The sequence below is a fragment of the Acinetobacter sp. BY419 genome (assembly GCF_019038395.1).
Lineage (GTDB): Bacteria > Pseudomonadota > Gammaproteobacteria > Pseudomonadales > Moraxellaceae > Acinetobacter.
Genome location: NZ_JAGFXZ010000006.1, coordinates 1 through 55,705 on the forward strand (window position 1 = coordinate 1; position 55,705 = coordinate 55,705).

General features: G+C 44.4%; 63 protein-coding genes, 4 tRNA genes and 3 pseudogenes (1 of these 70 cut by a window edge). 17 read left to right on the top strand and 53 right to left on the bottom strand.

Features of this window, described 5'->3' with window-relative positions:
* Positions 1-445: 445 nt before the first annotated feature.
* Genes KUG37_RS03560 through KUG37_RS03570 form a run of 3 tightly spaced genes read right to left on the bottom strand, consistent with a single transcriptional unit; the run spans position 446 to position 3,258 of the window.
* The gene (locus KUG37_RS03560; RefSeq protein ID WP_216940183.1) at positions 446-1,522 is read right to left on the bottom strand and encodes a DUF6670 family protein; all 1,077 of its coding nucleotides are present in this window, start codon (positions 1,520-1,522) and stop codon (positions 446-448) included.
* 18 nt (positions 1,523-1,540) lie between these two features.
* Complete coding sequence (pssA, locus tag KUG37_RS03565; protein ID WP_216934627.1) at positions 1,541-2,362, bottom strand: CDP-diacylglycerol--serine O-phosphatidyltransferase; 822 nt, start codon at positions 2,360-2,362, stop codon at positions 1,541-1,543.
* A gap of 38 nt (positions 2,363-2,400) precedes the next feature.
* Positions 2,401-3,258 carry a 23S rRNA (adenine(2030)-N(6))-methyltransferase RlmJ gene (locus KUG37_RS03570; RefSeq protein ID WP_216934625.1) on the bottom strand — a complete coding sequence of 286 codons (858 nt, stop codon included), beginning with the start codon at positions 3,256-3,258 and terminating at the stop codon, positions 2,401-2,403.
* A gap of 117 nt (positions 3,259-3,375) precedes the next feature.
* On the opposite strand from KUG37_RS03570, the gene KUG37_RS03575 reads away from it, so the two are divergent.
* On the top strand, positions 3,376-3,978 hold the full coding sequence (locus KUG37_RS03575; RefSeq protein WP_216934623.1) for a 2OG-Fe(II) oxygenase: 603 nt from the start codon (positions 3,376-3,378) through the stop codon (positions 3,976-3,978).
* Between the two features lie 70 nt (positions 3,979-4,048).
* Complete coding sequence (locus KUG37_RS03580; protein WP_216934621.1) at positions 4,049-4,576, top strand: hypothetical protein; 528 nt, start codon at positions 4,049-4,051, stop codon at positions 4,574-4,576.
* Positions 4,577-4,625: 49 nt separating this feature from the next.
* On the opposite strand, the gene KUG37_RS03585 is transcribed toward KUG37_RS03580, so the two are convergent.
* The 6 genes from KUG37_RS03585 to KUG37_RS03610 all read right to left on the bottom strand — a co-directional run bounded on the left by KUG37_RS03585 (position 4,626) and on the right by KUG37_RS03610 (position 9,506).
* Entirely contained in the window at positions 4,626-4,889 is a 264-nt protein-coding gene (locus KUG37_RS03585; protein WP_216934619.1) for a DUF2789 family protein, read from the bottom strand.
* A 116-nt stretch (positions 4,890-5,005) separates the two neighbouring features.
* Positions 5,006-5,260 carry a DUF2789 family protein gene (locus KUG37_RS03590; RefSeq protein WP_216934617.1) on the bottom strand — a complete coding sequence of 85 codons (255 nt, stop codon included), beginning with the start codon at positions 5,258-5,260 and terminating at the stop codon, positions 5,006-5,008.
* 51 nt (positions 5,261-5,311) lie between these two features.
* Positions 5,312-5,590, bottom strand: coding sequence for a DUF2789 family protein (locus KUG37_RS03595; RefSeq protein ID WP_216934615.1), 279 nt, complete (start codon positions 5,588-5,590; stop codon positions 5,312-5,314).
* 177 nt (positions 5,591-5,767) lie between these two features.
* Complete coding sequence (locus KUG37_RS03600) at positions 5,768-6,754, bottom strand: malate dehydrogenase (protein WP_005168672.1); 987 nt, start codon at positions 6,752-6,754, stop codon at positions 5,768-5,770.
* 167 nt (positions 6,755-6,921) lie between these two features.
* A complete protein-coding gene (locus KUG37_RS03605) occupies positions 6,922-7,551 on the bottom strand; it encodes a ribonuclease I (RefSeq protein WP_216934649.1) in 630 nt (209 codons plus the stop codon).
* Between the two features lie 41 nt (positions 7,552-7,592).
* Positions 7,593-9,506, bottom strand: a complete 1,914-nt coding sequence (locus KUG37_RS03610) for a lytic transglycosylase domain-containing protein (RefSeq protein ID WP_254202604.1) — start codon at positions 9,504-9,506, stop codon at positions 7,593-7,595.
* Between the two features lie 355 nt (positions 9,507-9,861).
* On the opposite strand from KUG37_RS03610, the gene miaB reads away from it, so the two are divergent.
* The 3 genes from miaB to ybeY are packed head-to-tail and all read left to right on the top strand — an operon-like array spanning position 9,862 to position 12,939.
* A complete protein-coding gene (miaB, locus tag KUG37_RS03615) occupies positions 9,862-11,319 on the top strand; it encodes a tRNA (N6-isopentenyl adenosine(37)-C2)-methylthiotransferase MiaB (RefSeq protein WP_216934613.1) in 1,458 nt (485 codons plus the stop codon).
* A 38-nt stretch (positions 11,320-11,357) separates the two neighbouring features.
* Positions 11,358-12,434 (top strand): PhoH family protein, encoded by a 1,077-nt coding sequence (locus KUG37_RS03620; protein ID WP_216934611.1) that lies wholly within the window; start codon positions 11,358-11,360, stop codon positions 12,432-12,434.
* Between the two features lie 22 nt (positions 12,435-12,456).
* On the top strand, positions 12,457-12,939 hold the full coding sequence (gene ybeY / locus KUG37_RS03625) for an rRNA maturation RNase YbeY (protein WP_216934609.1): 483 nt from the start codon (positions 12,457-12,459) through the stop codon (positions 12,937-12,939).
* Between the two features lie 185 nt (positions 12,940-13,124).
* On the opposite strand, the gene KUG37_RS03630 is transcribed toward ybeY, so the two are convergent.
* The gene (locus tag KUG37_RS03630) at positions 13,125-13,982 is read right to left on the bottom strand and encodes an energy transducer TonB (protein WP_216934608.1); all 858 of its coding nucleotides are present in this window, start codon (positions 13,980-13,982) and stop codon (positions 13,125-13,127) included.
* A gap of 263 nt (positions 13,983-14,245) precedes the next feature.
* On the opposite strand from KUG37_RS03630, the gene KUG37_RS03635 reads away from it, so the two are divergent.
* The 3 genes from KUG37_RS03635 (at position 14,246) to KUG37_RS03645 (ending at position 16,470) form a co-directional block, all read left to right on the top strand.
* A complete protein-coding gene (locus KUG37_RS03635) occupies positions 14,246-14,932 on the top strand; it encodes a hypothetical protein (RefSeq protein ID WP_216934607.1) in 687 nt (228 codons plus the stop codon).
* A gap of 160 nt (positions 14,933-15,092) precedes the next feature.
* Positions 15,093-15,806, top strand: a complete 714-nt coding sequence (locus KUG37_RS03640) for a DUF3108 domain-containing protein (RefSeq protein WP_216934606.1) — start codon at positions 15,093-15,095, stop codon at positions 15,804-15,806.
* 88 nt (positions 15,807-15,894) lie between these two features.
* Positions 15,895-16,470, top strand: a complete 576-nt coding sequence (locus KUG37_RS03645; RefSeq protein WP_216934604.1) for a xanthine phosphoribosyltransferase — start codon at positions 15,895-15,897, stop codon at positions 16,468-16,470.
* Between the two features lie 302 nt (positions 16,471-16,772).
* Here KUG37_RS03645 and KUG37_RS03650 read toward each other — a convergent pair whose 3' ends face one another.
* The 3 genes from KUG37_RS03650 to KUG37_RS03660 form a co-directional block, all read right to left on the bottom strand.
* The gene (locus KUG37_RS03650) at positions 16,773-17,441 is read right to left on the bottom strand and encodes a hypothetical protein (protein ID WP_216934602.1); all 669 of its coding nucleotides are present in this window, start codon (positions 17,439-17,441) and stop codon (positions 16,773-16,775) included.
* Positions 17,442-17,527: 86 nt separating this feature from the next.
* On the bottom strand, positions 17,528-18,733 hold the full coding sequence (locus tag KUG37_RS03655) for a CsgG/HfaB family protein (protein WP_216940184.1): 1,206 nt from the start codon (positions 18,731-18,733) through the stop codon (positions 17,528-17,530).
* Entirely contained in the window at positions 18,727-19,104 is a 378-nt protein-coding gene (locus KUG37_RS03660; protein ID WP_216934645.1) for a hypothetical protein, read from the bottom strand. The genes KUG37_RS03655 and KUG37_RS03660 overlap by 7 nt, the downstream gene beginning before the upstream one ends.
* An 873-nt stretch (positions 19,105-19,977) precedes the next feature.
* Between KUG37_RS03660 and KUG37_RS03665 the strand changes: the two genes are divergently transcribed.
* On the top strand, positions 19,978-20,454 hold the full coding sequence (locus KUG37_RS03665; RefSeq protein ID WP_216940185.1) for a hypothetical protein: 477 nt from the start codon (positions 19,978-19,980) through the stop codon (positions 20,452-20,454).
* Positions 20,455-20,502: 48 nt separating this feature from the next.
* On the opposite strand, the gene wrbA is transcribed toward KUG37_RS03665, so the two are convergent.
* Positions 20,503-21,099 (bottom strand): NAD(P)H:quinone oxidoreductase, encoded by a 597-nt coding sequence (wrbA, locus tag KUG37_RS03670; protein WP_216934598.1) that lies wholly within the window; start codon positions 21,097-21,099, stop codon positions 20,503-20,505.
* A gap of 113 nt (positions 21,100-21,212) precedes the next feature.
* Here wrbA and KUG37_RS03675 point away from each other — a divergent pair, with 113 nt between their 5' ends.
* Positions 21,213-22,460: a YihY family inner membrane protein gene (locus tag KUG37_RS03675; protein ID WP_216934643.1), complete on the top strand. Its 1,248-nt coding sequence runs from the start codon at positions 21,213-21,215 to the stop codon at positions 22,458-22,460.
* Between the two features lie 28 nt (positions 22,461-22,488).
* Here KUG37_RS03675 and yddG read toward each other — a convergent pair.
* From yddG to KUG37_RS03695, 4 genes and pseudogenes are all read right to left on the bottom strand, one after another.
* A pseudogene (gene yddG / locus KUG37_RS03680) lies at positions 22,489-23,378 on the bottom strand (aromatic amino acid DMT transporter YddG).
* Positions 23,375-24,312: pseudogene (locus KUG37_RS03685) on the bottom strand (DMT family transporter). The pseudogenes yddG and KUG37_RS03685 overlap by 4 nt, the downstream one beginning before the upstream one ends.
* A gap of 155 nt (positions 24,313-24,467) precedes the next feature.
* A complete protein-coding gene (locus KUG37_RS03690) occupies positions 24,468-25,109 on the bottom strand; it encodes a fumarylacetoacetate hydrolase family protein (protein ID WP_216934596.1) in 642 nt (213 codons plus the stop codon).
* A gap of 31 nt (positions 25,110-25,140) precedes the next feature.
* Positions 25,141-25,638: a YcxB family protein gene (locus KUG37_RS03695; RefSeq protein ID WP_216934594.1), complete on the bottom strand. Its 498-nt coding sequence runs from the start codon at positions 25,636-25,638 to the stop codon at positions 25,141-25,143.
* Positions 25,639-25,796: 158 nt separating this feature from the next.
* Between KUG37_RS03695 and KUG37_RS03700 the strand changes: the two genes are divergently transcribed.
* Positions 25,797-27,095: an SRPBCC family protein gene (locus KUG37_RS03700; protein ID WP_216934592.1), complete on the top strand. Its 1,299-nt coding sequence runs from the start codon at positions 25,797-25,799 to the stop codon at positions 27,093-27,095.
* 103 nt (positions 27,096-27,198) lie between these two features.
* Here KUG37_RS03700 and KUG37_RS03705 read toward each other — a convergent pair.
* The 5 genes from KUG37_RS03705 to KUG37_RS03725 form a co-directional block, all read right to left on the bottom strand.
* Positions 27,199-27,275 (bottom strand) — tRNA-Arg (locus tag KUG37_RS03705).
* Between the two features lie 287 nt (positions 27,276-27,562).
* On the bottom strand, positions 27,563-28,168 hold the full coding sequence (locus KUG37_RS03710; RefSeq protein ID WP_216934590.1) for a dihydrofolate reductase family protein: 606 nt from the start codon (positions 28,166-28,168) through the stop codon (positions 27,563-27,565).
* 117 nt (positions 28,169-28,285) lie between these two features.
* Positions 28,286-28,362, bottom strand: a tRNA-Arg gene (locus tag KUG37_RS03715).
* 48 nt (positions 28,363-28,410) lie between these two features.
* A tRNA-Arg gene (locus KUG37_RS03720) sits at positions 28,411-28,487 on the bottom strand.
* A 16-nt stretch (positions 28,488-28,503) separates the two neighbouring features.
* Positions 28,504-28,593 (bottom strand) — tRNA-Ser (locus KUG37_RS03725).
* Positions 28,594-28,856: 263 nt separating this feature from the next.
* On the opposite strand from KUG37_RS03725, the gene rnr reads away from it, so the two are divergent.
* The 5 genes from rnr to KUG37_RS03750 all read left to right on the top strand — a co-directional run bounded on the left by rnr (position 28,857) and on the right by KUG37_RS03750 (position 35,587).
* A complete protein-coding gene (gene rnr, locus KUG37_RS03730; RefSeq protein ID WP_216940186.1) occupies positions 28,857-31,304 on the top strand; it encodes a ribonuclease R in 2,448 nt (815 codons plus the stop codon).
* A gap of 583 nt (positions 31,305-31,887) precedes the next feature.
* Positions 31,888-33,942, top strand: a complete 2,055-nt coding sequence (locus KUG37_RS03735) for a M3 family metallopeptidase (RefSeq protein ID WP_216934641.1) — start codon at positions 31,888-31,890, stop codon at positions 33,940-33,942.
* Positions 33,943-33,982: 40 nt separating this feature from the next.
* Complete coding sequence (locus KUG37_RS03740) at positions 33,983-34,192, top strand: YheV family putative zinc ribbon protein (protein WP_216934639.1); 210 nt, start codon at positions 33,983-33,985, stop codon at positions 34,190-34,192.
* 17 nt (positions 34,193-34,209) lie between these two features.
* Positions 34,210-34,650, top strand: coding sequence for a hypothetical protein (locus tag KUG37_RS03745; RefSeq protein WP_216934587.1), 441 nt, complete (start codon positions 34,210-34,212; stop codon positions 34,648-34,650).
* 55 nt (positions 34,651-34,705) lie between these two features.
* Positions 34,706-35,587, top strand: a complete 882-nt coding sequence (locus KUG37_RS03750; protein ID WP_216934586.1) for a DMT family transporter — start codon at positions 34,706-34,708, stop codon at positions 35,585-35,587.
* Between the two features lie 58 nt (positions 35,588-35,645).
* On the opposite strand, the gene KUG37_RS03755 is transcribed toward KUG37_RS03750, so the two are convergent.
* The 5 genes from KUG37_RS03755 to KUG37_RS03775 all read right to left on the bottom strand — a co-directional run bounded on the left by KUG37_RS03755 (position 35,646) and on the right by KUG37_RS03775 (position 40,975).
* On the bottom strand, positions 35,646-37,928 hold the full coding sequence (locus KUG37_RS03755; protein ID WP_216934585.1) for a TRAP transporter large permease subunit: 2,283 nt from the start codon (positions 37,926-37,928) through the stop codon (positions 35,646-35,648).
* Positions 37,929-38,125: 197 nt separating this feature from the next.
* Positions 38,126-38,698, bottom strand: a complete 573-nt coding sequence (gene rrtA / locus KUG37_RS03760) for a rhombosortase (protein WP_216934584.1) — start codon at positions 38,696-38,698, stop codon at positions 38,126-38,128.
* Between the two features lie 64 nt (positions 38,699-38,762).
* On the bottom strand, positions 38,763-39,803 hold the full coding sequence (locus KUG37_RS03765; protein WP_216934583.1) for a hypothetical protein: 1,041 nt from the start codon (positions 39,801-39,803) through the stop codon (positions 38,763-38,765).
* Between the two features lie 535 nt (positions 39,804-40,338).
* Positions 40,339-40,725, bottom strand: coding sequence for a hypothetical protein (locus KUG37_RS03770; protein ID WP_216934581.1), 387 nt, complete (start codon positions 40,723-40,725; stop codon positions 40,339-40,341).
* Positions 40,718-40,975: a succinate dehydrogenase assembly factor 2 gene (locus tag KUG37_RS03775; RefSeq protein WP_216934579.1), complete on the bottom strand. Its 258-nt coding sequence runs from the start codon at positions 40,973-40,975 to the stop codon at positions 40,718-40,720. The genes KUG37_RS03770 and KUG37_RS03775 overlap by 8 nt, the downstream gene beginning before the upstream one ends.
* A gap of 186 nt (positions 40,976-41,161) precedes the next feature.
* Between KUG37_RS03775 and KUG37_RS03780 the strand changes: the two genes are divergently transcribed.
* A complete protein-coding gene (locus KUG37_RS03780) occupies positions 41,162-42,334 on the top strand; it encodes an acyl-CoA dehydrogenase family protein (RefSeq protein WP_216934577.1) in 1,173 nt (390 codons plus the stop codon).
* Positions 42,335-42,395: 61 nt separating this feature from the next.
* Here KUG37_RS03780 and KUG37_RS03785 read toward each other — a convergent pair whose 3' ends face one another.
* The 25 genes and pseudogenes from KUG37_RS03785 to rplB all read right to left on the bottom strand — a co-directional run.
* Entirely contained in the window at positions 42,396-43,886 is a 1,491-nt protein-coding gene (locus KUG37_RS03785) for an NAD(P)/FAD-dependent oxidoreductase (RefSeq protein WP_216934575.1), read from the bottom strand.
* A gap of 219 nt (positions 43,887-44,105) precedes the next feature.
* Positions 44,106-44,471, bottom strand: coding sequence for a 50S ribosomal protein L17 (gene rplQ, locus KUG37_RS03790; protein WP_004281488.1), 366 nt, complete (start codon positions 44,469-44,471; stop codon positions 44,106-44,108).
* A gap of 18 nt (positions 44,472-44,489) precedes the next feature.
* Entirely contained in the window at positions 44,490-45,497 is a 1,008-nt protein-coding gene (gene rpoA / locus KUG37_RS03795) for a DNA-directed RNA polymerase subunit alpha (RefSeq protein WP_004281489.1), read from the bottom strand.
* A gap of 16 nt (positions 45,498-45,513) precedes the next feature.
* Positions 45,514-46,140, bottom strand: coding sequence for a 30S ribosomal protein S4 (gene rpsD, locus KUG37_RS03800; RefSeq protein ID WP_004281490.1), 627 nt, complete (start codon positions 46,138-46,140; stop codon positions 45,514-45,516).
* A 12-nt stretch (positions 46,141-46,152) separates the two neighbouring features.
* Complete coding sequence (gene rpsK, locus KUG37_RS03805; RefSeq protein ID WP_004281491.1) at positions 46,153-46,539, bottom strand: 30S ribosomal protein S11; 387 nt, start codon at positions 46,537-46,539, stop codon at positions 46,153-46,155.
* Between the two features lie 19 nt (positions 46,540-46,558).
* On the bottom strand, positions 46,559-46,915 hold the full coding sequence (gene rpsM / locus KUG37_RS03810) for a 30S ribosomal protein S13 (protein ID WP_004281492.1): 357 nt from the start codon (positions 46,913-46,915) through the stop codon (positions 46,559-46,561).
* A 105-nt stretch (positions 46,916-47,020) separates the two neighbouring features.
* Positions 47,021-47,137 (bottom strand): 50S ribosomal protein L36, encoded by a 117-nt coding sequence (gene rpmJ / locus KUG37_RS03815; protein WP_000867907.1) that lies wholly within the window; start codon positions 47,135-47,137, stop codon positions 47,021-47,023.
* A gap of 19 nt (positions 47,138-47,156) precedes the next feature.
* Entirely contained in the window at positions 47,157-48,476 is a 1,320-nt protein-coding gene (gene secY, locus KUG37_RS03820) for a preprotein translocase subunit SecY (RefSeq protein ID WP_216934637.1), read from the bottom strand.
* Between the two features lie 45 nt (positions 48,477-48,521).
* A complete protein-coding gene (rplO, locus tag KUG37_RS03825; RefSeq protein ID WP_180037192.1) occupies positions 48,522-48,962 on the bottom strand; it encodes a 50S ribosomal protein L15 in 441 nt (146 codons plus the stop codon).
* Positions 48,963-48,965: 3 nt separating this feature from the next.
* Positions 48,966-49,142 (bottom strand): 50S ribosomal protein L30, encoded by a 177-nt coding sequence (gene rpmD / locus KUG37_RS03830; RefSeq protein WP_004281495.1) that lies wholly within the window; start codon positions 49,140-49,142, stop codon positions 48,966-48,968.
* Between the two features lie 6 nt (positions 49,143-49,148).
* Positions 49,149-49,646: a 30S ribosomal protein S5 gene (gene rpsE, locus KUG37_RS03835; protein WP_216934573.1), complete on the bottom strand. Its 498-nt coding sequence runs from the start codon at positions 49,644-49,646 to the stop codon at positions 49,149-49,151.
* A 2-nt stretch (positions 49,647-49,648) separates the two neighbouring features.
* Complete coding sequence (rplR, locus tag KUG37_RS03840; RefSeq protein WP_004281497.1) at positions 49,649-49,999, bottom strand: 50S ribosomal protein L18; 351 nt, start codon at positions 49,997-49,999, stop codon at positions 49,649-49,651.
* 14 nt (positions 50,000-50,013) lie between these two features.
* The gene (rplF, locus tag KUG37_RS03845; RefSeq protein WP_004281498.1) at positions 50,014-50,547 is read right to left on the bottom strand and encodes a 50S ribosomal protein L6; all 534 of its coding nucleotides are present in this window, start codon (positions 50,545-50,547) and stop codon (positions 50,014-50,016) included.
* Between the two features lie 13 nt (positions 50,548-50,560).
* On the bottom strand, positions 50,561-50,956 hold the full coding sequence (gene rpsH, locus KUG37_RS03850) for a 30S ribosomal protein S8 (RefSeq protein ID WP_216934570.1): 396 nt from the start codon (positions 50,954-50,956) through the stop codon (positions 50,561-50,563).
* A gap of 12 nt (positions 50,957-50,968) precedes the next feature.
* Complete coding sequence (rpsN, locus tag KUG37_RS03855; RefSeq protein ID WP_216934568.1) at positions 50,969-51,274, bottom strand: 30S ribosomal protein S14; 306 nt, start codon at positions 51,272-51,274, stop codon at positions 50,969-50,971.
* A 9-nt stretch (positions 51,275-51,283) separates the two neighbouring features.
* Complete coding sequence (gene rplE / locus KUG37_RS03860) at positions 51,284-51,820, bottom strand: 50S ribosomal protein L5 (RefSeq protein ID WP_216934566.1); 537 nt, start codon at positions 51,818-51,820, stop codon at positions 51,284-51,286.
* 16 nt (positions 51,821-51,836) lie between these two features.
* Positions 51,837-52,154, bottom strand: a complete 318-nt coding sequence (gene rplX, locus KUG37_RS03865; RefSeq protein ID WP_216934563.1) for a 50S ribosomal protein L24 — start codon at positions 52,152-52,154, stop codon at positions 51,837-51,839.
* A 9-nt stretch (positions 52,155-52,163) separates the two neighbouring features.
* A complete protein-coding gene (gene rplN / locus KUG37_RS03870) occupies positions 52,164-52,532 on the bottom strand; it encodes a 50S ribosomal protein L14 (RefSeq protein ID WP_004281503.1) in 369 nt (122 codons plus the stop codon).
* Between the two features lie 91 nt (positions 52,533-52,623).
* Positions 52,624-52,881, bottom strand: a complete 258-nt coding sequence (gene rpsQ / locus KUG37_RS03875) for a 30S ribosomal protein S17 (RefSeq protein WP_004281504.1) — start codon at positions 52,879-52,881, stop codon at positions 52,624-52,626.
* Positions 52,878-53,075: a 50S ribosomal protein L29 gene (gene rpmC, locus KUG37_RS03880; RefSeq protein WP_004650482.1), complete on the bottom strand. Its 198-nt coding sequence runs from the start codon at positions 53,073-53,075 to the stop codon at positions 52,878-52,880. Before rpmC ends, rpsQ begins: the two co-directional genes overlap by 4 nt.
* Positions 53,075-53,488 carry a 50S ribosomal protein L16 gene (rplP, locus tag KUG37_RS03885; RefSeq protein WP_216934561.1) on the bottom strand — a complete coding sequence of 138 codons (414 nt, stop codon included), beginning with the start codon at positions 53,486-53,488 and terminating at the stop codon, positions 53,075-53,077. Before rplP ends, rpmC begins: the two co-directional genes overlap by 1 nt.
* A pseudogene (gene rpsC, locus KUG37_RS03890) lies at positions 53,428-54,244 on the bottom strand (30S ribosomal protein S3). The gene rplP and the pseudogene rpsC overlap by 61 nt, the downstream one beginning before the upstream one ends.
* Before the next feature lies 1 nt (position 54,245).
* Positions 54,246-54,575, bottom strand: a complete 330-nt coding sequence (gene rplV / locus KUG37_RS03895; RefSeq protein WP_216934634.1) for a 50S ribosomal protein L22 — start codon at positions 54,573-54,575, stop codon at positions 54,246-54,248.
* 11 nt (positions 54,576-54,586) lie between these two features.
* Complete coding sequence (gene rpsS / locus KUG37_RS03900; RefSeq protein ID WP_004281508.1) at positions 54,587-54,862, bottom strand: 30S ribosomal protein S19; 276 nt, start codon at positions 54,860-54,862, stop codon at positions 54,587-54,589.
* A 19-nt stretch (positions 54,863-54,881) separates the two neighbouring features.
* On the bottom strand, positions 54,882-55,705 hold the 3' portion of the coding sequence (gene rplB / locus KUG37_RS03905; protein WP_004281509.1) for a 50S ribosomal protein L2. Its footprint extends 1 nt past the window's final position; the window shows 824 of its 825 coding nt (coding positions 2-825); only part of the start codon is in view: it crosses the right edge, with 2 bases visible at positions 55,704-55,705; its stop codon occupies positions 54,882-54,884.

Genomic DNA, 55,705 nt, shown 5'->3' on the forward strand with positions numbered 1-55,705 from the left:
GTTTAATATTGCTTAGTGCCTTAAAGGGCACCAATCTTGGCTCATCAATTTTCTGACAAATATTTCTCAAATAAACTTCGAGTAATTTCTACCATCAATCAATGAAAATAATTTCGATCAATCAACCGGTAAAAATCCACACAAGTTGTTCTTCATAAGCTCTTAATGATCTTCTTGCGGGTTCGTCACCAGCAAGCTAGGTCGGCTATATTACTCTCTATCTCTAGAAAGTCAACCAGTAATGCAGACTATTTTTAAACTTTCCTGCTAAAACCCAATCTCAACACTTCGTGCTAAGTTGCTGTTTTATCAGAAGTTTTAATCTTCATCACCGCCGATGGATGTGCATTCTACAGCATTTCACACCCCTTGCAACCCCCTTTTTTAAATAATTCGGCAAAAAACCAACGACTGTTTATTTATTCTACAGAAAATACGGTTTTTTCTATTTCTTGAGCATCAATGGTACAGAATTCGATAATTGAGCCAAGGTTTTATCTTTTTTATCTTGCTCTTGAAAGCGTAAAGGTCGGCAATCAATGTATTCACAGTAACCGCCTTCTCCATTTTCGGTATTGTCATTTATTTTCACCTGATAATTAAAACTTCCAACATAGCCTGCGGCCACACCAAATTTAAAATCCCCACGACTCTGACCTTGCACCCAAATACAAGTGCCATCTGCACCTTCATAACACCATTCAAATTCACGCGGCAAATACATATTTTGCCCATTGGGGGTCGTAACACGCGGATAGACACGATGAACCTTAAAATAAACGTTGTGATCGAACATGTGGGTCTGCATGCTTTTCAAATCTCGCAGATAGATCCGCGACTGAACAATACTATTGAAACAATCCCGTATTTGCGCCAACAACAGTTGCCGGTTTTCACTGAGATTAATAATCTGATAAGTCAGGAAGGCCAAAGGCAGATAAGGAAAGTTAAAGCTCCGCGCATATTCAAAGCTTCCGAGACTATCTATCGTATATTGCTGCGCTTTATAGTTCACTGTTCCCTGACAGCGACACAACAAAGACCAGTGATCCGCCAAGGAAAACCGCATTTGGGTAAAGTGAGAGATCAGCTGCGTAGTATGAATGTTTAAATCAAAACTGAGTTCAGAGTCACAACGTTGCAAACGAAAGTTTGGAAAACCCCCACTCAATTGCTCACGATCCAAAAACTGAAACAGGCCAGATTTAAAATGGCAGTCCCTCTTGACCGAATAGTGATGCAACTGTCCCACCATGTGTGGACTCGCGCTGCAAATCACGGTGGCGGTATCTAGAGCGGTAGTTTCGATGGCACTCGGGTTGGCCAGCATTGGTGCATTGGGCTGCCCGATAACACTCATAAAATTCAAATAATAGAGCGGTGCTGGAAGCCCGGGAATCATCAAGCCCTGATGAATAATCTTATATTTTGAGTTGGGGCCATGATAGGCAGGATAATGCGAAACAGTCGGAGTCTGATTCAGCTGTTTCGAACGATCTAAAAAATCTTGAAGAAACCGCATCTCAGACTCCTTATATTTTTATAATGTACTCGATCTTTTGGCCATAAACGTGGTCACAAAACCAGATAAGGCATAAAGAATAGAAATCACCAGAATGCCAACAGGGATATTATAAGTCATCGCTGCAAAGACGAATACGGCAATTGGTAGGACAAAAAACGGAACTCGTTTACGCTCTACGGTTTTAAAGGAGTAATATTTGATATTGGAAATCATCAACAAGCCTACGGCAATGATGACCACTGCATTAATGATCTGAAGAGAAGGTTCACGGATATCAAAGATGTCCGGAAAATCCAGACCGACCCAGACCAATGACACAATCATGATGGCAGCCAGAGGACTGGCCACACCAATAAAATAACGTTTGTCGACTACGCCAATCTGTACATTGAAACGCGCCAGACGGAAAGCCGCACAGGCAGTATAGACAAAACAGGCCGCCAGACCGATTCGCCCCAAATCGCTCACTCCCCAGCTATACATTAAAATAGCGGGAGCCACACCAAAAGCCAGCATGTCAGAAAGCGAATCAAACTGCTCACCGAATGGACTTTGTGCACCAATGGCACGTGCCACTCGTCCATCCAGACCATCTAATAATGCTGCAATAAAGATCGCATAAATGGCTTGCTGAAAATTTCCATTCATACTGGCAATAATCGAATAGAAACCTGACAGCAACGCTGCCGTTGTAATCAGGTTCGGCCATAGATAGATGCCTCGACGCTTAACTTTTTGCCCTTCCTGGGTATGCTCCTCTTCTTCCACCTCAAAGGTAATACCATCAAAAGGTACTTCGGTTGAAGAGTCACGTTCCGGTTTGCTTATATTTGTCATTCTTGTCGATCCTAGCTATGACCTGATCTTTAAAAAAATTATTCGCCCACTAACCAGCGAACTGCAGCATGACCACCATTTTCACTCATACGAAGATGAGGGAATAGCCACTGCAGTGCTTCATCTGCATCTTCAGAGAATTTCCAAGGCGGGTTAATCACCAGTAAACCACAACCATTCAAGCCTACTGGCGTGTCATCCGGCCATACACAGACTTCACACACCAGCTGACGACGGATACCGGTCTTGAACATTTTCTTCTCGAAGCGTTCAATCATGGCCCGGTCTTTAATTGGATACCAAACGGCGAATACACCTGTTGGCCATTTCTTATAAGCAGCAACCAGCAGTTCTACCAATTGTGGAAAATCTTTACGTTCCAGCTCATATGGCGGATCGATCATCACCAGACCACGTTTCTCTTTCGGTGGAATAACCGCTAGAAGACCTTCGTATGCGTCACGCTCATGCAAGCCTGCACGCTTGTCAAAAATATTATGGTGAAGCTGCTGAAAGACATCACGCTGCATTTCAAAAATGGTCGCTTTATCAATCTCACGCATGCCTTCCAGTGCAAACCACGGTGAACCCGGATAAGCACCCTTACCAAAGTTTTCACGCATGTTTTCAACAATTTTCAAATATTGCTGTACACCTTCAGGTGCATTACGCTTGATCGAATCATCCAGTTTAATAAGACGATGAATACCGTTTAAGAACTCACCTGATTTTTGCGCTTCAGCAGTCGATAAATCATATTTACCCGCACCACCATGTGTATCTACATAGCGATATGGTTTGTCTTTTGCATTCAGTCGAGTCAACAACTGAAGCAATAAAACGTGCTTCATGACATCGGCAAAGTTGCCTGCGTGGTAAGAGTGACGGTAATTCATGTTTCATTAATTCCTAATATCAACAGCTATTTTAACATGAAAAATAGTTTCGTTCAGGCACGATTCTTACACTAAAATAGTGGACCTCTTTTGCCACACTATCGAGAATTAAAAAAAATGGAAGCTGTTATCATCCCAGGGGACTGGAATGTTGATCAAATCTTAGATGATTTAGATCAACATGGCTTTAGTATTGTTGACGATGCTTACTCTAGCGAATATCAACATGCGGTGAGTCAGGAATGCTTAAGCCACTTAAACGAATTTCGTAACGCAGCCATTCAAAAGGGCGTCGTCAGCAACATCCGTAGTGATCATATTCTTTGGTTACGACCTGAATTTCAAATTTCCCACCTACATACCCAAACCCTTCAACAGTTTTCTCAAGTTTTAAACCGCGCGTTTTATTTAGGCATCAAAGATGTCGAAGCACATTTTGCCTGCTATCACGCTGGCGAGTTTTATGCGCTGCATCGCGACAATCCTCAAGGTAAAAATGGCCGGATGATTTCCAGTGTGTATTATCTGCATGAACAATGGCAGGCGGACTGGGGGGGTGAACTGCGCCTGCAGGATAAACATGACCAGTGGCATATTATCCAGCCCCAACCGAACCGGATTGCGCTGTTCCAAAGCGACTTATTACATGAAGTCCTGATCTCTAAACAGCAACGTCTGTCAATTACAGCCTGGCTAAGAAGTGATACGTCATTGCTCTAAGACGGTGTGTCGCTTTAAATTTTAATTTTTAACCTCATATAGCCATTATTGAGAAATGAGGATTGCGTTGATGGGATTAACGACCAAACAGATTATTCAACGTCTGGGTGAAACTGACCAATTGTATTTAAAAGGCAATACGCCGGAATTAACGCTTGAACGTGCTGATCTTCGTTTACAGCTGGTGACTTTAAGTGAACTGCGTCAGGAACAGCGACATTTCCTGCAAGAAGCCGTGGTGTTACTGGAACAAGGCCGGGTAGAATTTGAAGAAATGCCGCTGCGCATGTATATCAATTTATCTTTACATCTGGCCAAGGCCTATATGATGTTCTTTGAGTTGACCAAAGAGCCGCATTTTGCCCTGATTACCCAGCAAATTTTAAAACCGATGGCAAGTTATGAACATGGGGATATTTATTTCTTCCTGGCCTATGCCAGCGCCAGTAAAAATGAGCCGGCCCTCACCCGCCACTGGTTAGGTAAGTACACCACTACTGCCGAGTTTGAACTGGAATTATTACAGCAGCATCATGCTTTTAGTGATTATCGTCAGCATGAATGGTTTAGCAAAATATTAAAAAGCAAAATGCACTAAGCCGGATTGCAAAACGCCTCAAATGAGGCGTTTTTTAATGGAGAAATCATCAAGCAGACTGGCGTTGACGTCTATAGGCATCCATATGCAACTGCTGATTCAGTTCATCGACCCAAATTGCCCAATCATCATCCTGTACCAAATGACTGATCAATAATGAACGCTGGGATTTATTCCAGAATGGTGCCTCATGCAAGGACAAGCCTGCTGGAAGCTGATGGGTACGGATATACAACTCAATGGCAGCAGCACTATTGGCCAGACCGAGTTGAGAAAATAACAGTTCTAAGGATGGTTGGTTCTTCATGAGCATCACGCCCTCCTTATATCAGATTAATTGTAATTAGTTATAGATCAAACTTATAAGATAAGACAAAAAAAACCTAGTCATTTGACCAGGTTTGTTGTTTCTTTTTTGTATGAAAGTATTTAAGTGCTCTGTTTATCGCTTTCTACATGTAAGAGCTGATTCAGCTTGTCAATAATCACAATCCACTCATCATCCTGGTGCCAATGCTCACGCAAAAAGGCACTTTGCCCTTCACTCCAGAATTCGGCATCCGGTAAGATAACTTCAGATGGCAACTGATGGGTATGGGTAAATTGATTAATTGAAGCTTCATCCGAAGGCAGACCCAGTTGTTCAAATAGTAGTTCTAAAGTTAACTGTTGTTCCATAAGCATAAGTAGACTCCGCTGTAGCGTTAAATTATGAGTGTGTTGGGATCAAAATTTTTAAGTTGATTTATAACCAGGCATGTCGCAAGAACCTGAGCCCTCTGCTTCAATGTGCAATTGTTCATTTAGCACATCGACAAAAATGGCCCAGTCATCATCTTTCTTCCAGTGTCCGATCAGAAAGTCATGCTGTGATGCGCTCCAGAATGGTGCTTTATGTAGGGGCACATCCATACCGATTTGATGGGTGCGAATAAACTCATCAATGGCTTCGGGGCTGGAATCCAGACCCAATTGTTCAAAGAAAAGTTCGAAAGTGGGGCGTTGCTCTAACATCGGACTGACCTCCATCTTTTTATCTATAATTTAATCTTGTTTCTACCTTAGATTGCTCATCATCAAAACTCAGTTGTCTCTCCTTCACAGCTTGTTATTTTTTGTTCAATTAAAGTGACAGGTATAAAAAAAGCACCCCAAATGGAGTGCTTTTCAACTTAATCTTTTCAGATCAAATTATTTAAGCATGTCAGCAATCGCTGCACGCTCTTCTTCAAGTTCGTTCAATGTAACGTTGATACGCTCACGGCTGAACTCGTCGATTTCTAGACCTTGAACGATTTTGTATTCACCGTTCTCAGTAGTTACAGGGAAACCGAACATTACACCTTCAGGAATACCATAAGAACCATCAGAAGGAATACCCATCGTTACCCATTCGCCATTTGTGCCAAGAGCCCAATCGCGCATATGGTCGATTGCAGCGTTAGCAGCAGAAGCAGCAGAAGACAAACCACGAGCTTCAATGATTGCAGCGCCACGCTTACCAACTGTAGGAAGGAATGTGTTTGCATTCCAATCTTGGTCGTTAATCATGTCTTTAACGCTTTCGCCATTGATTGTAGCGAAACGGTAGTCAGCATACATTGTTGGAGAGTGGTTACCCCAAACTGTAAGATTTTTGATGTCTTTAACCGCTTTACCAGTTTTAGCAGCAATTTGAGATGCAGCACGGTTGTGGTCAAGACGTAACATTGCAGTGAAGTTTTTCGCTGGAAGATCTGGAGCAGATTTCATTGCGATGTAAGCATTCGTGTTTGCAGGGTTACCAACAACTAAAACTTTAACGTCGCGGCTCGCAACTTCGTTCAATGCTTGACCTTGACCGATGAAGATTTCACCGTTCACTTTAAGAAGGTCAGCACGTTCCATACCTGGACCACGTGGACGTGAACCAACTAATAATGCGTAGTCAGCATCTTTGAATGCAACTTTAGGATCATCAGTACCGATCATGTCTTCCAGTAGAGGGAATGCACAATCTTGAAGCTCCATCATTACGCCTTTAAGCGCTTGCTGAGCTTTCTCAAAAGGAACTTCGAGCAATTGCAAAATCACTGGCTGATCTTTACCTAACATTTCGCCGCTAGCGATACGGAATAATAGGCTGTAACCAATTTGACCTGCAGCGCCAGTAACGGCAACACGAACTGCTTGCTTCATCTAATTATCTCCAATTGAGGATATTCAATGCGATTAAATAGTTAGTATTTAATCTAATAATCGTAAACGCGAAAGATTGTACTCCAATCCTTTGCCAGATGCATATAAAAGAGGACGGATTTCATCTAAAGTCTGATAGGAAATATAAATTAAATCGGCAAAAAAGCTCAGTATGTTCCTTTTATTGTGACAGTTTTTGGGCATGTATTAATAATGTTGGCAGGACAGGATTTGTAGTTGCCATTGGAGCGATAACAGACTTTGATCGAAATAAGTATACTGGCGGACGGTGTCTGCAGGCAGTTAAACCTCAAGGCATCACCCGGTAACTGCGGGTTGATTTTCAGAAATTTGGCCCGCAGCGTATCCACAGAAATCGTAATATTTTCCTGTTCAGTCAGCTCTGAAGGCACTTTCAGACGATCCGCATAATTGATAATTGTCCGGAAATACTGGCTGGCATTCATCGGCACACAGCCGCCGACATTGCGCCATAAAATTGTACGGGCATTGTCATCCGGCATGATCCTGGCCACTACTTTGGATTGAAGTGGCGAAAGTTTCGCGGAGCTATTGGTCGTGCAATTTTGTGACGTGGTTTGAGGATATAAACCGGAGATATTCAGCGAATAGCCTTCCAGACATTTTCGTTTCTTGGCATATTCCGGGTACAGGCTGCATAAAGCCGGAACCATTTGTACATCCATGACATAGTCTGCTGGCGCAGCAAACGCTGCCGGACTGCTGGCCAAAACCACAAGCGCAACCGATCCAGCCCAGACCCGACGATCCTTCATTATTTTCATGAATAAATCACCATCCCCCAATAATTTGAATTTTATTGTGTATTACGTAATGGTATCAGTTGCATGCGCTTACCCACCGACTGCGCTCCCTGTCCTAACAAAATACCGTAATGTGTGGCATTGGTCATGACATGTTTCACATAATCTCGGGTTTCGAGTAAAGGAATAGTCTCAGTATATTGATCTGCGGCAATTCCCTGAAATTCTGGCTGCCAACGGCGGGCACGGTTTGGACCGGCATTGTAGCCTGCGGTTGCCAGAACCGGACTATCGCTGAGCTGGCGCTGAATCGTAGATAAATAGAAAGTACCGTAGCGAATATTAGTATTCATATCGGTAAGTGCCGCCGGATTATAAGCTTCACCCATTTGACGTGCTACTAGCTTGGCAGTATCCGGCATAATCTGCATGAGACCACCCGCGCCTACGTGTGAGCGTGCCGAAGTATTAAACCGGCTTTCCTGGCGCATCAAACCATAAGCCCAGGCCGGATCTATACCGGCGTTGCGGCTATGACTGACCACGTAGTTCTGGTGCGGCATTGGATAACGATAATTGTAGTTATGTTTATTCACGGTACGGTCAGCAGCATAAATGGCCCGATCATGCCAGCCCATATCCATGGCCTGCTTTGCCGCGGCCAGCAACAGGTCATCATCCTTTTTCAGATAAGCCTGACGCACTGCCCAGTTCCATTCACGGTTAATGTAGTTATCCGGTGCACTGATATTGCGTAGCGTGAAAGCTCGACGAAAATGAATGTCCTGATTCAAGCGCTGCATCGCCTGACTGGATGGCTGCACTGGATTGGGTGTACTTGCAGTTAGCTGTCCCAACTTGTCACGTGCCAGCAGGTTGTGATAATCGTCACCGGTCGCCAGTTTGCGATAAATACTTTCCGCTGCCTTTTTGGACGCGCGGTCAGAACGCTGTTCGCTGGCACGTGCCAGCCAGTATTGCCAGCGATCTTCCTGTTTCTGGTTGACGCTCATACTGTCTATGGCACGGATCAGGCTTTCCCAGGCGCTAAAACGAATTGCCTGACGCGCATAGATTTCAGCTTCTTCCGGGCTAAATGGCAGGCCATAGCTGGCATCCAGTGCATTCAACACTTCGCGGTTGAAGTTGTTTTTCATTACTGTCGTGCCGCCAATATAACCGACAGCGCGATATAAGGCGCGTTGTACCGGTAGCGGGGTACCTTCGGCAGTCCGTTTAACAATGGACAAAGCCGAGTCCAAATCGCTATCGGCCAGACGTCCCAGTGCATAAATCAGGTAGGCATGCTCTGCTGGAGTGCTTTTAGGCGCAGACCATAAGTAACTGGTAGGATTGGCCTGAATCGAGTTCAATTGTGCCAATGACAGGTTTAAGCCAAGGCCTTGCGCTGTCGCGATGGCCTGCCCTGCCTGCCCGGCACGGAGTTGTACCCAGAGCCGCTGCTGGCGGTCTTCTGCGGTCATTAAAGGACTAGAAAGCATCATCCGGCCAAGTCCAGTACAAGACTCGGGCTGGCTATTGGTGGTTAACCAGACTTCTTTAAACTCGGCATAGACCAGCTCATCACCAGCTTTGGCACGCACTTGTGCCACTGCACAGGCTTCGGCCGGATCGGCATTGGTCACATAAGGCAATACTGGCTGAGCAGAGCTGAAGTCGGCCATTTTGACTTTTTCTTCGACATAGTCCGCTGCCAGCTTTTCAGCCATGGCAGATTGAGGGTAACGCTGGGCAAAGCTGAGGATCTGGCTGACAGGCTGCATGGCAAGATTCTGGTTTAAAATCCAGTATTCCGGATAATAGCCCAAGGCATCATTCTGCATAGACAGACGATATTGCTGTAACAGTTCAGTATTACCGGCATTGGCTGCACGCAAGGCATCATTAAACTGTTCTTCTGCTGCCTGCGTACCCGCTGAATAAATACACGCCACACTCAAAGTCATTAATTTATAATATTTATATATATTTTTAGTGCGTTTCAACATCCCTTTGCCTTCTGTCATCGATTTAGTGCCTAGCTCATGTTGCCTATCATAAGAGTTAGTTTAAATATTATAACCAACTCTATTGTTCAGTTATGTAACCTTATGATTAAGCAATATTAATCTACAGACAATTTTTGCCCATAAATCAATATTTTTCCATGTTTAATTTAGGCTATAAGTTTAAGCGACTTTCCTGCTAAAATATGCGCCTTTCCAAGATTTCAGTCCGTGAATTGAATTTTTATTCACCTGTTTGATGCTTCAACCAGGCTGTTCGTTCACTCTTTCAACGTATTACCTTGTAGGAGCCTACATGACGGTTCAAACCTTCATTCCGAATGGTGCCCCAGCTGCCTCAGAAAACACTGTTACCCAGCCAGCGCACACCCCAGCCAATGATGTTTCAGTAAAAAAGCTGTACATCGAAACGCAAGGGTGTCAGATGAATGAGTACGACAGTCACCGTATGGCAGACCTGTTAGGCGATTCCCATGGCTATGTACTGACCACTGATCCTAAAGATGCGGATATTCTGCTGATGAATACCTGCTCGATCCGTGAAAAAGCACAGGAGAAAGTATTCTCCGAGCTGGGTCGCTGGCGCAAACTGAAAGACAAGAATCCGGACCTGATTATTGGTGTCGGTGGTTGTGTTGCTTCTCAGGAAGGCGACAACATCCAGAAACGTGCCAATTATGTCGATATGATCTTTGGTCCGCAAACCCTGCACCGTTTGCCGCAAATGCTGGATCAGCATTTTGAGCAGATCGGAAAGCCTAAAAAAGAAAAAATCAAACTGGTGGATATTTCCTTCCCGGACATCGAGAAATTCGACTTTTTACCTGAACCGCGGGTTGAAGGCTACAAGGCCTTTGTTTCTATTATGGAAGGCTGTTCAAAATATTGTTCATTCTGTGTAGTGCCATATACCCGTGGTGAAGAAGTTTCCCGCCCACTGGATGATGTACTGGCAGAAATTGCGGGTCTGGCAGAAAAAGGCGTACGTGAAATTTCCCTGCTTGGCCAGAACGTTAATGGTTATCGCGGTGAAACCTTCGAAGGCAATATTTGTACCTTTGCCGATCTGTTGCGTCTGGTTGCAGATATTCCTGGCATTGGCCGTATTCGTTATACCACCTCGCATCCACTCGAATTCAATGACGACCTGATTCAGTGTTACCGCGACCTGCCACAAATGGTTTCACATCTACACCTACCTGTACAAAGCGGTTCCAATGATGTACTTCAGGCCATGAAGCGTAACCATACCATTGATGTCTATATCGAGAAGATTAAAAAGTTACGCGCAGTTCGCCCCGATATGCATTTATCTTCAGACTTTATCATTGGCTTCCCGGGTGAAACCGATGAAAACTTTGAAGAGACTTATCAGTTTATTCAGGATCTGGATTTCGACCATTCTTATAGTTTTATCTATTCAAAACGTCCGGGTACCCCTGCGGCAGAACTGGAAGATACGATTCCCGAAGATGTCAAAAAAGAACGTCTGGCTAAAGTTCAGCAATGGATTAAGCGTTCAAGCATTGACAAGACTGATGCCATGCTCGGTACCATCCAACGTGTACTGATTGAAAAAGTTTCTGATAAAGATCCGAATATTCTGGTCGGTACGGCGGACAATACCCGTTATGTCAACTTTATTGGTGACCCTGTCTGGGTAGGCCGCTTTGCCGAGATCGAAATTACCGAAATTAAAACTTTGAATTTAGTTTACGGTGAGCTCTTGAATCTTGAGCCTGACGTGGCGTAATGTAGAGCATATAACGTACACTTCATAAGGAATACTCTTTGACTGCAGCGATTCGACGTACAGTAGCTTTTCCTGGAATTTCAATGGACCGTATACAAGCCATGTTAGGTGCCTATAACGGTCATTTGAAGCAAATTGAACAACGTTTAGACGTTAAAATCTCCCATCGTGGAGAGAGTTTTATTGTGGATGGTGGAATCGATGCCGTTGAGAGAGCCGAAATGCTCTTGCAGCGTCTTCATGAAGAATCTGAACATATTCAGCAGATTAGTGCTGACACCTTGCATCTGATGATTCAGGGCAGTCAAACTGATCGTGAGCTTCAGCAAGATCTGGATGATCAGGAACATACCGGTCTCGAGAATGTCTGGTTACAAACCCGTAAGGGCCGGATCAATCCACGTGGTGCTAACCAGAAGCGTTATGTACAGCGTATTCTGCAAAGTGATATTTCTTTTGGTATTGGCCCGGCCGGAACAGGTAAAACCTATCTGGCTGTGGCTGCCGCTGTGGACATGCTGGAACGCAATGAAATCCAGCGTATCCTGTTAGTCCGTCCTGCGGTTGAAGCCGGTGAAAAACTTGGTTTCTTGCCGGGGGATTTATCCCAGAAAATCGATCCTTACTTACGTCCATTGTATGATGCCCTGTATGAAATGCTCGGCTTTGAAAAAGTGGCCAAGCTGATCGAGCGTCAGGTGATTGAAGTGGCTCCCCTTGCCTATATGCGTGGCCGCACCTTGAATCACTCTTTCGTCATTCTGGATGAAGCGCAAAACACCACACCTGAACAGATGAAAATGTTCCTGACCCGTTTAGGTTTTGGTTCACGGGCGGTAATTACCGGTGATGTGACGCAGGTGGATTTACCGCGGGGTCAACAGTCTGGTCTTTCACATGCCTTGCGTGTGATTGATAAAATCCCTGAAATTCATATCACCCGTTTTCATTCGCGTGATGTGGTACGTCATCAACTGGTACAGAAAATTGTTGAAGCCTACGAAGGCTGGGACAGTGAACAGCAGCGCTTAAGTGCTGAAGTACGTGCCGAACGAAAAGCGCGTCAGGATGCTTTGATCTCTGAAAATGATGCTGCGGCAGATGCACAGCATTAAGCTTTAAACTTAAGGATTTGTGTTGAAACTTAGTCTTTCCTTACAACAGGACTTTCAGTCACCTGAACTGGTGCTGAAACGGGCCTATATTAAAAAAGTTGTAGAAACCACTTTACGTCATATCGGCACTCAGAGTAATTGCGAAATCGGAATTGCCTGTGTCGACAATGACGAAAGTCATAAGCTTAATCTGGAATATCGTGGCAAGGACAAACCGACCAATGTCTTATCTTTCCCGAGTGAGCTTCCAGATGAAATGGCGCAGTTTCTGGATGCATTTCCCATTGGTGATCTGGTGATCTGTATTCCTGTAGTGCTGGCCGAAGCGCTGGAACAGCAAAAAGTGCCATTGACGCATTTCACCCATATGCTGGTACATGGCACTTTGCACCTGATGGGCTATGACCATGAGACCTCGGATGAAGATGCCGAAGAAATGGAAAGCATTGAAATTGAAATTTTAGCCAAGCTGGGTTTTGAAGACCCTTATCTGGAACAAAACTAAAATATCTAAATTAAAAAAGCGGGCTGAGGCTCGCTTTTTTAATTTAGATATTTTATTTCACCTCTCCCTAACCCTCTCCTGCAAAGAGAGGCAACTATCTTATAGCTAAAAATATAAACTAAAGAAAGTTCTCCTTCCCTTTGGGAGGGAGTTAGAGTGAGGGTCAGTTGTATAAATTAAAATAATTAACGTACTTCAAACTCTGCTTCAGCCGGATCAAAACGCCAGGTACGAATGACCCGCAGTTCGGAAATTTCCTTCATTTTGCTGTCAAAAGCACCAAAGGGAGCTGCCTTACGCACGGAAGATTTAGCCGCTTCATCCAGCATGGCATGTCCTGAACTGTCAATCAGTCGAATCGCTCGAATCCCGCCATTCTGGTTCAGGATCACCATCAGCCGCACTTCCCCTACCAGGTTCTGTTGCTTGGCTGCTTCCGGATAATAACGATTACCATAAAATTCCACTTTCTCACGGAACTTTTCTAGATATGCGGCCGAAACATCCTGCTTGGACTGAATACCATCTACAGTTTTAATTTTTTGCTGACGACTAAAATTTTGCTGACGCTGTAAATATTGCGCTTCCAGACTTGCCACCATGGCTGCCTTAGCCTGAAACTGGCTTTGTAATTGCTCCTGCATTTTTTTACGTTGATTTTCTTCAGCCTGCTTTTGCCAGCTCAAAGTGGTCATCAGGACTTTTTCTTCAAAATTGAGTTCCTGTTGCTGTTGCAGCATATCCAGACGTTCTTGCAGTTCCTCTCCTGCCTGTTGCTCCATTAACGGTGATGGCATATCACTCGACATACGATGTGCCTCTCTAAACTGACCAGAACCCTGCTGATCGGTTTGAGCCAGAAAATCGGCATGTTCAATTTTTTCATCAGTCTGTCGCAAACTGACCGCGATTTCTTTGGTGCTGGTATCCTGATCTTGCGGCAGACCAAATTCTAGTGTCAGCAGGATCAAATGCAGAATTCCGGCAGCAAGCACCGCACTGCTAAACACTGGATCTTTCCACCAAGTTCTGACCAGAGGCATGAGTATCATCGTTTTTCACATTCACCCAAACCCAATGCTGAGTTCAGTTCCCCAAAAAAAGTATTTTAAAGATTAAAAATAAACAGATTCGACATTTATCTTTTTAAAATGCCAAATCCATCAAATCTTCAACGTTACATAACTAAAACTATAAAAATGGTGCTATTTATTTTGCTAAACTTCAAGCATGAAAGCTTGTATTTTTCATACAATTCGACAAGATACATCCCGAGTCAAAAATAAAGTTGCCAGGACGCTTCAATATGCAAACGCTAATTGCCAGTATTTCCAAACGAATCCGTCAAGTGTATCAGAGGGCGGAAGGATTTATTGAAGATGAGCGTGAATTTCCCTTATCGCAAGTCTTCCTGAACGCAACCTTTCAGCGCTTTGTCACAGACAATGTCGATGCACTAAAAGACTTGCATGCAGACCTACATGACGACTGGCTGCGTCTTTACGCAACACTGGATTATAAAGGTCTGAATGTCACTTTGTCGGTAGATTTGAAACTGGTACAGATGGAACTGAATAAAACCACCCAGTTGATCGTTTTCGAGCAGATTAGTGATACCCAGCTGATTGAAGCCAAATACCCGAATATGCTGTATAAACTTGGCGTACGTTTTGGCCTGTTCTTTTATCAACGGGTCTTGGACAAAGATCCTTTGGGCATGATTCTGGAAAAACTGGGTGTGATTAAAGTCATCGATGACTTACTCTATCTGGATTTAAATCGCTGGTTAGGCAAAAGCCGATCCGTCATTGATACCTTGGGCAAAGTTCATGTCAATCATGCGGTGCTTCGTGAAGCGGAACTGGTGGTGATGGGTAATGTCAATCTTGCAGCCCTGTTTAAAAAACTGTCTCAAGATCAGGAAGACTACTGGGATGAAGAAGACATGGACGACAACCGGGTCACACCGATCAAACAGAAAGATCCCTCTTAAATTGTGCCGCATCTAGTTTTTGAACAAAAGTTCAATAAAACTACATGAAATATACATTTTTGCCAGATATGTCCCTTCAATATCCATATTTTTCCCAAATAATAATGGATACAAGAAGTGATATGTTTTGCCCGTTTAAGCAATTATAGGAAAATAACTGATGGCGAAGACTGTATTCAAAACTTTAGTGATGACCACGGGTCTGAGCAGCGCAATACTGTTCACTGGTATTTCTAGCCAGGCTTTTGCCATGACTCCTTTCCAGGCCAGTTATCAATTTAGCTATAATGGCAAGAACATGGGTTCTGCAACACGGACTTTAAGCAAATCCGGCAATAACTGGACTTACGTCTTTGCGGCAAAAGCTGGTGGTGTAGCCTCGGCAACCGAAACCAGCCGTTTTACTATTAATAATGGCAAGATCGGTTCAAGCAGTTTCAGTCGCAGCAGTAAAGTCCTGGTGCATAACAACACCCTGAGTATCAATTTCAATCCTGCGGCCAAAACCATCAACACCAAAAAGGACAAGGAGACCCATTCATTTGCCTGGAGAGCAGATGTTCTGGATGAACTGAATGCAGAGCTACAAATTCGTGAAGATTTGAAAAGATCAGGTTTGAAAGCAAATTACTATATTGCCGATGCCAAAGAAGTTGAAGCTCGTAAGTTTGTGAAACAGGGTTCAGAAACTGTTAATACCAAATATGGCTCTTTCAACACCATTAAAGTGGTGATGAAACATAGCAAACCGGGTCGTGAAACCATCTTCTGGCTAGCACCAAAACTTGACTACCTCCCAGTCAAAGTTTCGCATGTAGACAAGAAAACGTCCTATGGTTTGCTATTAACCGATTATAAAGGTGTAAGCAACTAAGATTTTGTTGAATTTCGCTTGATTTTTTCCGGGTGCTTTTTACAATACGCTTTTGCTTTAAAAAGCACCTGCTCTTGAGGATTCTCCCGTGCATGCACTAGAACAGAAAATCTTGGCCGAAGGCATCGTTCTTTCTGAAGAAGTTTTGAAAGTAGATTCTTTCTTAAACCATCAGATCGATCCAGTAATGATGCAGCAGATTGGCCAGGAATTTGCCCGTCTGTTTAAGGATGCTGGTATCACCAAAATTATTACGATTGAAGCATCAGGTATTGCACCTGCAGTGATGGCAGGTTTAGAACTTGGTGTGCCTGTAATCTTTGCGCGTAAATACCAGTCGTTGACCCTGAAAGATGATTTATATCGCTCCAAGGTATTTTCTTTTACGAAACAGACTGAAAGTACCATTGCGATTTCAAACAAACACATCAGCGCAAGCGATAAAGTTTTAGTGATTGATGACTTTCTGGCTAACGGTCAGGCAGCTCTCGGTCTGGCTGACCTGATTCATCAGGCAAATGCGGAAGTGGTCGGTATTGGTATCGTGATTGAAAAAGCATTCCAGCCTGGTCGTGACTTGCTGCTTGAAAAAGGCTACCGTGTTGAGTCACTCGCGCGCGTGAAGTCTTTGGCGAATGGTACTGTTGAATTTATTCGCGACTAAGTTTGCCCGTAAATCTCTAAAAGAGCGCTTATGCGCTCTTTTTTATATATGGTCTTTGCAATTATTCACTTCATCATAAATCCAGATCATCATCTTCATTAAATCCCGGCTTGCACAGCCTGTTCCAATTTTCTGATACATGAACCAGATCGGTTAACTTATCGTACATATCAAGCTGTTATAAGATACATTAATTTTTCTATCCGACGAATAAACAACAATTTATTCTAATGTTCTTATAGAATAAAGAGGCCTAACTATCTGCCAATAGTTAGACCTCCCTGTTCTGGGTGAGATTAAAACTACTTCACGGTGACTGTGATACTGCCCGTATTCACAGCGCCCATAGCAGTCGTTTTGATACTATTGTTGATAGAAGATTCTGTTCCGCCTGTAAGCACATTTACAGAGGCATTAACAGCACCGGCATTATAGGCAATGTTCGCTACACTATAATTACTTAACGTTTGATTGATTTCTTCACTATAGTTAGTACTTAGTGAAGAACTCACAGTTTCTGAAACATCTGAAGTATCCGCAACTTCTGTTAGCTCCTCTAGAGTTTCAGAATTATTCATTGCACTGGTTGCTTCACTGAAGTCATAGTTATATGTTTCATCTGATACGTTTGATACAACCTTGTTGAAATTGCCCTGTTCGATACTGATACTACCTGTATTCGCAGCACCCATGGCTGTAGTTTCGATATCACCTGTAGTTGAACTAACCGCGTCCGCAGCCTCTCTTGTAGCAGTCGCTGTTGCATCTAGATTGACACTGGCATCAACGTCAGCAGTATTCACTGCCAGGTTCAGCGCAGAGCCATTTTCTACCTGTTGGGAAATAGAGTCCAAAGTAGCCTGTAAACCACTATTTACCTCTACATTTGTATCACCGTCAGCAGCATAGGCCATACCTGCACCAGATAGCAAGGTGACGGATAAAGCTAGTGTTTTGATCGTGTTATTCATCGTTATTCTTCCTACTTTTGTTTTAAAGTACCTCTCGCCCGGTACTTCTTTTTAATCAAGGGAGCGAGCCCGTCGTTACTGGCCAATTAATCTCGTTGATAGCTGGACCAGTAATTTTCTACTACCTCTGGATTGACATCCCATAAGCTGGATGACTTCTCCTCGTCTTTTTCTTTGTCCGCTTTTTCTTGAATCTCTTTTTTGTCATTCATTTTGCTTGTCGAAGATGAACGCTTCGTCTTACTGATATATTTAATCAGCTCCTGTTTGCTCATTTCAGGATCCGCTTCAGGATTCTGAATCACCTCAGATTCTTTGTTTTTGGGCGACCTGGTATCTTTACTGGGTGTGTTGGTGGATTTATTTTTTTCATTGGACGAGTCTGCTTGAGACGAGGTCGTTTGTTGAGCCGAACTGTTTGACGCTGTATTTTTTTGTTGCTGGTTTTTCTTGTATTTATGCAGAGCAACAGAGCTGCGGGTTAAGTTCAATTGACCGAACTCAGGCGGTATTTCCGCACGGCAGCTTTCAAATACTGCCGGTGGGACGACCTGACTCAGCAATTCAAAAGTTGCCAGATTCAGCATTTGGCGCAAGGCAAAATTGGTGGCTTCCCGCTCGCCTTTCCCGATCTGAATATTTAATAATGTACGTCCGGCAAATCTGCCCGCCCCGATTCCGTAATCCTGCGCAGCAATTTGTTTTTGCAGCGAAACATTACCCACCACCCTACTGCTACGCGTGTCGGTAAGAGATAAATCCAAACCGACCATAATCCGGGTTTGACCGTAATTCGGGCCGACCCCTGCAATCTGCATGTCAAAACCGCCCCCTGGAATAAAATCCAGGCTGTTAATACTGCCCGTGACATAATAATCAGATGCCTGAATCTGTTTGGGGTCACGAATCCCCCATTTGGCTTCACTTTCGATAATACGGGGATCACGCCGGTTCATTAAACTGACGCCCGCCTGAAACAGGGCAGACTGCACCATGTCTCCGGCACCCTGGGTCACCATTTTGCCGCTACCGCCATTGGTCACTACATCTTTACCGGTCTGATCTAGAATTGCACCCACAGAGAAACTGACATCACTACGTAATTGCCCTTTCAGGCAGGACAGGGCCATATCAAACGGGGTAAAAATATCGGTAATCGGTGGACCTTGTACCAGTTTGACAGGCTTTTTATTGGAAGCCGCCAAGCCCGTACAGCCTGTGAGCAAAGAGCTGAAAAGAACTGTAACACTCACCCCGCATATCATTTTTCTGCTTAAGGGAGAATTCAGCATGATGACTCTCCCTTCTGATTACTTAAATTAGGACATTTCTGCTGATTTTGACTGGTATTTGAACTGACCGGGGCTTCATTCAACAGTTCACTGGATATGTCTACAGTGTTGCCGGAACCATCGACATTAATGTTATTGGTTGGGGTATTGACCGTACCGATAGAGCTTGTAGAGGTACTGTAGATCGTGGTTTTGCCTAATCCGGAATAATAATCTGACTCCTTGAGCTCAATCAGGTTTGCTTGGGCCAGGTTTTCGGCGGAACGCGAGGGAGAGGCTTTCCAACGCTGACTCCACTCATCAGAGGTTGCATAGGCATTGTTTATAAAACATAAACAAAATAAACCCATATTGATCAATAGTATTCGCATCATATTAATATCCTCTGACCCAAGATGCTTATTCAATTTTTAATTTAGTAATATTTAATTTATCTGACAAAATATTAAATCACAGAAAAATAAAAAATGTACCGCTTATCCCTACCGGTCTATTTTTTACTTATATTTACACAATATGTAATTGTTTTTAATTAATATTTTTTGATTTGTCTATAAATTGTGATTTGTAAGAAAACATTATAAAAATAATTTTTAAATAAAAAATTTATTTGAAAAACTTTATTTAAATAATATTTTTTTTATCTTAAAAATAATAAAGAAATCCTCTTATAAATTCCGAAATTAATATTTTAAAATTATTTAAAATGCCATAAATTTTGATTTTATTAGAACTTCTAAATAATTATGATCAAATTCAAATATTATTTAAAATATGATTAACCGATCACACTCTAAATTATTTATAAAGAAAGCTGCAAATAAAGGCACTTTTTAGAGGCAATATCTCAAATTGGCTATTGCAGGCTTTTGCTCTGCAGAGTTCTCTGCCGCTCCATCTTGTAGGATTCAGTTACTTAACCTTAGGCGAGATCCAGTCAATCCTGTCCATATAGGGAGAATATCAAGGAGGAACAGATTCGATGATCTGGTGGCTTTTTATGGCTTCAACTCACCCAGCAATCTACCCAAACAGATTAAGAAAAAATTATTTACAGCTGAAATACAATGTTTTAGCTTTAATTCAACTAAAATCGGGCAAATGGAAAATCTCCCTGATAATAGAATTCAAAAAAGTCATACGAAGTAACTTGAATGGACTGAATAACTGTTTATAGGGAGGACAATCTCAGATCACCTATGAGCTTAAGAAAAGCAAATATCAAATGTTGATGGAACAAATCTATGCAATGTCCTAAATGTGGCTCAACAAACATCGAACAACGCAATCACGAACAGAATTTAAAGAAAATTGGTGGCATTCTCATGAGTTCAGCGGGTGCAACTGCGGGAACTGTGGGTGGCGCTGCTTCAGGTGCCTCCATTGGCGCTGCGATTGGTACGGTAGCCGGACCTTTAGGTGTAATTTTGGGTGGAACGGTGGGTACTTTCGTAGGTGCGATCAGTGTGGGCATTACCGGGGGTGTGGTCGGTAATTTTCTGGGGAAAAAAGCCGGGGTTTCCGTCGACCGTAATCTGTTTCAGGATTATCAGTGTCTGAAATGCAAATTCAGATTTAGCCAAAAAGATCAAAAAGATCAAAAAGATCAAAAAGATCAAAAAGATCAAAAAGATCAAAAAGATCAAAAAGATCAAAAAGATCAAAAAGATCAAAAAGATCAAAAAGATCAAAAAGATCAAAAAGATCAAAAAGAAGCTTAATAAAATTCAGGAAATGAAGTTCTTACTTCATTTCCTGTGAGTGTTTGATCAGGCTCGATTGAGTTTCAGCACGACTTCACCCAGACGTTTGCCCTGCTCTTCACACAGAATTTTTTCATCCTGACTTAAGCCCTGATCATGCCGTGGCCCGCTAACATGACTCGCACCATAAGGCGTACCGCCAGTTTTGGTATTCGATAATGCCGCTGTGGCATTGCTGAGCCCCATGATCATCATGCCATGATGAAACAACGGTGGCAGCATAGTCAGCAAGGTACTTTCCTGTCCGCCATGCATGGAACCTGATGCTGTAAACACGCAAGCCGGTTTGCCATGCAAAGCTCCATTCAGCCACAGACTCGTGGTCTGGTCCCAAAAATATTTCATTTCAGAGGCCATGTTGCCAAAACGGGTGGGTGAACCCAGCGCCAGGCCAGCACACTGTGCCAGATCTTCCAGACTGCAGTAAATATCACCTTCTGCCGGAATACTGGGTTCCGCTACTTTTACCATGCTGAAAATATTCGGAACTGTCCTGATTTTTACTGCCACCCCTGCCGATTCAATTCCATTGGCAATCAGATGTGCCATTTCTCTGGTTGAGCCATATTTGCTGTAATATAAAACAAGGACATAAGGTTGCATAATGGTTCGTATTTATTACTTAAAAAAATAAAACTATACGATACTTTGCAACTTTTTTGGTTAAGCTGATGATGAAAATTCATGATGATTAAAAAAATTGAGATTGGATGCAGATGATTGTTAAGTATTTAAAGAAATTACCTTTCTATGAAAAACACTGGTTTCAATTTGTTTTATTTGTACTTCGACGCTTTGAAGCAGACCGCTGTCGCGAACAGGCAGGTTCCCTGACCTATACCACCCTATTTGCGGTGGTGCCGATGCTGACGGTTTTCCTGGTGATTATTTCTTCAATTAAAGCATTGGAACCTGCACGGCAGCAATTGCAGCAGTTGATCTATAGTAACTTTTTGCCCAAAACCACCATTGCCTTTGAGAAGGCCCTGAATGCCTTTACCGATAAATCCAGTAATTTAACCATCATTGGTATTCTGTTTTTGTTCGTGACGACAGTACTGATGCTCAGCAGCATTGAAACTGTTTTTAACCGCATTTGGCGCGTAACTGAAACGCGGGGCGGGATTATAGGCTTTATGCGTTACTGGACCATCATTTCGCTCGGACCGATTTTACTGGGCAGTGCATTTGTGATTTCTTCGGCCGTTGCCTCCCTGAGTATTCTGAGCAACAACTTTGCCGGTTATGAGCTAAATGGAGCCTTTGTCCTCTGGGCCATTTCCTTTTCATTAACTGTACTCGGATTTTTCATTCTAAACTGGACCATTCCGAATCGCAGTGTGCCGATTAAATCTGCTTTTATTGCAGGCCTGTTTAGTGCCGTGGTGTTTGAACTGCTGAAACACCTGTTCGGGTATATCATGTCCAACTTCACCAGTTACGAAATCGTCTATGGTGCCTTTGCTGCTGTGCCGATTTTCCTGCTGTGGATTTATCTGTCATGGATTATCGTGTTATTGGGGGTAGAGATCAGTTATGCTCTGACCGCTTTTGAATCAGGTAAGGACAATAAGCGCCATCCAATCATTATGTTGCTGGATCTGTTAGAACTATTTTATAAAAAGCAGAAAACAGGAGAAAGCATCAGTGAAGCCGAAGCGCTTGACGTCTTGGGTCGGGATGAAATTGGCCGCTGGCCGAGCTACGTCGCCATGTTCGAAAAGCAGAATCTGATCAAGCGCACCGATGATAATAAATATGTGCTGGTTCGTGATCTGGATCAGGTCAGCTTCTGGAATTTCTATCTGCAATTGCCTTATCCACTACCCCACAAAGACCAGCTCACCAATGTGCAGACAAATGACATCTGGATGAAAAATTTCTCGCCTAAATTACAGGAAACCGATCAATATCTGGAAGAAAAGCTGAGTTTTCCATTATCCGAACTGTTCCAGCATAAATAAAAGAAATCCTCTCACTTGAGAGGATTTTTTAACTGGTAGCTGTAGATTTCCAGCAGACTATCGCGCCTGCAGTCACCAAGCCAGTACCCATCCAGAAACTGAAGTCAGGCCTGATATTCAGAATCAACATGGACAGGACTGAAGAAAGAATCGGCATAAAATAGGTGGCTAAAATCAGCACCTTGATGTTGCCAAACTGCAGACTCTGATTCCAGTTACTATAGGCGATGCCAATCAGGCTCCCCACCACCGCAGTTCCCAGCCATAGCTTAACTGATGGCATGATAAACGGTTCATCCAGCCCCAGATGCAAAAGCCATAAGCTGATCACGGCAACTACAAAGAAAATCGGTACACCATTTTGTCCCCGGCCATATGTTCTGGTCAGGACGCAATAGCAGGGCCACAATAAAGCACCGAGAAAAGCGAAACCATAGGCCCAAGGATTTTCAGCTAAAATCCGCAGCAATTTTGGTAGATTGGTGATATCTGGATTGACCCACCAGCATCAGCCCTACCACGGCAAGCAGAAAGCCTGGAATCACCCAGAGGCGGGCCTGTAACTGCCGGGCAAAAATCGAAAAGACAATCATCAAGGGAGGCTATAGATAATTAATAATGGCAATCAGCATGACCTGTTCACAATGATCCGCCCCATGCTACAGCAACCAGAAACAGAATCTCATAAGCCACAAATAAAGCCCCACAACCGAACAGATAGCGCTTGGACATTTGCGTGATTTTTGGAATACCGGTGAGTGCCAGAATCGCCAGACTGCTAAAACTATAAATTAAGGCAACCCCCTGCACGGAACTGGTGGATTCGGTAATCAGTTTCACTACGGCCACCAGACTGGCCCAGATCAGTATTGATGACAAGCCAATCCAGGTGGCCAAATTTACAGACCAGGTTTTCATGCTTGCTCTTGAATGCGTCTATTGCTATTTGGTTTTTTCAGCCATCCCTGCAAGCTGACTAGAATCACGCCCAGCATGACCATACAGGTACCAATAATAAAATTGCTTTCGATATGTTCATCCAAAATCAGCACCCCGAATAGCATGCCAAATACAGGGGTCAAAAAGGAAAACACCCCAAGCCGTGATGCCAGATAATGTTTTAACATCCAGAACCAGATCAGATAACTGGCAAAGGAAATCACCACGGTATGAAAAATCAGACTGGAAATAAACAATGCCGTCCATTGAATGGCTGCTTGCCCAGTCAGAACAGCCAGAGGCAGTAACAGGATGCCGCCCATCAATAATTGATAAACAGTGTCTGGGTCGCAGGTGCTTCCGCCAACCGGCTCAGACGTACACTGACTGTAGTGGCTGCCCAGAATATGCCACCGAGTAAAGCCAGGAAATCTCCCCATAAAGCATCGCCTTGTAAAGCTGATGCTGTTTGGGGACGCAACAAAAAGCTGACCACAATGCCGCTAAAGGCCAGAAAAATCCCGCCCCACTGCATGGCAGACAAACGTTCTGCCGGCAATTTCCAGCTCAAGCCCAAAGCCACAAAAATGGGTGCGGTATAGAGTAAAACAATGGTATGCGAGGCTGAGGTATAACGCAGTGCTTCTCCAATCAGATAAAACTCGGTCGCAAACAGCACACCCACCAGTAGTCCTGCAGGCAAATAGCTTACATTCCAGAGTTGACAGCGTACACTTTGCGGAATCAAGGGATAAACCATCAGCGCAGACAAGGCTGAACGCAAAGCAATTTGCATCAAGGCTGAAATATCACTGGCAGCCCACTTCAGCACCACCTGTTGCAAACCCCACAACATACACAATACAAACATGGTGGCAGATGCTTTGGCATCTAGCGCCTGACGCTGTTTCACACTTCCTCCTGTGACCGCTTAAAAATGCTGACCATAGTCTTCTCTGCCACAAAACAACATTTTTCCATTATCTTGCAAGGCATTTAAAAGGCTTAACGAAAGATAAAAAAGGACTGCATTTGCAGTCCTTTAAATCGAACAATAAAACGTCCGGCTTATTTAACAAAGGTCGTCCAGACATAATCCTGAGACTGGCCTTTCAGGGTCATTTTCAACTGATCGCCTGCGTGCAATGCCGCCACACCTGCGGGTGTACCCGTCATCACTACGTCGCCTTCTTCCAAAGTAAAGACCTGACTGATATCTGCCAGCAAGGTGGCAATATCAAAAATCAATAAAGCGGTATCACCTTTCTGACGCAGTTCATCATTCACTTCCAAAGTGTAGTGCACATCTTTCCAGTCTGTGATCACATCGGCGACCGGAATCCAGTCTGACAACAGGCATGAGCCGTCAAAGGCTTTGGCACGTTCCCAGGGCTGGCCTTTTTTCTTGAGATCATCCTGTAATTCACGCAAGGTCAAGTCCAGACCTAAAGTCACGGCGCCCACAGCTTCAAGTGCTTTTACAGGGTTGTTTTCTTTACTTAAGGTCCGGTCAATACGCAAGCTGAGTTCACATTCATAATGGCAGTTACCCCATTGCGGATTCCATGCAATCCCTGCCTCAAGTGAACTTAAGGCACTCGGCGGTTTGATAAATAATACCGGACGATCAGGAATCGCATTTCCGAGTTCTTTGGCATGATCGGCATAACTGCGACCCACACAAACGATTTTGGATGGACGTGTGCTCATGATCAAAACTTCCCTTTGCTAGATATCTGAATTATTTTTTAAATGTATTCTCGAATATGCTTTGTTCAGTACTGTCCTTAAAGGCACGTTTTGGCACAATGATGACGGTACGGTTTTTCAATTCCAGCATATAGGTCAGTTTTCCGACAGCAAAATTCTGCACTTCACTATACGGCACCAGCTTGCTACGCTCATTATTAAAAATTTCAGCATAGTCCTGATACAGATCAATGCCCTGTTCACTTTTACCAAACTGATATTTAACAAACTGGCGCTTAAACATCATCGGCAGGAACCAGTAACGCATAATGCCTTGCAGGAGCAGAAAGAATGCTCCCAAAGCCACGTAATAACGTCCGACCCCATCAAAGCCCATCGAGAAACCCCAGATAATAATTCCAATACTGACCAGCGGTGTCAGAAAACGTGAAATCTGCTTTTTGCCAAAAGTCGCCAAGGCAAAACCATCCTGAGATTCCTCTAAAGTCAGAAAATAACGGGTCGATAAAGTCGGTGCTGACTCAGTCATAGCATCACATCAAAAATAAAATCTTGCCCAATACTATAGCAAAATATACAAAGCGCTTACGGCCTGTTGCATCAATTACATAACTTTGCTTTGGAAATACGTGCATTTGGTTTTAAATAAACAGCAATTAAAACAAAAAATATGCAACAGGATGCTGAATGAACGGATTAAAGCAATGCATAGTCATCGGTACCCTTTTGGGAACAGCGGCCACAGCACTGGCCAGGATTATCCCCTGGAATGCCGAACTGCCGAGCAGTCTCAGTGCGTATCAAGGCAATGCTCAACAATTGGCAGAGTTAACCGGTGAGCGGATTCTGATTTATGCACATCCATCAAGTCATACTCGGCTTCCCACCTTAAATAGTAATGCAGCCAGCAGGGCTCAATATTATAGTGCCGCTGTGGTATTACCTGTGGCTGAAGCTCAGGTTGAGAAATTACTGCAACATTATCCCAATTATGTAGGTCTGTTTCCGACCTTAAAGTCGGCCAAGGTGCTGGAGCAGCAGGGTTCGATTCAGCAGGTCAAATATCAGGTACATATTCCGACCCCAATTCCGGTCTTGAACTTTAAAGAAACCGTGGTGATGCAGCATCATCTGGGTGATAACAGTATCAGCACCCTGATTATTGATGCCCCGATTCCCTATGGGGCAGGAAAACTGGAATGGTTTGCATTGGGTTCGCACAAAACCTTGGTGACAGTCACCCAATGGGGCGACCTGAATCAACCCAAAGGTTTTCTGTTCAGTAAAATTCTCAATGCACTACCAGAAGCCAAACTTGGCATTCCTCCCAGTACCAATGCATTCCTGCTGGAAGCACTGCAACAACGCTTTAAAGCCGAGCATGCTGCTGCACTAGCGACCTCAGTTCCACAGCTGAAATTCACTCCTCAACAGCTACAGAAAATAGCCCAGCTCAGCCAGAAGTCCGGCCAACCGGTCAGTTTCATTTTGCCGAACTATCAGGTCAAAGAAGGAAAAACGTCAGAAAATTTAAGATTTAGCAGTACCTATCAATATTTTGCGCATCCGGTCGAAAAATTGCGGCCCTGGTTAACGGCTGAAGCGACCCAGCAACTGTTTCCTCGGCAGATCAAGAAAGTCGAACTCAATCCGGTGAATACCCAGAGTGTGGATGCCAATTATAAGGTTTCGGTGGGCTTAGGGGTGATTCAGATTCCATTTAACTTCAAGATGCGTTTTTACCAACCCGATTCCCTGCAAAATCAGTTTAATGCCAATGGCGGCGACTTAAAGTTTGTCAAAGGTGGCATGCGCTTATTGCCACAATCACAAGGCACGTTATTTCAAATCACCAGCAGCATGAAGATTCATGATCAGGCACCGTTCTTATTAAGAGCCATGCGCAGTATGCCTTATCACGACGTTTTGCCTGCAGTGGGTGGCAATACCGTTTATGCATTGAAAGTGCAGCAAAAATTAAGATGATGAGGAAACAGGCAGTTATTGGTTTTTTATATGAAAAATTTAAAAATCACAGACGTAAAAAAACCGCATCACTGTGCGGTTTTTTCAGAATTCTTCTCAAGATTGGTGCGCTCAGAGAGATTCGAACTCCCGACCCCTTAGTTCGTAGCCAAGTGCTCTATCCAGCTGAGCTATGAGCGCGACGTCTTGATGGGGTGCATTATACGAGTTTTTTCATCCTTGTTAAGTGTTTTTTAATAAAACCACAACTGAATGTACAGTAATTAAACGATGCAGCAATATTTACAAATTTCTGCTGAAAACTTCTGCGGATTTAGAGTTAAAAGCACTTAATCAATTCAAGCAGCAAACCGGATTTTCTAAAGAATCACAGCATGGCGCAATAAGTCCGCTATCAAGATTCTAAACTAGGCATCTACCTAGAGTAAAATTCAAACATAAAAAGACCTTCGGTCTTGCATGATTTATCACTCGGCTATTGTTCCAGTTGTTACCTCTCCTGCCTTTTGATAATGCGTAAACACAACACCATTTGAACTGGCCAGGTGATCTGTCAACTGAAAAGCTGCGGGTATTGATTCATCACTAAACAAGCGTTTGCCAACCCCCAGGATAATTGGAAAAGTCAGCAGACAAAGTTCATCCACAAGCTCATATTTAAAAAGCTCCTGTACTACGGCAGCACTACCATAAACGCGAATATCCCCATCTCCTAATGCTTTAAGATTGATCACATCATCAATACTTTTCAGAAAAAGGGTATTTTGCCAGTCCGAGTACTCCAGACTGCTAGACAGAACATATTTATTGACGTCATTAATTCCTGGCCAGTCTTCAGTGTGCTTGGGCCAGTAAGCTTTAAAAATCTGAAAGGTATTTTTTCCCAAAAGAATATCGCCGGGCTGCATCCATTTTTGCATAATGACATCAAATATGGGATCAGGTTCAACCGTAAAATACGGTGCCACCCAACCACCATATTGAAAACCACTGGATGTATCTTCTTCTGGGCCGCCGGGCGCCTGCATCACGCTATCTAGGGTCAGAAATTCCTGGACAATGATTTTTCTCATCACGATTGCCTTTATTTTTATTGACTGGCTTGGACTTATTTTTAGCACGTGCTGTATATGGTTTCTGTAAATTTTAGGCACAAAAAAACCGCAAGATATGCGGTTGATTGTTCAAGTTGGTGCGCTCAGAGAGATTCGAACTCCCGACCCCTTAGTTCGTAGCCAAGTGCTCTATCCAGCTGAGCTATGAGCGCGTAACTTGTGTGCCTAGGTTGGCTATACGTTTTTCTGCTTAACTTACTTGGTGCGCTCAGAGAGATTCGAACTCCCGACCCCTTAGTTCGTAGCCAAGTGCTCTATCCAGCTGAGCTATGAGCGCGTGATATAAGTAAGCGTGGCGGTGAGAGAGGGATTCGAACCCTCGATACAGTTACCCGTATGCGTCCTTAGCAGGGACGTGGTTTCAGCCACTCACCCATCTCACCGTAACGTGCGGCCATAATACAAATTTCGGCATGGCACTGCAAGCGCAGTATCAAAAAAAAGTGCATATTTTTGCTCGTTTACATACTTTTTAAACGATTTCGGTATTTTTCGTGCATTTTGCTGATAAAAAAACTGCAGAAATGTCCAGTTATCGAAAATTAACAGAAAATTGAAAACTTAAACGGATTATTGCAATCATTTACGTGCAGTCTGTGCACACATGTTTTATGCTAATCCTATCTCCTAAGATAAATTTAAAGACATGATGAAAAACTGGGTCGATCCTGAAGCAAAAGCTGAAGCCGAACGTTATGACAACCCTATCCCAAGCCGTACGCTAATTTTAGAAATCATCGAAAAGAACAATGCCCAGTCGCATGCAGACCTGGTGGAACATTTCGAAATTGCAGATCAAAAAAGTATTGATGCGCTGAGTCATCGTTTAATTGCGATGGTTCGTGATGGTCAACTCATGAAAGATGGTTATAAATTTCAGATTGCCGTCGAACAGCCTGAATATGAAGCAACGGTTTATATCAATTCCCGCGGGATGGGAACTGCCAACATTACTGGCCAGGACGATCTATTATTGGCTGAGCGTGAATTACGCCAGGTCTTTAATGGTGACCGTGTCAAAGTACGTCAGACTTCGGTAGACCGTAAAGGCAAGGCCTGGGGTTATATTACTGAAGTTATACAGCACCGCGTTAAAGAGATCATCGGTAAGGTATCTCTCTATGATGGTGAATACTTTATCCAGCCGGCCAGCCCGAATGCGCATCAGCCGATTACCCTTGAGAAAGAACTGATTGAACATGCCCAAGTCAATCTGGGTGATTCAGTTCGTGTGGCGATTGATCGCTATCCGACCCGGGAAGAATTTGCGACGGGTCATATTGTGCAGTCCATGGCGGACAAGGCCGATACCGAAATCATTATTCCGCAAACCATTTTAGAATATGGTCTGCCTTATGAATTTCCGGAAGAAGTCATCAAAGAAGCCGAAAGCTTTAAAGAGCCAACCGCAAAAGACCGTGAAGGCCGGGTTGATCTGCGTGATTTAGCCTTGGTCACGATTGATGGTGAAGATGCACGTGACTTTGATGATGCGGTTTATGCCGAAAAACGTCCGGGTGGTGGCTATCGTGTGGTCGTGGCGATTGCCGATGTCAGTCATTATGTACGTCCAGGCAAACCACTGGATGATGAAGCTCAAGAACGCGGAACTTCTGTCTACTTCCCGCATTTCGTTTTACCGATGCTGCCTGAAGCACTGTCAAATGGCCTGTGTTCTTTAAATCCAGCGGTTGACCGTTTATGTATGGTCTGTGATTTAAAACTGTCACGTGCTGGCCGCGTTACCGGTTTTGAGTTCTATCCGTCTGTAATGCACTCCAAAGCACGTCTGACTTATGATCAGGTCGCACAGTATCTGGAAGGCGACAGCCAAGCCATTACCGAAGACCGCGAAGTTCGCAAGTCAATCAACACCCTGTTCCAGCTCTATCAGGTCCTAAAAGGTTTACGTGCTGAACGTCATGCCATGGAATTCGAAACCGTTGAAACTTACATGACCTTCGACGAACTTGGCGGAATTAAAGAAATTTTGCCACGCACCCGTAATGATGCGCATAAGCTGATTGAAGAATGTATGTTGCTGGCCAACGTTGCAGCCGCAGAATATGCATTGAAAAATGAAATTCCGATGTTGTACCGCGTGCATGAGCCACCTGAGTTCTCGCGGATTCAGAAAGTCCGTGACTTCGTCAAGCTGCTCGGTTTGAAATTCCCTGAACAGCCAACTCAAGAAGATTATCAGGCGGTCATTGAAGCGACCAAAGACCGGATTGATGCGCCAAGCATTCATGCAGTGTTATTACGCTCCATGATGCAGGCCTATTATGGTGCCAACAATGCTGGCCATTACGGTCTGGCTTATGAAGCCTATACACATTTCACTTCACCAATTCGCCGTTATCCGGATCTGTTATTGCATCGTGCGATCAAAGCGCATTTAAATCACAAGCCATCTCCGCTTTCAGGTGGTGCTTTAGAGGAAGCCGGTGCACATTTCTCTGCCACAGAGCGTCGTGCAGATGAAGCATCGCGCTCGGTGACGACCTGGTTAAAATGTCATTATATGCAGCAGCATCTGGGCGAAGAATTTGTCGGCATCATTAGTGCGACGGCAGAATTTGGCCTGTTTGTGACGCTAAAAGACCTGTATGTCGATGGTATGGTGCATGTCAGCCAGTTGGGTGATGACTTCTTTGTATTCGATCAAAGCAGTCAGAATCTCGTTGGCCAGAACCGTGGACAAGTCTTTGGTTTAGGCGATGAAGTCAAGATCAAGGTGGCTGGCGTCAATCAAGAAGAGCGCAAGATCGACTTTGAACTGGTGCAGCAGCTCAGCCATGGCGGCCGTGCCATTCGTGCCCGTGCACCGCGCGTGAGCGAGAAAAAACCGGTTGCACGTCCCGCCGCGAAAGAAGAAGTGTTTGGCAATAATGAACGTGAGTCTAAATCTAACCTGAATGCCGATGGGGAACAGCCCATACGACGCAAAAAAGGTAAAGGAAAGCCCAGCTCTTACAGCAAACAGCCTGTTAAAAAATCTACAGCAAAGCCTGAAGCAAAGGTTAAAGATAAAGTAAAGAAAAAGGCCAAGGTCAAAAAGAAAAAGGCGAACGCGAAAGCCAAGACTGAATAATTTTGACTGTTAAAAAAGAGCGCTACGGCGCTCTTTTTTTATTTAAACTTTACGGCCACAAATAGCATCAAGTTTTTTGGTCTCATTCTAGCGACTCTGCTTTATTTAGGCCTATCATTTTACTTTGATGTATTATATCAAAGCCAAGATTGATAATTGCATGCTCGTCGAACAAGATACGGTAACGACCTAGGTTCTACTTTTTATTTTTATCCTCCCTACTCTTTATTTTTATCCTCGGGATTAATCCCATTTTATCTGTCTCGGTTTCACACCTTGATTTTCGGTGATTCAAAATCCATCCCAGCGACAGCCATCCGATCGAATGCATACAAAAATAGCGTGGCCTATTATTAAAACGCCCTCTGCCAAAACGCGTATCTTTAGACTTAATTTTTCCGAATATCAATTCTATAAAGATGCACTACTTAAAATAAAACTATCGATTATCCAAGGCCGCCTCGGAACTTTGGCTCAAGATATCCGAACCATAGAGCAAGTACAAACAATACAGAGTAAATAGCAACTGAGGCTTGATTTCTCTATCAAGAAGCCTTACTTGTAGAACTAACACTGAAAATTAATTTGGCAGACCAACATGACTTTAGAAAAGGCAACTTTGCCTGTTCCACAATTTGATCAGATTACGCTGGCAGAGCTAAAGCAAAAAATTGAAAGCTGTATCGCCGAAGGACAAAAATTCCTGAATGAACTCACTGAAACCCCTACTTCTGTACAGGAGCAGCTGGCTACACTGGAACATGTCGACACGCTCGAAAACAATATGAGTGAGTCTTGGGGCATCCTGTCGCATTTAAATGCAGTGATGAATAACGCGGAAACCCGAGAAGTCTATCAGGCACTCTTGCCGAGTCTAAGCGAATACTATACGCAACTGGGTCAACATACGGCGCTGTATCAGACCTATCAGCATATTCATGACGCGTCGATTTTTAGCGAACTCCCCGCAGCACAGCAAAGCGCGATTAAACTGGCCCTGCGTGATTTCAAACTGTCTGGTGTGGCTTTAGAAGGTGAAGCTAAAAAACGCTTTGCAGAAATTTCTGCGCGCCTGTCACAATTGTCTTCAGACTTCTCCAACCATGTGCTGGATGCAACTCAAGCTTATTTCAGACCGCTCAATGAAGATGAGTTAGCAGGCTTATCTACAAGTAATATTGAGCTGTTAAAACAATATGGTCAGCAACGCGAGCTGGATCAACCGGTGGCTACGCTGGACTTCCCGTCTTATCTGGCGATCATGACCCATGCAGAAAACCGTCCTCTGCGTGAAGAACTGTATAAGGCTTATACCACTCGCGCATCGGATCAGTCTGAACAGAGCGAGTTTGACAATACCGCCTTGATCGAAGAAATCCTCAGTCTGCGTCTGGAAATGGCAAAACTGCTTGGCTTTAATAATTATGCGGAATTGTCGTTAGCCAGCAAAATGGCACCGGGTGTGGAAGCAGTCGACGAATTCTTGCGTGATCTGGCAGAGCATGCCCGTGCACCTGCAGAGAAAGAAATTGCTGAGCTGAAAGCGATTGCTGCTGAAGATGGCATCAGTGATCTGCAACCTTGGGACAGCAGCTATTATTCCGAAAAGCTGAAAATGCAGCAGTTTAACCTGTCACAGGAAGCGCTTAAACCTTACTTCCCTGCACCGAAAATCCTGCAAGGCCTGTTCAGTATTGTCAATCGACTGTATGGCATCCAGGTGATTGAACGTGCCGCACCGGTTTGGCATCCAGATGCACGTTATTTCGAACTGGAAGATCAGGGTCAGGTGATTGGCGGTTTCTATTTCGATCTGTATGCACGCCAAGGCAAACGTGGCGGTGCCTGGATGAGCGGTTTCCGTTCGCGCATGCAAACCAGTGATGGCCTGCAAAAACCGATCTGCTATATGGTGGGTAATTTTACCCCACCCGTCGGTAGCCGACCTGCGCTACTCACTCACGACGAAGTGATTACCCTGTTCCATGAATTTGGTCACGGCCTGCATCATATGCTGACTGAAGTGGACAATATTGCGGTCGCAGGTACCCATGGCGTGGCATGGGATGCCGTCGAGCTGCCAAGCCAGTTTATGGAATTCTGGGCTTGGGATCAGGAAAGTCTGGATCTGCTCAGCGAACACATCGAAACCAAAGAATCCTTGCCAGCCAAGTTACTCAAAGCCCTGCTCGATGCACGTTTTTTCCAGTCTGGCATGCAAACCCTGCGTCAGCTTGAATTTGCCCTGTTTGACCTGAGTATTCACCGTGCCAATCCGGCTCTAAATGCCGCACAAGTTCAGGCTACCCTGAACGAGATCCGCCAAAAGTATTCGGTTCTACCCACTACTGACTATAACCGTTTCCAGCACAGCTTTAGTCATATCTTTGCCGGTGGTTATGCAGCGGGATATTATTCTTATAAATGGGCCGAAGTTTTGGCCAGTGATGCCTTCGACCGCTTCGAAAACGAGGGTATTTTTAACACCACCACCGGAAAGCAGTTTAGGGAAAATATCCTCGCAGTTGGCGGAAAAGATAAAGCACTTGACGCATTTATCAATTTCCGCGGACGTGAGCCAAAAATAGATGCATTGCTGCGTCATCAGGGTTGGACGAATAGCTCTAAAAACGCTTAAACTAGCTTTTTAAGTTGATCACAAGGTGAGTATGATGACCATTAAACGTCGTTTCATTGCAGGCGCAAAATGTCCAAAATGTCAGGCGTTGGATCGCGTCGTCATGCTAACCTCTGGTGCAGATGAATGGATCGAATGTATTGAATGTGGTTATGAAGAAAATCGTCCCACATATGTTGACCAACCAGAAACACCAGCTGTTCCAGATGAAGTTGGCGTGATTCAGTTTAAACCTCGTTCTGTAAAATAAAAATCAAGGTTCAAGCTATGTCAGTAGAACAAAGAAATAACCCCAAACTTTTAATGGGGATTATGGGGGCTTTAGTTACTGTCGTTGTATTGGTGTTGCTATATCAATGGTTGAATGCATCTTCCGGTGAAGCTGAAACGGAACGCATGCATCAGCAGGATATCGCGGCTGTTCCGACGGTCAAACCTACGGCGAACACTAAAGAAGATACGGCGGCAGCGAAAGCAGTTGAGGCTAGTGAAAGCAATGCACTGGTATCAGATCAGCTGTTAGATGCACCCGTACCCGAGAATGCCAGTCTGGCCAAAGAAGAAGTGGCCAAATTAGAGGACATTCAAGTTCAGCTCAATGAACAAAAGGTGACACTGGATGCGCAGCACCAAGATGTCGACCAGTTGATCCAACTAAAAGAGGAACAGATCAAGTTACTTGAAGCACAACTTGCTCAAAGCCAGTAAATCTCCACAGCATTTCAGCTAGAATCTCATGAGATCTTCTAGCTCAGTTGCTTTCATGTCTGTCTCTACCGCTCCACATCTGCTTAAAGCCATTCTTTTACTGACCTGCTCTGCTTTTCTATTTTCAGTCATGGGCGTGTGTATCCGTTATGCCTCAGCAACGGTTGATAATACTACCATAGTGTTCTTTCGCAATTTTGTCGGACTGTTTATTTTCCTGCCCTTCATTTTCAATAAAGGTCTTGGCTTTTTTAAGACTGAAAAACTGTGGATGCACACCTGGCGCGCAGTAGTTGGCCTGATTGCCATGTACGGCTTTTTCTATGCCATTGCCCATTTGAAACTCTCCAATGCCATGGTCTTTACCTACTCTTCCCCGATTTTTATTCCGCTAATTGCCTGGTTATTTCTCAAGGAAAAAATCACAGCAAGTATCTTAGCTGCCGCTGCCATTGGTTTTGTGGGAGTACTCTGTGTCGCCAAACCGGATTCGGGTTTATTCGATCTGATGTCAGTCATTGGTTTGAGTGCTAGCTTTCTGGCAGCAATGGCTTTTGTTACGGTTCGAGCACTGACCAAAACTGATTCACCGGAAAAAATCGTATTTTATTTCTGTTTTATTGGCACCCTGATTTCAGTGATTCCGATGTTCTGGTTATGGCGGCCTTATACTCTGACAGAACTCGGCTATCTGATCACTGCTGGCCTTTTGGCCAATTTCAGTCAGCTCTTCATGTCCAATGCCTATAAGCTAGCTCCGGCAGGACAGATTGGACCCGTCAACTATGTGGCGATTTTCTTTGCCGGCATGTGGGGCTTTCTGTTCTGGCATGAAGTTCCGGACCTATATAGCCTGATCGGGCTTGGTCTGATTTTCTGCGCGATTCTGCTGTGTAGCCCGATACTGCAAAAGCGCCTAGATTCATCCAAGATCTGATCAAGAAATTCAAATCAAATAAAAAAGCACCCGTAGGTGCTTTTTTATTGTTTCTCTTTTATGAATACCAGCCGAACAGCTTAAAGATATAAGGTACATAGGCAATGATCAGCATCGCAGGCAGCAGCACAATCACCGGCAAAATCCAGCGTTCATAACGGTAGTAGAAGGACAGATGCCGTACTTCTGCATCCGCTTCGGCCACCTCGGCATCGCCAATTGACTGTCTGGCCAGCAGATGATTCAGTGCAACCGGAGGCGTCACATAACCCAATTCAAAGCCAATCAGGGTAATCATCCAGAAATGTACCGGATGAATGCCATATTGGTAAGCCACTGGAGCAACCGTCGCCGAGATCAGAATCACCGCGCCGAATGGATCCATGATCATCCCGACAAAAATCATCAAACCGACAATCAGTGAAATCACCAGAATGGTACTGCTGATATCAGTCGGGAAAGCTTCCATAATTTCCATACGTTCCAGCAAGCCACCCACACTCACTGAAAGTGCCATCAGGATGACCAGCGCACCAATATGCCCCACGGTCTCACTGGTAGAAATATGCATGGATTTCCAGAAACCGACATGACGCAAAATTTTGGTCGCTTTTGAACGCTGTACACCATGATCAACAGCCAGTTCTTTGCCCTGTTGCTCGCTATGTTCAGCTTCACGATATTCTGCATTCGCCGCAGCACCTGCTGTCGCCAGTTCAGGGATTGTTCGCGAATTTAAAGATGCGGTCAAGGTTTCATCCCAATGCCCCACTGCCGGTAACGGCGCAGGTTCATGGCGTAACTTGTCGAACAGAACAATCATCAGCAGAATCACGGGCATCATCACCGGTGCGGTAAATTCATTCAGATTAGTCGACAAGGCATATTTGTAGAATAACCAGATCAGAATAAAAATCACGATATAAGGAATAATCGCAATGAAGGCACGACCAGATTGAGGAGCTGCTACAGTTGGCGCAGCAATGCGGAATTTGTTTTCTGCAATGAACAGGGAAATTACCAGAAATAAAGACGAGCTGAGCAGGAAGACATAGATCCCGTAGTGATATAGCAAGTCGGTGGTCACTTCTTTATTCAGTGATGCCACCACGACAATCAGCAGGCAAGGACGTAAGACCACGCCCAGTGAACCGGACATTGCGGTAGCGGCCAGTGCAAACTGACGGCGTCCACCCGCATTCCAGACCTCCTTGTAAATGATTGCACCTGCGGCAATCACGAAAATCCCTGATGCACCGGTATAGGCAGTCGGTAATGCAGCTGCCAGCAAGATTAACCAGGTCAGGGTTTCAGGAGCCAGATTCCAGGGACGCAGAATGTTCAGGAACATATCCACGACACGGGTCTGTTTCAGCAGCATCCCTGCCCAGATAAACAAGGCCAGATTCAGGAAGATACTGGAAAACTCTACCAATTGACCAAGGTAAATCCCCTGTCCCATTGGATAGTCCATAAAGAACGTGAAGTTTATTCCGGTGATAATGGCCATATAGGCGTACAGCGGCACACTTAGAAAGGCCAGACCAAAACTGCCACCCTCACGCGTCGGTTTTGGCTGTTTGATCACTTGATACAGGCTGATCAAGGTGAGCGTGCTAAACAGAATCATCCACAGCCAGTAGATGTACTTCATCTCCCCCATCGGCACGCCCGAGTTCAGTACAGACTGATACTGGCTATAGGAGGAAAATGCCAGAAAAGCATTACCGGCCAGCATCGCCACCGAGTAGACTCTAAAATCGATACGCGTGCTCGGACTGCGTAAACCAATATGATGGGTTTTTAGGGTGGCGCTGATTGCAGCAAAAACCACCATGATGACCAGGAGCAAAGCCCGGTTTTCAGTACCGAACTTGAAGATTCCAAAGAAAGAAGTTTCAAAAGTCCGATAAGCCCGAATACTTGGATGTGCTTCCACATGCTGAATGGCTTTGTCATAAAACAGGTAGGATTCTTCACAGACCTGCTGTGCCTGTAACACCGCAGCACGGACATCCGCTTGCGAACGTACCCCGAAGAAATCGGCATATTCATCGGCCGCATCGGCTTTCATCTGTTGCTGAACACGCTGATCGACATTGATATTGCGTTCACATTGTGGGCGTGTCGGTTCAGCACGTAAAAATGAATATTGCATTCCGCTTGCCTGATCGCCGTAAATACGCTCGCCCATACGCAGCAACTGGCCGTGAATCATTTCCCCGGTGCCGATAATCAAAGTGAGCAAAAGTAAAACCAGCACGACAAAGGTCGAGATCCACTCTGTCCATATATAACGCAACAGACCTAATCCTGATCTGTTTTGATCATCATTTTGCATATGTTTTCCTATTATTGTTTTAGCGGCCTGACGCTTGGTCCAGATCGCTGATCTTGCCTTCTGCTCCCGAAAATTCCTTTTCAAAAGTCAGGATATTTATTCTATGTTTTGAATCTGCATGAAAACCGGCACAATAAAAATGACAATTTATATTTTCTTTCAGTTTTTTCTGCCAAGTGGCTGTCTATTCCTACACTTTAGCTATCCCTAAAATAATTGGTCACAATATAAATGAGTGCCAGAATCACCCCCCAGATCACCCCCAGTAAATGTGCTTCTACCAGCACTGGACTACCAATGAGTTGGGCTGTTCCGGAATTACCAATGGTATTTTCCCAGACCAGTTTGGCCAAGATGAGAAACAGCACCAACGCCGCAAATCCACGTTCCCGCTTATACTGCAAATGCACACAGGCTACTGCTACATAGGCCCCGTGTAATACTCCTGACAACCCTGCATATGCCTCAATATTGGGCAAGAAAAAATAAAAACTCAGACTGATCAAAGGTGACAAGATCAGTAAAATGGCAGAAAAATGCCAGATATTAACGCGTGGAAAAATAAAAGGCAGACAGATAAAGGCAAGAATATTGAGAAAATAATGTGTCCAGCCTACATGGACCCAGTGCGCCGTCCACAGTCGCCAGAATTCACCAAGCAGACTCTCTCGCCAATAAATGAAACTGTCCTTGAAGATTTGCAGACAGGCACAAAGAGAGACAAAAGCCGCTAGAAAAATAATTTTTCGACGAAAATGTTGATCTAACATCGGCTTATTGCCTCTCCCTCGCTATCTTGTGTGACTTCACTCCTGAAGCTTATATGGTATCTGCTTACAGATCTGCACTGAACAGATCATCAAGTTCGGAAGAACTGTCTGATTCATCCCAGAAACGTTGCATGCCATCATCGCCACTGCGTACACCGGTATTTTCTGTCCAGTAACGATCTGATATGCCACTGACCATAATCGCAGCCATACTGTCAATCAGCTTGAATTGTGGATTGACAGGTTTTTCTTGGGTACGGGCCTGAGCAAAAGTTTTCAGAGCATCGCGGACTTTGGCATCATCGCCACTGGCCTGAGCCGCTACGGCATACAAGGCATGGGATAAACGTACACCTTTTTGCTCACCAATTTGTGTAGATTGTTTTAATGTTTGGTAAGGGTCCGGCTTACCGTCCCCTGCACCTGGTAATAAGGTCCAGATCACCGCACGGGTGGCATTCGGAGCGCCCCAGAATTTCACGTTATCCAGACAAACCATGCCCCGCTCGACCACGGCAGCAATATCTTTCGGTACATGCACTGCACCACCCGAGTTAATATCATTGGTCATGGCTTGCAAGCCGCTCAGCATACCGAGCAGATAAACCGTTTGCTCCATATCACTGTTCATGCGTGGGCATTCTTCACCCAAGGCTTTTTGATATTTCTTTTCATAACGGCTTTGAAACAGCTGATAACCGGTATATTGACGCTGCGCTGCCAGTGCCGCCCAGCGCTTCTGCTCGATCCGGGCATCCTGTGCTTCTGCCACCTGATTGGTTTTTGAAGCACGTAAATAGCGTAACTCGGCTTCCAGTGCTTTCTGCTCGGCACAAATACCGGCAGCCGAATACATCAGTACGGCCACCCGGGTTGGATCTGCACCCATTTCTTTGGTCGCCATAATGGCAGGAGTTAAAGAATTCCCTGAGTTGCACACCATTTCAGCATCATCCATCGCTAAAATCGGCGGTACGATATGGTTTTCGGTAAAACCCAGTGCAACATTGGCACCGGTTTTAATGACCTGGGAACATCCCGTCAAAACTGTTGTTGTTATTGCAATAGTCGCCATACCTTGGCATATTTTACGGACGCCTGACATTTTCCTGTCCTCTATAATTGTGATTATGTCCATCTTTCTACTAAAGATATCAGAAGCATTTTGTGAATAAAAGAGTATTTACTCTAATTTAGACGAGACACTTTGCCATTAAATGGCCGCACTGCAATTGACTGCATTCAGGAGAACCCTAAATTTTGGGCAAAAAAAAGTAGCATTGCGACGGTTCAGCACATGCTACTTATTAACTGTACAAGCAGAGAAGTGGTTTAACCCTGCTTGATTAAGATGAAAATTTATCCTTCAGCACCGTCCCGAGTCGTCCAATTACCAGGGCCAAAACAATCGCTACGATCAGAAACATCCACACTGGAAATTCCATCAAGGTCTCCCGTATTTGCTGTTGGTGTGATCAATGTACAGGCTAAAAATAAAACACAGGGGATAAATTGTCAGACAATTCATATTAATGATTGATTAATAGAGTCTTTTGTCCGACAAGCAGAAAGCAGATATATTCTAAGTGACTGTTTTATCGTAATTTTAATTTATTCTTATATGCCCATTTGTCTGACAATTAGATTAATTTAGTCAATACTTTTAAAGATTTCCATTGCTTGAGTGGCAATTGATCACACCAGATCAGTAAAGGTCTCGCCTTGGCATGCTGGAAATACACCACAATATAAGCCTGATGATCAATTACATGACTAATGCATACCCGACGGAGAGGTCGTGCTTTAGCAGTCAATGACCACTCGCGTCCATCCAGATATTCAAACTGCTCAATCTGGGGGGCCTTGCGATAAAACAGCTGATAAATCACCAGTCCAATGACGGCACACAGCAGCCAAAGCACAATCGGTAACAACTGATATAACAGATACATCAGTAGTGCAAAAATAAAAAGCTGAAACGCCAATGCACACAAACTGCGTTTCAGCTTGAAGCAGCGATTATCCATGAACGTAAAATTTAAGCTTCTGGATAAAATCTTTCAGTTCAGGACGTGGCGGCTCGGAAACTTCCATAAACCAGTCCAGCAAATCCGGGTCTTCCTGCTCAATCAGCTCTGCAAACATCTGCTTTTCAAAAGGCTCGGCATTCAGGTAGTAGTTTTTGACGTAGGGATCAAAATATACATCCAGTTCTTTTAGACCACGACGTGCACGATAAATCACTTTGCGCTCTTCCAAGCTAATATCATCAGTCATCGAATTTCCCCAACTCGTTATAAACCCGGACAGTTTACCTGAAGCGCCTGCTGAATTTCGAGGGATTTCAGAGAAATGACCAAAAGCATCAGCAGATTTAGCTCATTTGAACATTTCGCTCATTGCTGCCGATCTTGGCTTGGCCTAACTTTAAGGCCAAAGCGATCAGAATAAGGAAATAACAAGATGCAATCTGCAGCCATTCGTCCGCTTGCCCCGATGCTGCCTCGGCAATTATTTGCTGCCGAACATGAGGCCTTTCGCGAGACGGTACGCAAGTTTTATGAAAAGGAAGTCATTCCACATACCCAGCGTTATGAAAACCAGCAACATGTAGATCGAGAGCTCTGGAATAAAGCCGGTGAGCTGGGGTTGCTCTGCGCCACTATGCCAGAGCAATATGGCGGCTCCGGGGTGGATCGGCTGTATAGTATGATCTTGATTGAGGAACAGGCCTATGCCGGAGATTCAGCCACCGGTTTTTCCCTGCATTCGGATATCGTCGCCAATTATCTGCTGAACTTTGGTAATGAAGTCCAAAAGCAGCAATGGTTACCGAAAATGGCATCTGGAGAAGTAGTTACCGCCATTGCCATGACCGAACCGGGAACCGGCTCTGACTTACAGGCAGTGCGTACCTCTGCGGTACTGGATGGCGATGATTATGTAATCAATGGATCCAAGATCTTTATTACCAATGGCTATCTCTGCGAGATGGCGATTGTGGTCTGTAAAACGGGGAATAGTGACAAAGGCTCGGCCAATCTTTCATTGATTATGGTCGAAGCCGATCGAGCCGGATTCAGCAAAGGTAAACCGCTGAATAAAATCGGCATGAAAGGCCAGGATACTTGCGAGCTGTTCTTTGATAATGTCCGTGTTCCCAAAGAAAATCTGCTGGGCCTGCAGGGCATGGGTTTTATGATGCTGATGAAAGAACTGGCCTGGGAGCGCCTGATTGTGGCGATTATCTGTCAGGCAGGCGCTGAAGCCGCTTTCGCGCATACGGTGAAATATACCAAGGAGCGTCAGGCATTTGGCAAGAGCATCAGCCATTTTCAGAATACCCGTTTTAAACTGGCAGAACTACGTACCGAAATTGACGTCTGTCGCGCTTATCTGGACCGCTGTATGGAGCTGCAACTTAAACAGGCACTAGGCGTAGATGCTGCTGCAGCAGCCAAGTATAAGATTTCAGAAATGTATAGCAAGGTCGTAGATGAATGCCTGCAATTGCATGGAGGCTATGGTTATATGCTGGAATATCCGATTGCCCGTGCCTATATCGACAACCGTGCCAACCGGATTTATGCCGGTACCAATGAAATCATGAAAGAACTCATCGCACGTTCGCTTTAAACTGAATAAAGAAAAAAAGAGTCCCTAGGGACTCTTTTTTTCTTTATTCAAAAATCTAAACTTAAGAAACCAGACGCGGTTTATGCTTTAGAGCATTGCTGTTTTTTTTAAATTTTAGCACAGCATCTTCAAACGAAGCCTGCTTGAGTTCCTTGCGGTCTGCCAGATAATTATTGCTAACTTTCCAAGGTGCATGTTTACCCTGCTTTGGCATTACGTCCGCAGCACGGGCGATATAACCGGAACTGAGACTTCCCATGACGGTATCCTGAAGTAATTCACTCTGATCTCCCTGAGCAATCACTTCCGTATAGCCTTGCTGATCCATATAGTTCAATAGGCGGCAAATATACTCAGCGGCGATGTCGACTTTAAGCGTCCAAGAAGCATTAATATAGCCAATAATTAACGCCTGATTTGGTATGTCACTGACCATGATTCCTCTATACAACATATGCTGTGAGGTATCGACAGGCTGACCATCTACCGTGGCCTGAATTCCGCCGAGAATCTGGATATTCAAACCGGTAGCAGACACAATAATATCAGCATCCAGATGTTGACCTGATTTCAGCTGGATTCCCGTTTCTGTAAAGCTATCTATCTGATCCGTTGCAACCGATGCCTGTCCTTCACGTAAAATTTTAAACAGATCACCATCCGGGACTACACATAGACGCTGATCCCAAGGCTCATAATTTGGGGTAAAGTGCTTCATGTCCACTTTACCTTTGAGCTGAAATTTTACCGATTTAAGCAAAAGCGTTTTTAATAATTTTGGCTGTTTTTGTGCCAAGGCATAAATCCCACGCTGCAGGCCAATATTACGCGCACGCGTTAGCTTATAGGCGACCTCTTCAGGCAAATATTTACGCATTTTTGAATAAATAAAATCAACCGATGGCACAGAGGCAATATAGGTCGGAGAACGCTGCAACATGGTGACATGCCCTGCGCCACCTTTAACCAGCGCAGGAACTAAAGTAATTGCAGTTGCACCACTGCCAATAATCACCACTTTTTTGCCTTTATAGTTTAAATTTTCCGGCCAATGTTGCGGATGAATAAATTCACCTTTGAATGCCTTCTGATTGGGAAACTCTGGCTGGAAACCTTGGTCATAGTTGTAATAACCGGTACAGCCCAGTACGAAATTCGCAATCCAGGTCTGCTTCTTGCCTTGTGCGTCCTCAATCTCTACCGACCATTTGCAGGTCGCAGAATCATAATGAGCACTTAAGACACGATGCTGAAAATGGATTTTCGGCTGAAGCTTAAATTCCTCTACAACTTCAGTCAAATAGTTTTTGATGGATGCGCCATCTGCAAGCACACTTTCTTTCTTCCATGGTTTAAAATTAAAGCCAAAAGTCGACATATCCGAATCGGAACGAATCCCCGGATATTTAAACAGATCCCAAGTGCCGCCAATACTTTCACGACGTTCAATAATGTCAAAAGAGCGTTGTGGACAATGTTTAGAAAGATGCGTTGCCAGACCAATCCCCGAGATCCCCGCACCCACAATTAAAATATCTACCTGCTTTTCCATATTGTTCTTTTACCTAAGCGATACTATCTGTTTTATTAAATCACAAAATTGACAATACACAATGTCAAGTTTATTAAAAAGGCGCTATTTTTTTATCTTTTGAGGCCAGATCCAGTTATACGAGATTAAAAGTCAGACTAAAATAAAAAGTACAGACATTAAAAAAGGCCGGTTTATTCAACCGACCTTTTCGAACAACTTGCGTTATTCTTCACGAAATTAGTTAACTTCGCGATCTACTAGCTCAACGTAAGCCATCGGTGCAGCATCACCTGCACGGAAGCCCGCTTTAAGAACACGTAGATAACCGCCGTTACGCTCTTTGTAACGAGGGCCAAGAACGGTAAATAATTTACCAACAGTTGCTGCTGAACGAGTACGAGCAAACGCCAAACGACGGTTTGCTACTGTATCGTTTTTAGCTAAAGTGATTAAAGGCTCAGCTACACGACGTAACTCTTTAGCTTTAGGCACAGTTGTTTTGATCAACTCGTGCTCGAACAAAGAGTTAGCCATGTTTTGGAACATCGCTTTACGATGACTGCTTGTACGGCCTAATTTCACACCACTATTACGATGACGCATGGTGATAGTCCTACTTAATTAACGGCTACGATAGGCGAAACGATCGTCCATACGGAGACTAGCCGGTGGCCAGTTCTCTAAACGCATGCCGAGTTGTAAGCCTTTAGAAGCCAGAACATCTTTGATCTCAGTAAGCGATTTTTTACCCAAGTTAGGAGTTTTAAGCAACTCAACTTCGGTACGCTGCACAAGATCACCAATGTAGTAAATGTTTTCTGCTTTCAAACAGTTAGCAGAACGAACAGTTAGCTCTAGATCATCTACTGGGCGAAGCAAGATTGGGTCAACTTCTTCACGCGGTTCTTGAGCCACAGGTGCTTGATCTTTCTGAAGGTCAACAAAGATTGCAATTTGTTGTTGCAAGATTGTTGCCGCTTTGCGGATTGCTTCTTCAGGATCAACAGTACCATTGGTTTCAAGATCAATGATCAGTTTATCAAGGTCAGTACGTTGTTCTACACGCGCGTTTTCCACGGTGTATGAAACACGTTTGATTGGGCTGTAAGAAGCATCTAACTGCAAGCGACCCACTGGGCGAGTTTCGCCTTCCGGGAAGCGTGAGTCAGAAGTCTCGTAGCCACGACCTTGAGCAACTTTCAGACGCATTTTCAATGAGCCTGAGGCACTTAAAGTACCGATCAAATGTTCAGGGTTAACCACTTCAACATTATGAGGTAAACGAAGGTCAGCCGCAGTTACGTCGCCTGCACCTTGTTTTTCTAATGTCAAATATGCTTCATTTTGATCGAACAGCTTAATCGACAATCCTTTTAGGTTCAGCAAGAGCTCGACGATGTCCTGCTGCAAGCCTTCCAAAGTACTGTACTCGTGCTCGACCCCTTCAATCTCAACTTCTACCACAGCTGCGCCAGGTAGAGAAGAAAGAAGGATGCGACGTAAAGCATTACCAAGAGTATGACCAAAGCCACGCTCTAATGGTTCTAGAATAACTTTTGCCGAGGTCCCGCTTGCCGCTTCGACCTTGATCGCTTGCGGAGTTAGAAACTCATTTGCAGTACGCGTCATATTGCTTCCTCAAGGATTATTTAGAATACAATTCTACAATCAAGCTTTCGTTGATTTCAGCAGGTAAATCAGAACGATCCGGTGCAGCTTTGAACGTACCTTCTAATTTAGAATGGTCAATTTCCATCCAAGAAGGCATGCCACGTTGAGTAGCTAATTCAATTGCGTTTTTGATACGTAATTGCTGTTTAGCGCCTTCGTGAACTGCGATCACATCACCCGCTTTAACTTGGATAGACGCAATGTTAACACGACGGCCATTCAAAGTGATGCTACGGTGAGATACTAACTGACGAGCTTCTGCACGAGTAGAACCGAAACCCATACGATAAACAACGTTATCAAGACGGCTTTCAAGTAGCTTCAACAGGTTTTCACCAGTTGCGCCTTTAACACGAGCAGCTTCTTTGTAGTAGTTACTAAATTGACGCTCTAAAACACCGTACATGCGACGTACTTTTTGTTTTTCGCGTAATTGTAGTGAGTACTCAGATTGTTTACCACCACGAGCCCCGCCGTGTTGGCCAGGAACTTTCGCATGTTTTTTTGTCTTAACATCAAACGGTTTAACGCCTGATTTAAGTTGCAGGTCTGTCCCTTCGCGACGAGAGAGTTTGCATTTTGGACCAATATAACGAGCCATGAATGTTTCTCCTTACACGCGACGTTTTTTAGGTGGACGGCAACCGTTGTGCGGGATTGGCGTCACATCGGTAATGCTGTTAATTTTATAACCCACTGCACCTAAAGCACGAACCGCAGATTCACGACCAGGACCAGGACCTTTTACAAGGACGTCCAAGTTTTTCAAACCGTAGTCTAAAGCAGCTTTACCAGCAACTTCAGCAGCTACCTGAGCAGCGAACGGAGTTGATTTACGTGATCCACGGAAGCCTTGTCCACCTGAAGTGGCCCAAGCCAGTGCATTACCTTGACGATCGGTAATAGTCACAATGGTGTTATTAAAAGAAGCGTGAATGTGTGCGACACCTTCAGAGACGGTACGAGTGACCTTCTTGCGTGCGCGAGTATCTTTAGCCATCTTTTAGCTTCCAGAAATCTTATTTCTTAATAGGTTTGCGCGGACCTTTACGGGTACGAGCGTTAGTTTTGGTGCGTTGACCGCGGACAGGCAAGCTGCGACGATGACGAAGACCGCGGTAGCAGCCTAAATCCATTAAACGTTTAATGTTCATGGAAATTTCGCGACGTAAATCACCTTCGGTCGGAACCTTAGCAACTTCTGCACGAATCGCATCAAGCTGAGCGTCATCTAATTCACGGATCTTAGTAGTCGGTGCAATACCAGCAGCAGCTAAGATAGCTTTTGAAGTATGGCGACCAATACCAAAGATATACGTTAGAGAGATAACAGCGTGCTTGTTATCCGGAATGTTTACACCGGCAATACGAGCCATTCAATTTTCTCCAAAAAGGCAGTAGATAATCAACCGCCCCACAAAAATCTTGAGGGGCGGATAATAACCTAATTCGCCTACAGAAATCAACAGGTCTTAATCAGATTAACCTTGACGCTGCTTATGACGAGGTTCTGCGCTACAAATTACGCGGATAACCCCATTACGACGGATAACTTTACAGCTACCACAAATTTTCTTAACAGAAGCTTGTACTTTCATGATGAAACCTCAAGTGCGCTTATCCCTTAGGATGAGCAGTCGTTTTTCTCATTAACGTTTGATTATCGTATTGGTGCGAAGTGAGGTGTGATTGCAGCTGAGCCATAAAGTCCATCACTACTACCACAACAATCAGCAAAGAGGTACCACCCAGATAGAATGGAATACCAAATGAGCTTTGCAATACCATCGGCATCAAACAAATGACTGCAATATAAATCGCGCCAATAAATGTCAAACGATTGAGAATATGATCTAAGTAACGAGCAGTTTGCTCACCTGGACGTATACCAGGCACGTAAGCTCCGCTGCGTTTCAAGTTCTCTGACACTTCTTTAGGACTAAATACCAGTGCTGTATAGAAGTAACAGAAAAAGATAATTAACGCACCAAAGAGCACCAAATACAACGGCTGACCAGGCGACAACACCAATGCCAAATCTTGCAGGCTACGCTTAATAAATCCAGCATCTGGATCTGCACTACCGACCCATTGACCCAAGCTCGCAGGGAACAAAAGCAATGAGCTGGCAAAAATTGCCGGAATCACACCCGCCATATTAATTTTCAATGGCAAATGTGTCTGCTGTGCAGTAAATACACGACGACCTTGTTGTTTTTGAGCATAGTTTACCGGAATACGACGCTGCGCTTTCTCGATAAACACGATAGCTGCCAAGACACCCAGAGACAACAGACCAAAAATCACCAAGCCAATCAGGCTAGTCTGGCCATTATCTACAGATGACAAAGATTGCATAATCAGATTAGGCAATCCGGCAACAATACCAGCGAAGATGATCATGGAAATACCATTGCCCACCCCACGTTCGGTAATCTGTTCACCCAACCACATCAAGAACATGGTCCCCGCAACCAGTGAGGTCACCGCAGGAACATAAAAAGCCAAACCAGTATTCAGGGTAATCCCCTGACTGATCAAGCCTGCACACATCCCGATCGCTTGTACAAGCGCCAGGAACAAAGTGCCTTGTCGTGTGTATTGATTTATCTTACGTTTACCTTGCTCGCCTTCTTTCTTTAAAGCTTCCAGCGAAGGAACCACGGTGGACATCAACTGCACAATAATTGATGCAGAGATGTATGGCATGATCCCGAGAGCAAGAATAGACATTCGTTCTAATGCACCACCAGAGAACATGTTAAACAAACCAAGGATAGTTCCCTGGTTTGCATTAAACAGGTTCTCTAATGCAGCATTATTGATGCCTGGTACTGGAATATGCGCTCCTAGTCGAAACACCAACAACGCACCAATGAGAAACATCATTCGACGAATAATCTCACGGTATTTCACGTGAAATGGTTGGCCTTTCATCATGTTGACATGACCTGAAGAACTAGGAGTCATAGACACTGGGGATTACTCCTCGACTTTGCCGCCAGCAGCTTCAACAGCAGCTTTAGCGCCTTTAGTCAATACAACACCTTGAATAGTGAATGCACGAGTAATTTCACCAGAAAGTACGATACGAGCACGAGTCATGTCTTTACGTACAACGTTCGCAGCTTTTAAAGTTTCTAGAGACACGATGTCGCCTTCAACTTTAGCAAGCTCAGATAAACGTACTTCAGCAGTTTTCAAAGCTAATTGGCTAGTGAAGCCGAATTTAGGCAAACGACGATAAAGTGCTGTTTGACCGCCTTCAAAACCTGGACGAGTACCACCGCTCTTACGTGAGTTTTGACCCTTGACACCACGGCCACCGGTCTTACCAACGCCAGAACCAATACCACGGCCTAGACGAAGGTTGTCACGTTTAGCACCTTCTGCAGGTGCAATTGTATTTAAACGCAGAGTCATGGCTTATTCCTCTACACTAACCATATAGTAGACTTGGTTGATCATACCACGGTTAGAAGGTGTGTCTAACACTTCTACAGTATGACCAATACGACGCAGACCTAAACCTTGCAGGCTAAGCTTGTGATTTTTCAAGCGGTGCGATGCAGATTTAGTCTGGGTAACTTTAATCGTTTTCATGATTGATTACCCTTGAATTTGTTCTACTGAAAGACCACGTTTCGCAGCAACCTTTTCAGGAGTAGTCATATCACGCAAACCATTAAAAGTTGCGTTTACTACGTTAGCAGCGTTAGTAGAACCACGGCATTTAGTCAACACGTTACGTACGCCTACAGCTTCTAGAACTGCACGCATAGCGCCACCAGCAATTACGCCTGTACCTTCAGAGGCCGGCTGCATGAACACGCGGCTAGCGCCGTGACGTGCATTAATTGGGTGCTGTAACGTACCATCAACAAGGTCAACAGTAATCATATTGCGACGAGCAGCTTCAAGTGCTTTAGAGATAGCAGCTGGAACTTCACGTGCTTTACCACGACCAAAACCTACGCGACCATTACCATCACCCACAACAGTTAATGCTGTGAAAGAGAAGATACGACCACCCTTAACAACTTTGGCTACACGATCAACGGCAACCAGCTTTTCAACAAGACCTTCGTTTTGTTCAACTTTAGCCATGATTAGAACTCCAAGCCGTTTTCACGAGCAGCATCAGCCAAGGCTTTGATACGACCATGATATTTAAAACCAGAACGGTCAAATGCAACTTTAGTAACACCAGCTGCTTTAGCGCGTTCTGCGATTAAAGCACCTACTTTTTGAGCTGCTTCAACGTTACCAGTTGTACCCGCACGTAGAGTAGCGTCTAAAGTAGAAGCTTGCGCTAATACTTTGCCACCATCTGCAGAGATAACTTGAGCATAGATGTGACGCGGAGTGCGGTTTACACACAAACGAGTCGCACCCAATGCACGGATGTGCAAGCGTGTGCTTTTCGCACGACGCAAACGGGATTGTTTCTTTTCGTTCATAAGAACCTCGCGCCTTATTTCTTCTTAGCTTCTTTACGAAGTACAACTTCATCAGAATAACGAACACCTTTGCCTTTATACGGCTCTGGTGGACGGTAACCACGGATATCTGCAGCAACCTGACCTAAAGCTGCTTTATCAGCAGATTTAAGTACGATTTCAGTTGCAGTTGGAGTTTCAGCAGTTACACCTGCAGGAAGTGCATAATCGATCGGGTGAGAGAAACCAAGGTTAAGATGAACAACGTCACCTTTAACCGCAGCTTTATAACCAACACCGATAAGCTGTAACTTACGTTCGAAACCTTCGCTAACACCTTTTACAAGGTTGTTAAGCACAGCGCGAGCAGTACCAGCTTGCATCCAAGCGTCTTTCGACTCTTGTACTGGAGCAATAGCTAGAATACCGTCTTCCTGTTTAAGCTCGACCAGCGCATGCAGGTTGAAAGACAATGTACCTTTAGTGCCTTTCACTTCGACCTGCCGGCCGTTCTGAGTAACTGTTACACCGTTAGGCACAGTTACTGGGGCTTTAGCCACACGAGACATGAGGAATCACCTATTAAGAAACAAAAGCAATAACTTCACCACCAACGCCTGCAGCACGTGCAGCGCGATCAGTCATGATGCCTTTGCTTGTAGAAACAATTGCAATACCTAAACCTTGCTTAACGCTAGGAAGTGCATCTTTACCGCGATACTGACGTAGACCTGGACGGCTTACGCGTTTCACAGTGTCAATCACTGGTTTGCCTTCGAAATATTTTAAAGTCAAAGTAAGCGTTGGTTTGCCTTCAGCATCCGCAACTTCTACATTTGAAATATAACCTTCTTGTTGAAGTAAGTTAGCAATTGCCACTTTCAACTTAGAATTTGGCATAGAAACAGTTTGTTTCTTCGCCATTTGTGCGTTACGAACACGTGTTAGCATGTCGGCAACGGTATCTTGCATACTCATCTATAGTGCTCCTTACCAGCTTGCCTTAACCATACCAGGTACATCACCTTGCATTACTTTTTCACGTAACATGTTACGGCTTAAGCCAAACTTACGGAAATAGCCATGCGGACGACCAGTTAAACCACAACGGTTACGTAGACGTACTGGAGATGCATTACGTGGTAATGCTTGCAATTTCATCATCGCATCGAAACGCTCTTCATCGCTAGCATTTACATTAGCAATCGTTGCTTTTAATTCAGCACGTTTTGCAGCAAATTTAGCAACAGTAGCTTCGCGTTTCAATTCGCGATTAATCATACCTTTCTTAGCCATATCGACCTCTTATTTGAACGGGAAGCCGAATGCACGCATAAGCGCACGGCCTTCGTCATCGGTGCGAGCAGTCGTAGTAATGGTAATATCCATACCACGAATACGATCAATCTTATCAAAATCGATTTCAGGGAACATGATCTGTTCCTTAAGACCCATTGAGTAGTTACCACGACCGTCAAATGATTTCGCAGAGAAACCACGGAAGTCACGGATACGAGGGATCGCAATCGAGATCAAACGGTCTAAGAATTCGTACATACGTTCGCCGCGTAAAGTAACTTTACAACCGATCGGCCAACCATCACGGATTTTAAAACCAGCGATTGATTTGCGAGCTAACGTAAGTACTGGTTTTTGACCAGCGATAGCTTGCATATCAGCAAGAGCACCATCAAGGAGTTTTTTGTCAGCAGCAGCTGCGCCAACACCCATGTTGATCGTGATTTTAGTAATGCGAGGAATTTCCATCACATTTTTAACACCTAAAGTCTCTAGTAACTGAGCTTTAAGTTCTTCATTGTAACGTGTTTTAAGTCTGGCCATGGCCTATATCAACCTATTACTTCGCTACCGCCACTGATTCACCATTTGATTTGAATACGCGAGTTTTCACGCCGTCAATCACTTGGTAACCAACACGGTCAGCCTTTTGGGTTGTAGCATTAAAAACTGCCACGTTTGAAATATGAAGCGAAGCTTCCTGAGTTACAACACTACCTTCAGTGCCTGTAGCACGGTTCGGCTTCTGATGCTTCTTCACCAAGTTAAGGCCTTCAACCTTAACACGGTCATTAGAAACAGACAGAACAGTACCCTGTTTGCCTTTTTCTTTACCTGCGATCACAATTACTTGATCGCCTTTTTTAATCTTAGCCATGATCGCCTCTTATAGAACTTCAGGAGCCAATGAAATAATTTTCATGAACTGTTCAGTACGAAGTTCACGAGTCACTGGTCCGAAAATACGAGTTGCAATCGGCGCTTTGTTGTTGTTCAAAATAACAGCAGCATTATCGTCGAAACGAATCACTGAACCGTCTGCACGACGGATACCGAATTTTGTACGAACTACAACCGCATTCATCACGTCACCTTTTTTAACACGTGCGCGTGGAATTGCTTCTTTTACAGTAACTTTAATAATGTCGCCAACAGAAGCATAACGACGATGCGAGCCACCAAGTACTTTAATACATTGTACGCGGCGTGCACCACTGTTGTCTGCTACGTCGAGCATAGTTTCGGTCTGAATCATTGCCCTACTCCAAAACCGAGCAACACCGGTCGAAATTTCGAAAGGCTCAAAGAGTACTCGAAATTGACCGATGATGCAACAAGAACGTTAATTACTCAGCAGCTGCTTCAACAACTTCAACTAGAGTCCAAGACTTAGTTTTAGAAATTGGGCGGCTTTCTTTAATGGTTACAACATCACCAGCTTTCGCTGTGTTGTTCTCATCATGAGCATGTAATTTTGTTGAACGGCGGATTAATTTGCCATACAACGGGTGTTGAACTTGGCGTTCAATAAGAACAACGATAGATTTATCCATCTTGTCGCTTACAACTTTGCCAGTTAACGTGCGGACTGTTTTATCACTCATTGTCCGTTCCCCTGTTTTTCGGTAAGGAGGGTCTTGATACGAGCAATTGTCTTACGAGTAAGCGCAACTTCATGCGATTTACCCAATTGACCAGTTGCTTTCGCCATACGAAGACGGAATTGGTTAAGCTGTTGCTCATCAAGCAAAGCTGTCAACTCTTCTACCGACTTTTCACGTAGATCTTTAGTTTTCATTACATTACCGTCCGAGTCACGATAGCGGTTTTAAACGGAAGCTTAGCAGCAGCAAGAACAAATGCCTCACGTGCCAATTCTTCGCTAACACCATCAATTTCGTACAAGACTTTACCTGGTTTGATTTGACAAACCCAATATTCCACAGAACCTTTACCTTTACCCATACGCACTTCTAGAGGCTTAGAGGTAATCGGCTTGTCCGGGAATACACGGATAAAGATCTTACCACCACGCTTAATACGACGGCTAATTGTACGACGTGCTGCTTCAATTTGACGCGCAGTCATTTGACCACGTTCAATTGATTTAAGTGCAATAGTACCGAAAGATACTGTGCTACCGCGGTGTGCTAGACCAGTGTTACGGCCTTTCTGCACTTTACGGAATTTAGTACGCTTAGGTTGCAACATGGATTATTCTCCTTTTTCAGCAGAACGATCATTGCGACGACCACGACGCTCTTGACCTTCACCACGACCACGACCGCGTTTAGCTGGACGATCTTCTGATGGAGCTGGGTTCATGACTTGTTTCATGCCGCCCAAGATCTCACCACGGAAGATCCAAACTTTAACACCAATCGTACCGTAAGTAGTCTCAGCACGCATAGTCGCATAGTCGATATCTGCACGAAGCGTATGTAGAGGTACACGACCTTCACGATACCACTCAGTACGAGCAATCTCAGCACCACCTAAACGGCCTGAAACTTCTACTTTGATACCTTTAGCACCAGCACGCATTGTGTTTTGTACCGCACGCTTCATAGCACGACGGAACATTACACGTTTTTCTAATTGAGAAGCGATTGCTTCAGCAACTAGACGCGCGTCTAAGTCTGGACGATCAATTTCATTGATACTTACTTGCGCAGGAACACCCATAATAGATGTTAATTCACGTTGTAGTTTCTCAATATCTTCGCCTTTTTTACCGATTACGATACCAGGACGCGCAGTGCTAATAGTTACTTTAGCAGCGCCTGTAGGGCGTTCGATAAGAATATTGCTGATCATCGCATTTTTAAGTTTTTTAATTAAAAACTCACGAACTTGAAGATCTTTAAGCAAGTATTCAGCGTATTGTTTCGGATTCGCATACCAGTTAGCGTTATGACGTTTCACAACACCTAGGCGGATACCGATTGGATGAACCTTCTGACCCATATCAAACCCCTACCTTAACGGTGATGTGACAAGTACGCTTAGTGATACGATCTGCACGGCCTTTAGCACGTGGCAAAATACGTTTCAGGCTAGTGCCTTCATCAACGTAGATCGTAGCAACTTTAAGATCGTCTACATCTAAACTGTCATTGTGTTCAGCGTTTGCAATCGCAGATTCCAACGCTTTCTTAACTAGAACTGCAGCTTTTTTGTTGCTGAAGTTCAGGATGTTAAGAGCGTGCGCAACAGATTTGCCGCGGATAAGATCTGCAACCAAACGAGCTTTTTGTGCCGAGATAGCGGCACCGCGTAATTTAGCAGTTACTTCCATCATAGCACCCATTAACGTTTAGATTTCTTGTCAACACCGTGACCGCGATAGGTACGAGTTGGTGCAAATTCACCAAGCTTGTGACCAACCATGTGTTCAGAAACGATCACAGGAACGTGGTTACGGCCATTGTGTACAGAAATTGTTAAACCAACAAAATCCGGGAGGATCATCGAACGACGCGACCAAGTTTTGATCGGCTTACGGTTATTAGCCGCGATAGCCGCTTCAACCTTAGCGAACAAGTGCGCATCGACGAATGGGCCTTTTTTCAGAGAACGAGGCATTGTCAGATTCCTTTACTTGTTACTTAACGCGACGGTCGCGAATGATCATCTTAGTCGTACGCTTATTGGTACGTGTTTTGTACCCTTTAGCTTTTTGACCCCATGGGCTTACAGGTTGAATACCTTTGTTACGCCCTTCACCACCACCGTGTGGATGGTCAACTGGGTTCATCGCCATACCACGAACGGTAGGACGAACACCACGCCAGCGTGATGCACCAGCTTTACCTAGTGAACGAAGGTTGCTTTCTGAGTTAGATACTTCACCTAACACAGCACGGCATTCAACGTGAATTTTACGCATCTCGCCTGAACGTAGACGAACGATAGCGTAAGAACCGTCACGACCCAACAGCTGAACTGAAGTACCAGCTGAACGAGCTAACTGCGCGCCTTTACCGATTTTAAGTTCGATGTTGTGAAGAGTAGAACCGATAGGCATGTTGCGAAGCGGCAAGCAGTTACCTGGACGAATTGGAGCATCGTTACCAGACTGTACTTTATCGCCAGCGCGAAGACCTTTAGGAGCGATGATATAACGACGCTCACCGTCAGCGTACAATACAAGTGCAATGTGTGCAGTACGGTTAGGATCGTATTCGATACGCTCTACAGTTGCAGGAATACCATCTTTGTTACGTTTGAAGTCAACTAGACGGTAGTGCTGCTTGTGACCACCACCAACGTGACGAGTCGTGATGTGACCGTTGTTATTACGGCCGCCAGTACGTTTTTTAGCTTCAACCAACGGAGAGTATGGTGCGCCTTTGTGAAGGTGATCATGAACCACTTTCTCTACAAAGCGACGTCCTGGAGACGTTGGCTTACATTTTTGAATAGGCA

Coding starts and splice junctions, on each gene's coding strand:
- rpmJ (WP_000867907.1), bottom strand. CDS start 47,137: ATGAAAGTACAAGCTTCTGTTAAGAAAATTTGTGGTAGCTGTAAAGTT.
- rpsS (WP_004281508.1), bottom strand. CDS start 54,862: ATGCCTCGTTCTCTGAAAAAAGGCCCATTCGTCGATGCGCACTTGTTC.
- rpoA (WP_004281489.1), bottom strand. CDS start 45,497: ATGACGCGTACTGCAAATGAGTTTCTAACTCCGCAAGCGATCAAGGTC.
- rplQ (WP_004281488.1), bottom strand. CDS start 44,471: ATGCGTCATCGTAATAGTGGTGTGAAATTAGGCCGTACAAGCAGTCAT.
- rplP (WP_216934561.1), bottom strand. CDS start 53,488: ATGTTGCAACCTAAGCGTACTAAATTCCGTAAAGTGCAGAAAGGCCGT.
- KUG37_RS03700 (WP_216934592.1), top strand. CDS start 25,797: ATGAACGGATTAAAGCAATGCATAGTCATCGGTACCCTTTTGGGAACA.
- rpmC (WP_004650482.1), bottom strand. CDS start 53,075: ATGAAAACTAAAGATCTACGTGAAAAGTCGGTAGAAGAGTTGACAGCT.
- KUG37_RS03660 (WP_216934645.1), bottom strand. CDS start 19,104: ATGCGAATACTATTGATCAATATGGGTTTATTTTGTTTATGTTTTATA.
- KUG37_RS03640 (WP_216934606.1), top strand. CDS start 15,093: ATGGCGAAGACTGTATTCAAAACTTTAGTGATGACCACGGGTCTGAGC.
- rplE (WP_216934566.1), bottom strand. CDS start 51,820: ATGGCCAGACTTAAAACACGTTACAATGAAGAACTTAAAGCTCAGTTA.
- KUG37_RS03570 (WP_216934625.1), bottom strand. CDS start 3,258: ATGAATTACCGTCACTCTTACCACGCAGGCAACTTTGCCGATGTCATG.
- KUG37_RS03600 (WP_005168672.1), bottom strand. CDS start 6,754: ATGAAGCAAGCAGTTCGTGTTGCCGTTACTGGCGCTGCAGGTCAAATT.
- KUG37_RS03605 (WP_216934649.1), bottom strand. CDS start 7,551: ATGAAGGATCGTCGGGTCTGGGCTGGATCGGTTGCGCTTGTGGTTTTG.
- rplR (WP_004281497.1), bottom strand. CDS start 49,999: ATGAACGAAAAGAAACAATCCCGTTTGCGTCGTGCGAAAAGCACACGC.
- KUG37_RS03575 (WP_216934623.1), top strand. CDS start 3,376: ATGGAAGCTGTTATCATCCCAGGGGACTGGAATGTTGATCAAATCTTA.
- rplF (WP_004281498.1), bottom strand. CDS start 50,547: ATGTCTCGTGTGGCTAAAGCCCCAGTAACTGTGCCTAACGGTGTAACA.
- rpsQ (WP_004281504.1), bottom strand. CDS start 52,881: ATGAGTGATAAAACAGTCCGCACGTTAACTGGCAAAGTTGTAAGCGAC.
- KUG37_RS03610 (WP_254202604.1), bottom strand. CDS start 9,506: ATGACTTTGAGTGTGGCGTGTATTTATTCAGCGGGTACGCAGGCAGCA.
- KUG37_RS03650 (WP_216934602.1), bottom strand. CDS start 17,441: ATGAATAACACGATCAAAACACTAGCTTTATCCGTCACCTTGCTATCT.
- rplX (WP_216934563.1), bottom strand. CDS start 52,154: ATGGCTAAGATTAAAAAAGGCGATCAAGTAATTGTGATCGCAGGTAAA.
- KUG37_RS03780 (WP_216934577.1), top strand. CDS start 41,162: ATGCAATCTGCAGCCATTCGTCCGCTTGCCCCGATGCTGCCTCGGCAA.
- rnr (WP_216940186.1), top strand. CDS start 28,857: ATGATGAAAAACTGGGTCGATCCTGAAGCAAAAGCTGAAGCCGAACGT.
- KUG37_RS03595 (WP_216934615.1), bottom strand. CDS start 5,590: ATGTTAGAGCAACGCCCCACTTTCGAACTTTTCTTTGAACAATTGGGT.
- rpsD (WP_004281490.1), bottom strand. CDS start 46,140: ATGGCTCGTTATATTGGTCCAAAATGCAAACTCTCTCGTCGCGAAGGG.
- rpsH (WP_216934570.1), bottom strand. CDS start 50,956: ATGAGTATGCAAGATACCGTTGCCGACATGCTAACACGTGTTCGTAAC.
- rpmD (WP_004281495.1), bottom strand. CDS start 49,142: ATGAAAACGATTAAAGTTACCCAGACTAAATCTGCATCGCACCGCTTG.
- KUG37_RS03775 (WP_216934579.1), bottom strand. CDS start 40,975: ATGACTGATGATATTAGCTTGGAAGAGCGCAAAGTGATTTATCGTGCA.
- KUG37_RS03755 (WP_216934585.1), bottom strand. CDS start 37,928: ATGCAAAATGATGATCAAAACAGATCAGGATTAGGTCTGTTGCGTTAT.
- KUG37_RS03635 (WP_216934607.1), top strand. CDS start 14,246: ATGCAAACGCTAATTGCCAGTATTTCCAAACGAATCCGTCAAGTGTAT.
- secY (WP_216934637.1), bottom strand. CDS start 48,476: ATGAAAGGCCAACCATTTCACGTGAAATACCGTGAGATTATTCGTCGA.
- KUG37_RS03590 (WP_216934617.1), bottom strand. CDS start 5,260: ATGCTTATGGAACAACAGTTAACTTTAGAACTACTATTTGAACAACTG.
- KUG37_RS03655 (WP_216940184.1), bottom strand. CDS start 18,733: ATGCTGAATTCTCCCTTAAGCAGAAAAATGATATGCGGGGTGAGTGTT.
- KUG37_RS03690 (WP_216934596.1), bottom strand. CDS start 25,109: ATGAGCACACGTCCATCCAAAATCGTTTGTGTGGGTCGCAGTTATGCC.
- KUG37_RS03580 (WP_216934621.1), top strand. CDS start 4,049: ATGGGATTAACGACCAAACAGATTATTCAACGTCTGGGTGAAACTGAC.
- KUG37_RS03695 (WP_216934594.1), bottom strand. CDS start 25,638: ATGACTGAGTCAGCACCGACTTTATCGACCCGTTATTTTCTGACTTTA.
- rpsN (WP_216934568.1), bottom strand. CDS start 51,274: ATGGCTAAGAAAGGTATGATTAATCGCGAATTGAAACGCGAAGCTACT.
- rplN (WP_004281503.1), bottom strand. CDS start 52,532: ATGATTCAGACCGAAACTATGCTCGACGTAGCAGACAACAGTGGTGCA.
- KUG37_RS03745 (WP_216934587.1), top strand. CDS start 34,210: ATGTCAGTAGAACAAAGAAATAACCCCAAACTTTTAATGGGGATTATG.
- KUG37_RS03630 (WP_216934608.1), bottom strand. CDS start 13,982: ATGCCTCTGGTCAGAACTTGGTGGAAAGATCCAGTGTTTAGCAGTGCG.
- KUG37_RS03770 (WP_216934581.1), bottom strand. CDS start 40,725: ATGGATAATCGCTGCTTCAAGCTGAAACGCAGTTTGTGTGCATTGGCG.
- KUG37_RS03710 (WP_216934590.1), bottom strand. CDS start 28,168: ATGAGAAAAATCATTGTCCAGGAATTTCTGACCCTAGATAGCGTGATG.
- KUG37_RS03675 (WP_216934643.1), top strand. CDS start 21,213: ATGATTGTTAAGTATTTAAAGAAATTACCTTTCTATGAAAAACACTGG.
- KUG37_RS03585 (WP_216934619.1), bottom strand. CDS start 4,889: ATGCTCATGAAGAACCAACCATCCTTAGAACTGTTATTTTCTCAACTC.
- KUG37_RS03750 (WP_216934586.1), top strand. CDS start 34,706: ATGTCTGTCTCTACCGCTCCACATCTGCTTAAAGCCATTCTTTTACTG.
- rplV (WP_216934634.1), bottom strand. CDS start 54,575: ATGGAAGTAACTGCTAAATTACGCGGTGCCGCTATCTCGGCACAAAAA.
- KUG37_RS03765 (WP_216934583.1), bottom strand. CDS start 39,803: ATGTCAGGCGTCCGTAAAATATGCCAAGGTATGGCGACTATTGCAATA.
- rrtA (WP_216934584.1), bottom strand. CDS start 38,698: ATGTTAGATCAACATTTTCGTCGAAAAATTATTTTTCTAGCGGCTTTT.
- rpsE (WP_216934573.1), bottom strand. CDS start 49,646: ATGGCTAAAGTTGAACAAAACGAAGGTCTTGTTGAAAAGCTGGTTGCC.
- miaB (WP_216934613.1), top strand. CDS start 9,862: ATGACGGTTCAAACCTTCATTCCGAATGGTGCCCCAGCTGCCTCAGAA.
- rpsM (WP_004281492.1), bottom strand. CDS start 46,915: ATGGCTCGTATTGCCGGTGTAAACATTCCGGATAACAAGCACGCTGTT.
- KUG37_RS03665 (WP_216940185.1), top strand. CDS start 19,978: ATGCAATGTCCTAAATGTGGCTCAACAAACATCGAACAACGCAATCAC.
- rpsK (WP_004281491.1), bottom strand. CDS start 46,539: ATGGCTAAAGATACTCGCGCACGCAAGAAGGTCACTCGTACCGTCTCT.
- wrbA (WP_216934598.1), bottom strand. CDS start 21,099: ATGCAACCTTATGTCCTTGTTTTATATTACAGCAAATATGGCTCAACC.
- KUG37_RS03785 (WP_216934575.1), bottom strand. CDS start 43,886: ATGGAAAAGCAGGTAGATATTTTAATTGTGGGTGCGGGGATCTCGGGG.
- pssA (WP_216934627.1), bottom strand. CDS start 2,362: ATGACAAATATAAGCAAACCGGAACGTGACTCTTCAACCGAAGTACCT.
- rplO (WP_180037192.1), bottom strand. CDS start 48,962: ATGACTCTGCGTTTAAATACAATTGCACCTGCAGAAGGTGCTAAACGT.
- KUG37_RS03560 (WP_216940183.1), bottom strand. CDS start 1,522: ATGCGGTTTCTTCAAGATTTTTTAGATCGTTCGAAACAGCTGAATCAG.